The 56,768-nt window shown below is 67.4% G+C and carries 54 protein-coding genes and 1 tRNA gene (2 of these 55 cut by a window edge); 13 read left to right on the plus strand and 42 right to left on the minus strand.

The window, feature by feature from the left end:
- The 3 genes from AC1DDH_RS10300 to mca all read right to left on the minus strand — a co-directional run.
- Positions 1-1,927 carry the 5' portion of a thioredoxin domain-containing protein gene (locus AC1DDH_RS10300; RefSeq protein ID WP_476955377.1) on the minus strand. 341 nt of this gene lie to the left of the window's left edge, so the window shows 1,927 of its 2,268 coding nt (coding positions 1-1,927); the start codon lies at positions 1,925-1,927; its stop codon lies beyond the left edge, outside the window.
- Positions 1,905-2,291 (minus strand): hypothetical protein, encoded by a 387-nt coding sequence (locus tag AC1DDH_RS10305; RefSeq protein ID WP_223914167.1) that lies wholly within the window; start codon positions 2,289-2,291, stop codon positions 1,905-1,907. The genes AC1DDH_RS10300 and AC1DDH_RS10305 overlap by 23 nt, the downstream gene beginning before the upstream one ends.
- A gap of 105 nt (positions 2,292-2,396) precedes the next feature.
- Positions 2,397-3,302, minus strand: a complete 906-nt coding sequence (mca, locus tag AC1DDH_RS10310) for a mycothiol conjugate amidase Mca (protein ID WP_230008780.1) — start codon at positions 3,300-3,302, stop codon at positions 2,397-2,399.
- A gap of 116 nt (positions 3,303-3,418) precedes the next feature.
- Here mca and AC1DDH_RS10315 point away from each other — a divergent pair, with 116 nt between their 5' ends.
- Complete coding sequence (locus AC1DDH_RS10315) at positions 3,419-3,871, plus strand: DUF4307 domain-containing protein (RefSeq protein WP_476849093.1); 453 nt, start codon at positions 3,419-3,421, stop codon at positions 3,869-3,871.
- A 219-nt stretch (positions 3,872-4,090) separates the two neighbouring features.
- A complete protein-coding gene (gene greA / locus AC1DDH_RS10320) occupies positions 4,091-4,585 on the plus strand; it encodes a transcription elongation factor GreA (protein ID WP_028277369.1) in 495 nt (164 codons plus the stop codon).
- Between the two features lie 135 nt (positions 4,586-4,720).
- Here greA and AC1DDH_RS10325 read toward each other — a convergent pair whose 3' ends face one another.
- The 4 genes from AC1DDH_RS10325 to AC1DDH_RS10340 all read right to left on the minus strand — a co-directional run bounded on the left by AC1DDH_RS10325 (position 4,721) and on the right by AC1DDH_RS10340 (position 9,035).
- Complete coding sequence (locus tag AC1DDH_RS10325) at positions 4,721-5,347, minus strand: rhomboid family intramembrane serine protease (protein ID WP_476955378.1); 627 nt, start codon at positions 5,345-5,347, stop codon at positions 4,721-4,723.
- A gap of 5 nt (positions 5,348-5,352) precedes the next feature.
- Entirely contained in the window at positions 5,353-6,591 is a 1,239-nt protein-coding gene (ilvA, locus tag AC1DDH_RS10330) for a threonine ammonia-lyase (RefSeq protein ID WP_028277367.1), read from the minus strand.
- Between the two features lie 21 nt (positions 6,592-6,612).
- Complete coding sequence (locus AC1DDH_RS10335; RefSeq protein WP_476955379.1) at positions 6,613-7,926, minus strand: AI-2E family transporter; 1,314 nt, start codon at positions 7,924-7,926, stop codon at positions 6,613-6,615.
- A 131-nt stretch (positions 7,927-8,057) separates the two neighbouring features.
- The gene (locus AC1DDH_RS10340; protein WP_476856578.1) at positions 8,058-9,035 is read right to left on the minus strand and encodes an aldose 1-epimerase family protein; all 978 of its coding nucleotides are present in this window, start codon (positions 9,033-9,035) and stop codon (positions 8,058-8,060) included.
- A 90-nt stretch (positions 9,036-9,125) separates the two neighbouring features.
- Between AC1DDH_RS10340 and galK the strand changes: the two genes are divergently transcribed.
- Together galK and AC1DDH_RS10350 are read left to right on the plus strand one after the other, a co-directional pair.
- Complete coding sequence (galK, locus tag AC1DDH_RS10345) at positions 9,126-10,286, plus strand: galactokinase (protein ID WP_476955380.1); 1,161 nt, start codon at positions 9,126-9,128, stop codon at positions 10,284-10,286.
- A 20-nt stretch (positions 10,287-10,306) separates the two neighbouring features.
- Positions 10,307-11,545, plus strand: a complete 1,239-nt coding sequence (locus tag AC1DDH_RS10350) for an acetyl-CoA C-acetyltransferase (protein WP_476955381.1) — start codon at positions 10,307-10,309, stop codon at positions 11,543-11,545.
- A gap of 113 nt (positions 11,546-11,658) precedes the next feature.
- Here the strand turns inward: AC1DDH_RS10350 and AC1DDH_RS10355 are convergent, their stop codons facing one another.
- Both AC1DDH_RS10355 and AC1DDH_RS10360 read right to left on the minus strand, forming a co-directional pair.
- Complete coding sequence (locus tag AC1DDH_RS10355) at positions 11,659-12,561, minus strand: Bax inhibitor-1/YccA family protein (protein ID WP_476955382.1); 903 nt, start codon at positions 12,559-12,561, stop codon at positions 11,659-11,661.
- A 164-nt stretch (positions 12,562-12,725) separates the two neighbouring features.
- Entirely contained in the window at positions 12,726-13,676 is a 951-nt protein-coding gene (locus tag AC1DDH_RS10360; RefSeq protein ID WP_476955383.1) for a hypothetical protein, read from the minus strand.
- Positions 13,677-14,184: 508 nt separating this feature from the next.
- Here AC1DDH_RS10360 and AC1DDH_RS10365 point away from each other — a divergent pair.
- The 4 genes from AC1DDH_RS10365 to AC1DDH_RS10380 are packed head-to-tail and all read left to right on the plus strand — an operon-like array spanning position 14,185 to position 18,307.
- Positions 14,185-15,468 (plus strand): branched-chain amino acid ABC transporter permease, encoded by a 1,284-nt coding sequence (locus tag AC1DDH_RS10365; RefSeq protein WP_476856583.1) that lies wholly within the window; start codon positions 14,185-14,187, stop codon positions 15,466-15,468.
- Between the two features lie 9 nt (positions 15,469-15,477).
- Entirely contained in the window at positions 15,478-16,446 is a 969-nt protein-coding gene (locus tag AC1DDH_RS10370) for a branched-chain amino acid ABC transporter permease (protein WP_476955384.1), read from the plus strand.
- On the plus strand, positions 16,443-17,537 hold the full coding sequence (locus AC1DDH_RS10375; RefSeq protein WP_476955385.1) for an ABC transporter ATP-binding protein: 1,095 nt from the start codon (positions 16,443-16,445) through the stop codon (positions 17,535-17,537). The genes AC1DDH_RS10370 and AC1DDH_RS10375 overlap by 4 nt, the downstream gene beginning before the upstream one ends.
- Entirely contained in the window at positions 17,534-18,307 is a 774-nt protein-coding gene (locus AC1DDH_RS10380; RefSeq protein WP_230009341.1) for an ABC transporter ATP-binding protein, read from the plus strand. The genes AC1DDH_RS10375 and AC1DDH_RS10380 overlap by 4 nt, the downstream gene beginning before the upstream one ends.
- A 532-nt stretch (positions 18,308-18,839) precedes the next feature.
- Here the strand turns inward: AC1DDH_RS10380 and AC1DDH_RS10385 are convergent.
- From AC1DDH_RS10385 to AC1DDH_RS10500, 24 genes are all read right to left on the minus strand, one after another.
- Entirely contained in the window at positions 18,840-20,189 is a 1,350-nt protein-coding gene (locus AC1DDH_RS10385; RefSeq protein ID WP_476849104.1) for an ABC transporter substrate-binding protein, read from the minus strand.
- 318 nt (positions 20,190-20,507) lie between these two features.
- Positions 20,508-20,581: transfer RNA gene (locus AC1DDH_RS10390), tRNA-Leu, on the minus strand.
- 32 nt (positions 20,582-20,613) lie between these two features.
- The gene (locus AC1DDH_RS10395; protein WP_476947298.1) at positions 20,614-21,558 is read right to left on the minus strand and encodes an N-acetyltransferase; all 945 of its coding nucleotides are present in this window, start codon (positions 21,556-21,558) and stop codon (positions 20,614-20,616) included.
- Between the two features lie 125 nt (positions 21,559-21,683).
- The gene (locus AC1DDH_RS10400; protein ID WP_476955386.1) at positions 21,684-23,201 is read right to left on the minus strand and encodes an NAD(P)/FAD-dependent oxidoreductase; all 1,518 of its coding nucleotides are present in this window, start codon (positions 23,199-23,201) and stop codon (positions 21,684-21,686) included.
- 38 nt (positions 23,202-23,239) lie between these two features.
- On the minus strand, positions 23,240-24,652 hold the full coding sequence (locus tag AC1DDH_RS10405; protein WP_476887326.1) for a S8 family serine peptidase: 1,413 nt from the start codon (positions 24,650-24,652) through the stop codon (positions 23,240-23,242).
- Positions 24,653-24,718: 66 nt separating this feature from the next.
- On the minus strand, positions 24,719-25,678 hold the full coding sequence (locus tag AC1DDH_RS10410) for a Ppx/GppA phosphatase family protein (protein ID WP_476887327.1): 960 nt from the start codon (positions 25,676-25,678) through the stop codon (positions 24,719-24,721).
- The gene (locus AC1DDH_RS10415; protein WP_476955423.1) at positions 25,675-26,343 is read right to left on the minus strand and encodes a DUF501 domain-containing protein; all 669 of its coding nucleotides are present in this window, start codon (positions 26,341-26,343) and stop codon (positions 25,675-25,677) included. Before AC1DDH_RS10415 ends, AC1DDH_RS10410 begins: the two co-directional genes overlap by 4 nt.
- Positions 26,344-26,550: 207 nt before the next feature.
- Positions 26,551-27,330, minus strand: coding sequence for an FtsB family cell division protein (locus tag AC1DDH_RS10420; protein WP_476955387.1), 780 nt, complete (start codon positions 27,328-27,330; stop codon positions 26,551-26,553).
- An 86-nt stretch (positions 27,331-27,416) separates the two neighbouring features.
- Positions 27,417-28,697 carry a phosphopyruvate hydratase gene (eno, locus tag AC1DDH_RS10425; protein ID WP_018774732.1) on the minus strand — a complete coding sequence of 427 codons (1,281 nt, stop codon included), beginning with the start codon at positions 28,695-28,697 and terminating at the stop codon, positions 27,417-27,419.
- A gap of 190 nt (positions 28,698-28,887) precedes the next feature.
- Positions 28,888-29,517 (minus strand): MazG nucleotide pyrophosphohydrolase domain-containing protein, encoded by a 630-nt coding sequence (locus tag AC1DDH_RS10430; RefSeq protein ID WP_476955424.1) that lies wholly within the window; start codon positions 29,515-29,517, stop codon positions 28,888-28,890.
- A 121-nt stretch (positions 29,518-29,638) separates the two neighbouring features.
- Entirely contained in the window at positions 29,639-30,805 is a 1,167-nt protein-coding gene (locus AC1DDH_RS10435) for an adenosine deaminase (RefSeq protein WP_476955388.1), read from the minus strand.
- Positions 30,806-30,837: 32 nt separating this feature from the next.
- Positions 30,838-31,572: a DedA family protein gene (locus AC1DDH_RS10440; protein ID WP_476871236.1), complete on the minus strand. Its 735-nt coding sequence runs from the start codon at positions 31,570-31,572 to the stop codon at positions 30,838-30,840.
- A 156-nt stretch (positions 31,573-31,728) separates the two neighbouring features.
- The gene (locus tag AC1DDH_RS10445) at positions 31,729-32,364 is read right to left on the minus strand and encodes a DedA family protein (protein WP_476871235.1); all 636 of its coding nucleotides are present in this window, start codon (positions 32,362-32,364) and stop codon (positions 31,729-31,731) included.
- A 178-nt stretch (positions 32,365-32,542) separates the two neighbouring features.
- Complete coding sequence (locus AC1DDH_RS10450) at positions 32,543-33,874, minus strand: thymidine phosphorylase (protein ID WP_476856593.1); 1,332 nt, start codon at positions 33,872-33,874, stop codon at positions 32,543-32,545.
- Positions 33,871-34,275, minus strand: coding sequence for a cytidine deaminase (locus AC1DDH_RS10455; protein ID WP_230010838.1), 405 nt, complete (start codon positions 34,273-34,275; stop codon positions 33,871-33,873). Before AC1DDH_RS10455 ends, AC1DDH_RS10450 begins: the two co-directional genes overlap by 4 nt.
- A gap of 2 nt (positions 34,276-34,277) precedes the next feature.
- Complete coding sequence (locus AC1DDH_RS10460; RefSeq protein WP_223914190.1) at positions 34,278-35,594, minus strand: ABC transporter permease; 1,317 nt, start codon at positions 35,592-35,594, stop codon at positions 34,278-34,280.
- Positions 35,591-36,991 carry an ABC transporter permease gene (locus AC1DDH_RS10465; RefSeq protein ID WP_476849112.1) on the minus strand — a complete coding sequence of 467 codons (1,401 nt, stop codon included), beginning with the start codon at positions 36,989-36,991 and terminating at the stop codon, positions 35,591-35,593. The genes AC1DDH_RS10460 and AC1DDH_RS10465 overlap by 4 nt, the downstream gene beginning before the upstream one ends.
- Complete coding sequence (locus AC1DDH_RS10470) at positions 36,984-38,675, minus strand: ABC transporter ATP-binding protein (RefSeq protein WP_476955389.1); 1,692 nt, start codon at positions 38,673-38,675, stop codon at positions 36,984-36,986. Before AC1DDH_RS10470 ends, AC1DDH_RS10465 begins: the two co-directional genes overlap by 8 nt.
- Before the next feature lie 163 nt (positions 38,676-38,838).
- Entirely contained in the window at positions 38,839-39,945 is a 1,107-nt protein-coding gene (locus tag AC1DDH_RS10475; protein WP_476849114.1) for a BMP family lipoprotein, read from the minus strand.
- 309 nt (positions 39,946-40,254) lie between these two features.
- A complete protein-coding gene (locus AC1DDH_RS10480) occupies positions 40,255-41,286 on the minus strand; it encodes an NADP-dependent oxidoreductase (protein ID WP_476955390.1) in 1,032 nt (343 codons plus the stop codon).
- Entirely contained in the window at positions 41,283-41,714 is a 432-nt protein-coding gene (locus AC1DDH_RS10485) for an organic hydroperoxide resistance protein (RefSeq protein WP_223914194.1), read from the minus strand. The genes AC1DDH_RS10480 and AC1DDH_RS10485 overlap by 4 nt, the downstream gene beginning before the upstream one ends.
- 170 nt (positions 41,715-41,884) lie before the next feature.
- The gene (locus AC1DDH_RS10490; RefSeq protein WP_476955391.1) at positions 41,885-42,349 is read right to left on the minus strand and encodes a MarR family winged helix-turn-helix transcriptional regulator; all 465 of its coding nucleotides are present in this window, start codon (positions 42,347-42,349) and stop codon (positions 41,885-41,887) included.
- 275 nt (positions 42,350-42,624) lie between these two features.
- Entirely contained in the window at positions 42,625-43,824 is a 1,200-nt protein-coding gene (locus AC1DDH_RS10495) for an amidohydrolase (RefSeq protein WP_476955392.1), read from the minus strand.
- Positions 43,825-43,921: 97 nt separating this feature from the next.
- Positions 43,922-45,055: a mannose-1-phosphate guanylyltransferase gene (locus AC1DDH_RS10500; protein WP_026537818.1), complete on the minus strand. Its 1,134-nt coding sequence runs from the start codon at positions 45,053-45,055 to the stop codon at positions 43,922-43,924.
- A gap of 267 nt (positions 45,056-45,322) precedes the next feature.
- On the opposite strand from AC1DDH_RS10500, the gene sdhC reads away from it, so the two are divergent.
- The 5 genes from sdhC (at position 45,323) to AC1DDH_RS10525 (ending at position 49,860) form a co-directional block, all read left to right on the plus strand.
- Positions 45,323-45,703 carry a succinate dehydrogenase, cytochrome b556 subunit gene (gene sdhC / locus AC1DDH_RS10505; protein ID WP_079553238.1) on the plus strand — a complete coding sequence of 127 codons (381 nt, stop codon included), beginning with the start codon at positions 45,323-45,325 and terminating at the stop codon, positions 45,701-45,703.
- Between the two features lie 3 nt (positions 45,704-45,706).
- The gene (locus AC1DDH_RS10510) at positions 45,707-46,186 is read left to right on the plus strand and encodes a succinate dehydrogenase hydrophobic membrane anchor subunit (RefSeq protein WP_230008514.1); all 480 of its coding nucleotides are present in this window, start codon (positions 45,707-45,709) and stop codon (positions 46,184-46,186) included.
- A 191-nt stretch (positions 46,187-46,377) separates the two neighbouring features.
- Positions 46,378-48,177, plus strand: coding sequence for a succinate dehydrogenase flavoprotein subunit (sdhA, locus tag AC1DDH_RS10515; RefSeq protein ID WP_476955393.1), 1,800 nt, complete (start codon positions 46,378-46,380; stop codon positions 48,175-48,177).
- 1 nt (position 48,178) lies between these two features.
- On the plus strand, positions 48,179-48,961 hold the full coding sequence (locus AC1DDH_RS10520) for a succinate dehydrogenase iron-sulfur subunit (protein WP_026537821.1): 783 nt from the start codon (positions 48,179-48,181) through the stop codon (positions 48,959-48,961).
- A gap of 134 nt (positions 48,962-49,095) precedes the next feature.
- Positions 49,096-49,860, plus strand: a complete 765-nt coding sequence (locus AC1DDH_RS10525; RefSeq protein ID WP_079553244.1) for an alpha/beta hydrolase family protein — start codon at positions 49,096-49,098, stop codon at positions 49,858-49,860.
- Here the strand turns inward: AC1DDH_RS10525 and AC1DDH_RS10530 are convergent.
- The 9 genes from AC1DDH_RS10530 to AC1DDH_RS10570 all read right to left on the minus strand — a co-directional run.
- Positions 49,823-50,989 (minus strand): YihY/virulence factor BrkB family protein, encoded by a 1,167-nt coding sequence (locus AC1DDH_RS10530; RefSeq protein WP_476887355.1) that lies wholly within the window; start codon positions 50,987-50,989, stop codon positions 49,823-49,825. The two genes, AC1DDH_RS10525 and AC1DDH_RS10530, sit on opposite strands and share 38 nt — an antisense overlap.
- Entirely contained in the window at positions 50,934-51,545 is a 612-nt protein-coding gene (locus tag AC1DDH_RS10535) for a 2'-5' RNA ligase family protein (RefSeq protein ID WP_223914197.1), read from the minus strand. The genes AC1DDH_RS10530 and AC1DDH_RS10535 overlap by 56 nt, the downstream gene beginning before the upstream one ends.
- Positions 51,546-51,549: 4 nt before the next feature.
- Positions 51,550-52,665: a tryptophan--tRNA ligase gene (gene trpS, locus AC1DDH_RS10540; RefSeq protein WP_476955394.1), complete on the minus strand. Its 1,116-nt coding sequence runs from the start codon at positions 52,663-52,665 to the stop codon at positions 51,550-51,552.
- A gap of 17 nt (positions 52,666-52,682) precedes the next feature.
- On the minus strand, positions 52,683-53,516 hold the full coding sequence (locus AC1DDH_RS10545; protein ID WP_476859167.1) for an exodeoxyribonuclease III: 834 nt from the start codon (positions 53,514-53,516) through the stop codon (positions 52,683-52,685).
- A gap of 10 nt (positions 53,517-53,526) precedes the next feature.
- Positions 53,527-54,096: a hypothetical protein gene (locus AC1DDH_RS10550; protein WP_476849122.1), complete on the minus strand. Its 570-nt coding sequence runs from the start codon at positions 54,094-54,096 to the stop codon at positions 53,527-53,529.
- A 128-nt stretch (positions 54,097-54,224) separates the two neighbouring features.
- Entirely contained in the window at positions 54,225-54,581 is a 357-nt protein-coding gene (locus AC1DDH_RS10555) for a VOC family protein (protein ID WP_230009984.1), read from the minus strand.
- Between the two features lie 26 nt (positions 54,582-54,607).
- The gene (locus tag AC1DDH_RS10560; RefSeq protein ID WP_079553256.1) at positions 54,608-55,456 is read right to left on the minus strand and encodes an ABC transporter permease; all 849 of its coding nucleotides are present in this window, start codon (positions 55,454-55,456) and stop codon (positions 54,608-54,610) included.
- On the minus strand, positions 55,453-56,331 hold the full coding sequence (locus AC1DDH_RS10565; RefSeq protein WP_476955425.1) for an ABC transporter permease: 879 nt from the start codon (positions 56,329-56,331) through the stop codon (positions 55,453-55,455). Before AC1DDH_RS10565 ends, AC1DDH_RS10560 begins: the two co-directional genes overlap by 4 nt.
- Before the next feature lie 10 nt (positions 56,332-56,341).
- On the minus strand, positions 56,342-56,768 hold the 3' end of the coding sequence (locus tag AC1DDH_RS10570) for an ABC transporter ATP-binding protein (RefSeq protein ID WP_476955395.1). The gene runs 599 nt beyond the window's last position; 427 of the gene's 1,026 nt are visible here — the last part of the coding sequence; its start codon lies off the right edge, out of view — the gene reads right to left on this strand; its stop codon occupies positions 56,342-56,344.

A 56,768-nucleotide genomic window follows, 5' to 3' on the forward strand; every position in this document is an offset into this window, starting at 1 on the left:
CGAGGATGCTGGCCGCCAGGGTGCGGTGTTCGGACGAGCCGGAGAAGGCCGAGTGGGTCAGCAGGGCACCGGCCAGCGCGGCGGCGCCGCTGGGGGTGGCGCCGTCGAACGGTTCCAGGCCGTCACGGCCGCCCTGGGCGGCCGTGACCTGCGCGGACTCCCCCGCAGCGTCCCTCAGGCCGCCGTCGGCCGCGAACCGCCTGCAGGCGGCGTCCAGAATGGCCTCGGCCAGCCCATACCGGCGGGTGTGCCCGGTAACCGCATAGAGCGCGAACAGCCCCTCGGCGCAGAAGGCGTAGTCCTCCAGCAAACCGCCGATTCCGCGCGCCACTCCGTCATGGGAGACGCGCAGAAGCCTGCCGGGGCCATCCGCCGCGGGCTGCCAGTGCACGCGCTCAAGATAGTCCGCGATCCGCCCCGCCGCGGCCACAAGCTCCGGGCGTGCCAGGACGGCGCCGGCGTCGGCGAGGGCGGCGACTGCCAGTCCGTTCCAGCCCGCCACCACCTTGTCATCCCGGCCGGGCTGGGGCCGGTTCCTGCGCGACTGCGCCAGCAGCGGGCGCACCCGCTGCCACAGCGCGGCGTCCCCGCCGGACATCTCCCGGCCCGGATGCAGCGGCGAACCGTCGGCGCTCACGCTTCCGGGCATTCGGACGTTCATGAGGGCCGCCACGGCGGCGCCGTCGGCCGGGCCCAGGAGCGACTCAAGGCCGCCGGGAGTCCACAGGTAGCTGGCCCCCTCGGCGTGCACGCCGTCGACGACCGTGTCGGCGTCCAGCGACGACGCCAGGGCCACGACCCCGGTGTCCGGTCCCGTCGCAGGGCCCGCCGCAGGGGCTGGCGCCGGGCCCGTCGCAGGTGCCAGCCCGAGGCGGGCCAGGAGCCAGTCGGCGGTAAGCCCGGCAATCCCGGCGGCCTCGGCCGCCGGGTACTCCGGCGTGCCGCCCAGCCGGACCCAATGGACATAGACGCGCAGCAACTGGGCGTTGTCGTAGAGCATTTTCTCGAAGTGCGGAACGGACCAGTCTCCCGTCACCGAATAGCGCGCGAAGCCGCCGTCGAGCTGGTCGAACAACGCCGAGCGGGACATTGCTGCCAGGCACTGACCGGCCATGTCCCGGGCCGCCGTCGCGGTCTCCAGGCCCGCGGAGTCCTGGCCTGCGGTGTCCGGAGCGGCTGCCGGCGGCATGCTGTCCGAGGGCACTGCGGCGTGACGGATCAGGAATTCGAGCACGGCCGCGGGCGGGAACTTCGGTGCGCCGCCGAAGCCGCCGTGGGCCCGGTCCTCGGCGCCGGAGAGTGCGGTGACGGCTTCGCCAAGGAGCGCCGCGTCCAGGGGTTCGGGCGGCCCGTCGAGGCGCAGGGCGGCTGCCGGCTGGGAGGCGGCGATGCCGCGCGCCAGGGTGGCCGCGTTGGCCTCGACGGCGCCGCGGCGTTCCGTCCAGGCCTCGCTCACGGCTTCAACGACCTGCCGGAAGGACGGACGGCCCGGCATGGGCCGGGGTGGGAAATAGGTGCCGGCATGGAAGGCGCGGCCATCGGGCAGGAGGAAGACGGACATCGGCCAGCCGCCCTCGCCGCTGATCGCCTGCGTCGCTGTCATGTAGACAGCATCGACGTCGGGGCGCTCTTCCCGGTCCACCTTGATGGAGACAAAGTGGGCGTTCAGGTAGTCGGCGGTTTCATGGTCCTCAAAGGATTCATGGGCCATGACGTGGCACCAGTGGCAGGCCGCGTAGCCGATTGAGAGGAACACCGGCACGTCCCGGGCGGCAGCGGCGGCGAAGGCCGCGTCACCGAACGGCTGCCAGTGAACGGGGTTGCCGGCGTGCTGGCGCAGGTACGCAGAGGGTTCCGCCGCCAGGGCATTCGAGGCCCCGGACGGCGGGTTGGGGAATCCGCGGTCAGCGGGTTCCGGGTCCCGCATCGCCGTTGACTTCCGGCCGGTTAACCGCGCCGTCGGACCGGGAAACCCCGCCGTCGGCGGGGAAGGCCGTGCCGTCAGCGCGGAAGGCAGCGCCGTCGGCAGGGAATACGCCGCCCGGGGCCCCTGGTTCCTGGGATGCGTCCTCGGCGGCCGCACGCTCTTCCTCCACCTGGGCACGGTAGCGGACCCGGCGGATACGCCGCACCATGTCTACGATCAGCAGCGCGGTCAACACCACGATGAAGGCTGTCAGCAGGAAGCCCAGCAGACCCGGGGTGACCTGGTCCTCGGACAGGCCCGGGCGCAGCGACGGCGTAGGGGTCGGCGCCGGGGTTGTTGCGAGGGCGATGAGCAAGGAATGCACGGTGGGAAACCTTCTGTGGAACTGGGCGTCTTTTCTGCGGTGACTTTTCTACAGTGCTTTGTCTACAACATCTTTTCTACACTGGATAGAAGAGCCATTTCGTCTCTATCTTAGCCCGGCGAAGAGGTCCGTTTCCGGCAGATCTACGGGGATCCGGGATTCGATCAGGGAGTAGTCCTCCCACGGCCAGACCTTGCGCTGCATGGCCGAGGAGACCGCGAAGAAGAATCCTTCCGGGTCCACCTGGGTCCGGTGTGAGCGGAGTGCGTCGTCGCGGGCTTCGAAGAAATCGCCGCACTCGACCTGGGTTGTGGTGGCGTGTGTCGGCGGCGGCGGGGTATGCCCCTCGGCGTCCGCTTCCAGCCACGCAGCGAGCCGCTCGGCATACGGGGACTGCAGGCCGGCCTCCTCCAGCGCGGAGTGGAGGGCACGGAAACGGTCCGGGCTGAAGGCGCGGTCGTAGTAGAGCTTGCTGGGCACCCAGGGTTCCCCGGCGTCCGGATACCGGGCGGGATCGCCGGCCGCCGCGAAGGCCTCGACGGCCACCCGGTGCGCCATGATGTGGTCCGGGTGCGGGTAACCGCCGTTCTCGTCATAGCTGAGGATCACGTGGGGCTTGAAGTCCCGGACCAGCCGGACCAGCGGTGCGGCCGCCCGCTCCAGCGGCTGCAGGGCGAAGCACCCGGGCGGCAGGGCCGGCAGGGGGTCGCCCTCGGGCAGCCCGGAATCGACGAAGCCGAGCCAGCGCTGCCGGATGCCGAGGACGTTCGCGGCGGCGTCCATCTCCAGCCGGCGTGCCCCGGCCATGTCGCGTTTGGGGTGCGGTTGCCCCTCCATCGCGGGGTTCTGGATGTCGCCGCGGGAGCCGTCGGTGCACGTGGCCACCAGGACGTCCACGCCGGCGGCAGCATACATCGCCATCGTGGCGGCACCCTTGCTGGATTCGTCGTCGGGATGAGCATGGACCGCCAGCAGACGAAGCGGTGCTGACGGGCTGGGGGATGCTGTCATCGTGGGACGGCTCCTCTTTCTGCTGTGCTGCCCTGTTGGGTGCGTCTGTTGGTGTGCGGCTTGGTCTGTGCGGCCAGCCGGAAATATCCCGGTCCGATCCACACTAAACTGGACTGGTGACTTCCGAGGACCAGCCTGCCGCGCCGGCACCTAACAGCCTATCCAATCGTTACGGCGGCCAAAAGCGCGCGCTGTCCCGCAAGGTCAAACGCAACATCCTGATCGCCGCCCTCGCCGTGGGCATTGCCTTTCTGGCCTGGGTCTCGACGTCGGCGGCCATCGGCGGTGTCAGCTACAAGGATGTCGGCTACAGCACCCCCGACGCCACGGTCACGGAAATCGACTTCCAGGTCACGAAGGACCCGGCAGCGGAGGCGAAATGCGCTGTGAAGGCCATGGACTCGAAGTTCGCGATTGTTGGCTGGAAGGTTGTGGACATCGGGCCGAACGCGGCCGATGCCGGCACGGACGGCGGACGCACCACAGCCCACCGCACCCAGCTGCGCACGGAATCCCAGGCGGTCTCCGCCGTCGTGGACAGCTGCTGGATTCCCGACGCCGGACAATAACGGGACCACAGGCCGCGGCAAGTGCCGGGCCGCGCACGCAGTGATGCCGTCCGAGGCTGCTTGGGACACCGTGTGATCCACGCCGCAGTCCTCTTTGGTTTATCCACAGGATTGACTACAATGGATCAATACCTTTCCCCCGCTGAGCTGGTTACTGCGTCATAAAAGTGGCCACCGTGGCGGGGTCTTTGCTTGTATGACCACCCAAAGGAGAAGTCCGTGTCTACCACCAACAGCGCAACTGCGGCTTGGCTTACCCAGGAAGCTTTTGACCGCCTGAAGGCAGAGCTGGACAACCTTTCCGGCCCCGGCCGGGCAGAAATCGTCCAGAAGATCGAAGCGGCGCGCCAGGAGGGCGACCTCAAGGAGAACGGTGGCTACCACGCTGCCAAGGAGGAGCAGGGCAAGATCGAGGCCCGCATCCGCCAGCTCACGGCCCTCCTCCGGGACGCCCACGTCGGGGAGGCCCCGGCCGACGACGGCATCGTGGAGCCCGGCATGATCGTCGTGGCCAGGATTGCCGGCGACGAGGAGAGCTTCCTGCTCGGCTCCCGTGAAATTGCCGGCGACTCGGACTTGGATGTCTTCAGCGAGAAGTCCCCCCTCGGCGCGGCCATCGTCGGCCACAAGGAGGGCGACAAGCTCAGCTACACCGCCCCGAACGGCAAGGACATCACGGTGGAGATCATCTCCGCCAAGCCGTACGCCGGCTGACACCAGCGACATAACAGCGACGCCGGTCTCCCCTTCAAGGGGAGGCCGGCGTCGTTTTTTCCGCCCGTTGGCGGGGGCTGTTGGGGCCGGCCGGTTTGGCCGGAGTCCTGGGGAGGTGTCCTCTTCCCGGGGTACTCAGCGTCCCGCGGACAGCGCCCCGGGGCGCCTGGTGATCAGCAGCAGCGCGGCTGTGATGCCGCCGATAGCCCCGCCCAGGTGGGCCTGCCACGAGACGAAACTGGCCACGGTGGGCAGGATTCCGAACAGGATGCCGCCGTAGGCCATGAACAACACCACGGACAGGGCGATCTGCCACCAGTTCCGGTTGATGAAGCCGCGGACCAGGAGGAACGCGAAGAGCCCGAACACCAGCCCGGAGGCGCCCACAGTGACGCTGGCGCCGCCGATGAGCCACACCACGAGCCCGGATGCCAGCCAGCTGGCGGCCAGTGCGGTGATGAACACCCGGCGCCCGGAGAGGAACACGAGGAAGCCGAAGATGATCAACGGGAGCGCGTTGGACATCAGGTGGGCCAGGCTGGAGTGCAGCAAGGGAAAGGTCAGGATGTCCAGGATCCCGTCCAGGCTGCGCGGCCGCAGCCCGAAAGTGCGGTTCAGGGAGTGGAACAGTGCGGTGTTGAGGATCTCGATCAGGTAGAGCAGCACCACGAAGGAGCCGACCACCAGCAGTCCCCGGCGGGCCCGCACCGCGGTGCTCTCCCCTTCCCGCGGTTCCCCGCCCCCAAACGCGTCCGTCACCATGGCCCCTAGTGCACCACGATCGGCTGGAAACCCTCGGCGCGCAGCGCCGCCAGGACCTGGCTGCAGTGCTCGTGGCCCTTGGTTTCCAGGTTGACGGTGATGGAGACGTCGCCCATGCTGATGGAGCCGCCCACCCGGGTGTGGTCCAGGCCCGTGACGTTGGCGTCGTTCTCGGCGATGATGCGGGCAATCGTGGCCAGCGAGCCCGGACGGTCGTCCAGCATCATCCGCACGGTCATGTACCGGCCGGCGGCGGAGAGGCCGCGCTGGATGACCTTGAGCATCAGCATGGGGTCGATGTTGCCGCCGGAGAGGACCACCGCAACGGTTCCGGGGTTTTCGATCTTGCCTTCCATGAGCGCCGCGACGCCGACGGCCCCGGCAGGTTCCACCACCATCTTGGCGCGCTCCAGCAGGAAGATCAGCGCCCGGGCCAGGGCGTCTTCGCTGACGGTGACGACGTCGTCGACGAGCTCGCGGATGATGCTGAACGGCAGCTGGCCCGGCCGGCCCACGGCGATGCCGTCGGCCATGGTGGAAACCTTCTTGAGCGGGACGAGGGCGTCGGCGGCGAGGGAGGGTGGATAGGCGGCGGCGTTTTCAGCCTGGACGCCGATGATGCGGATCTCGCGGCCGAGTTCTTTGGCGCGTGCCTTCACCGCAACGGCAACGCCCGCGAGGAGTCCGCCGCCGCCGACACCCATCAGGATGGTGTCGACGTCGGGGACCTGTTCGAGGATCTCCAGCCCGACCGTCCCCTGGCCGGCGACGACGTCGACGTCATCGAAGGGGTGGACAAAGACGGCGCCGCTTTCATCGGCGTAGCGCTTGGCTTCCGCCAGCGCCTCGTCCACGTTGTGGCCATGCAGCACCACCTCGGCGCCGTGGCTGCGGGTGGCGGCGAGCTTGGGCAACGCGACGCCGAGCGGCATGTAGATCCGGGCCTTGATGCCCAGGCTCTTGGCTGCGACAGCCACGCCCTGGGCGTGGTTTCCGGCAGAGGCCGCCACGACGCCGCGCTTCTTTTCGGCGTCGGAGAGCTTGGCCATCCGCACGTAGGCGCCGCGGACCTTGAAGGAGCCGGCGCGCTGCAGGTTTTCGCACTTGAGGAAGACCTCGCCGCCGACCGTGCTGCCGAGGGCCCGCGATGATTCCACGGGCGTCCGCGTAATAATCCCGTCGAGCAGCTTCTGCGCCTCCAGGACATCGTCCAGCGTGACGGGCAGGCTCTCAAGGGTATTCACGAACTGTTCTCCTTCTTTGGATCAGGCGTCGGTGCCCCGTCCGGCATCACTGCCCGGAGCACCGCTGTTGGGTGCGGCGCCCTCGCCGCCGGGGTTTGCGCCCGGCAGGTGGACGTCTGTGAAGGTGGTGTCTGCGCCGGGTTCGGGGGCATGACTGCCCCCGGCTCCCGCGGTTGCCAACACTTCATCATGTTCCCACGTTCTGCCCGCAATGTAGCGAATCGACGAGTTTGCTACGGCAAGGATCGGAACGGAGAACAATGCGCCGGGGATCCCGGCGAGGTAGGAGCCGGCCGCGACGGACAGGATCACGGCGACGGGGTGGAGGGAGACGGCCTTGCCCATGACGAGGGGCTGCAGGATGTGGCTTTCGAGCTGCTGGACGCCGAGCACGATCGCCAGCATGATGAGGGCGTTGACGGGCCCGTTGGCGACCAGCGCCAGCAGCACGGCGATCGCGCCGGTGAACAGCGCGCCGACCACCGGGATGAACGAACCGAGGAAGACCAGCACGCCCAGCGGCAGCGCGAGCGGCACGCCGATGATGGCGGCGCCGACGCCGATTCCCACGGCGTCCACGAAGGCGACGAACATTTGGATGCGTGCGTAGCTGACCATGGATGTCCAGCCGCGGCGGCCCGCGCCGTCCGTGGCCCGGCGCGCCTTCCGGGGCATGAGCCTGACCAGGAAGGCCCAGATTCTGTCGCCTTCGAGCAGGAAGAAGATCAGGATGAACAGCGCCAGGACCAGGCCGGCGGCGAAGTGCCCGGCGGTGCTCCCGAACGTCAGAGCCCCGCTGAGGATGCTGCTGCTGTTGTTCTGCAGGGCAGCGGTGGCGTCCTCGATGTACTTGTCGATCTGGGCGGCCGTCAGGTGCAGCGGGCCTTCCGACAGCCAGGTCTGTACCTGCTGCACGCCCGCGAGCGCCTGGGACCACAGCTCGCCGAAGCCCTGCATGAGCTGGCGCCCGACCAGGGTCAGGGCACCGACGATGAGGCCGATGAAGCCGAGCACAGTGATGGCGACGGCGAGCCCCTTGGGCACGCGCCGGTTGGCCATCCAGCGCACTGCGGGGCTGAGGAGCCCCGAGAGGAGGGCGGCCACCATGACGGGGATGATGAGGAAGCTGACGTGGCTGAGCAGCCAGACCAGCAACCCGATCACGAGCAGGATCAGCCCGCCGCGCCAGGCCCAGGCGGCGGCGATCCGCACGCCGTAGGGAATATCCTGGTCGATCTCCCGGTCGGTCCATACCCGGGCCCCGGCACGTGCGCCGGTCCCAGCCGCGGAATAGGAGGGGCTTGTGGCAGGTGCGGCGTCCTCAGCTGGCGTCATAGCCCCATGATTCCGTAGGCGACGTTCAATAGGAAACCAGCAACCAGCAATCAGCACCGGGCGACGGCCCAGACACCGGTCGACGGCCGAGGCACCGGCCCGGGGGCCGTTCCTGGGGTCAGGCCGCCGGGTCAGCCTGCAGCGGCCGTCAGCGAGGCCGAGATGCCCCAGGTCATGGAGAACTGCTCCCCCGGCGCAAGCCAGCGCAGTCCCTCGCCGCTGTTGAACGCGTTGGCGGGACCGGTCATCGGCTCGATCGCGACCGCCTTCGACCGGCCCGGAAATTCCGTCGTCACGAAGACATGGACGTACCCGCAGCTCGCGTCCTGCCACAGGCTCACCGTCCGCCCGTCGGGTGAGCGCAGCGTGTGCCGGGCGACGCCGCCGTCGAACTCCAGGTCCGTGTAGGCCGAATCGAGGTCAAGTGTCCCTACCGGCCGGCCGCCGCGCAGATCGAAGTCGCCGCTGACCGGTTCACTGCTGCGCGGGATGAGGCGGTCGTCGGCGACCAGCCTGGTCCGGGCGTCGACGCTCACGGTGAGGTCCTCGCTGGGCACGTCGCCCAGCCGCAGGTACGGGTGCGCACCAAGCACGAACGGCGCGCGGTACTGGGAATCGTTGATCAGGGTTTGGCGCACCACCAGGCCCAGGTCCTCGGCCAGTTCATAGCGGACCCGGTGCCGCAGAAGAAACGGGTAGCCGTGCTGCGGAAAGACTGCCGCCTCCAGGGTTACGGAGAACTCGTCCTCGTCCACGAGATCGTAGGAGGAGTTCCGCAGCAGACCGTGGCTGGCGTTATTGCGGGAGACCTCGGTGATGTCCAGCTGCAGCTTCTTGCCGTTGAGGTGCCAGACCCCGTCCTCCACCCGGTTGGCCCACGGTGCCAGCGTGATTCCGGTGGCGCCGGGCGCAATGTCGGCATCCCCGTAGGTTTCCGTCAGGGCGGTGTCTCCGCGGCTGTAGAGCCGCAGGCCGGCGGCGAGTTCGGTGACGACTGCCAGGGCGTCGCCGCGCCGGAGCTCGTACTGCCGGCCGGACGCGTACCTGCGCATCGTGTCATTGGCGGCGGATACTGTGCCGGATGCCGGGGGTGTCGCTGAGAGATCCATGGTGACCACCGTACAGCCCGCACCACACAAACAACCCCGCGAACCCGTATACCTTGGACCCATGACTTCCAGCAGCGCAGGAGCCAGGCCATGAATCCACCCCTGGACAGCCGCGGGCTCGCCGCCCGGTTTGAGACGGTCTTCGGCGCCCGGCCCGACGGCGTGTGGCAGGCCCCGGGACGGGTCAACCTCATCGGCGAGCACACCGATTACAACGAGGGCTTCGTCCTGCCGTTCGCCATCGACCGGGCGGCCCGGGTTGCCGTCCGAGTCCGGCCGGATTCCACCGTGCGGATGCTCTCCACGTTCGGCAACCAGGGGCTGACCACCGCGGAGACCGGCTCGCTGGACCGCGCCAGCGCCAGGGGCTGGACAAAATACCCGCTCGGGGTCATCTGGGCCCTGCAGCAGCGGGGCCTCCAGGTTCCCGGCGTGGACCTGCTCCTGGATTCCGAGGTTCCGCGCGGGGCGGGCCTGTCGTCCTCCCATGCCATCGAATGCGCCGTGATTTCGGCGCTGAACGGGCTCATGGACGCCGGCCTCTCCGTGCAGGACATGGTCCTGGCCACCCAGCGGGCGGAGAACGACTTCGTCGGCGCGCCCACCGGCATCATGGACCAGTCCGCCTCGCTCCGGGCCACGGCCGGCCACGCCGTCTTCCTCGACTGCCGGGACCAGAGTGTCCGGCTGGTGCCGTTCGACGCCGACGCCGCGGGACTGGTGCTGCTGGTTATCGACACCCGGGTTTCCCATTCCCACGCCGACGGCGGGTATGCGGCCCGGCGGGAATCGTGCGAACTCGCCGCCGAGGTCCTTGGCGTGCGGGCGCTGCGCGACGTCGGGTTCGAGGATCTCGGGGAGGCCAGCGGGCTTCTGGACCAGGAGACCTTCCGCCGGCTACGGCATGTGGTCACCGAGAACCAGCGCGTGCTGCAGACGGTGGAGCTGCTGGACACCCGGGGCCCGGCCGCCATCGGCCCCCTGCTCGACGCGTCCCATGCCTCGATGCGCGATGACTTCGAGATCTCCTGCGCGGAGCTGGACCTTGCCGTGGACACGGCGCGGTCGGCCGGCGCGATCGGCGCCCGCATGACTGGCGGCGGCTTCGGCGGCTCCGCGATCGCCCTGACCCCGGCGGGATCGGCGCAGCAGGTTCGCTCCGCCGTCGAACGTGCCTTCGCCCGGGCCGGGTATGCCGCGCCGGAAATCTTCAGCGTCAGCCCCGCGGCCGGAGCCATGCGCCTGGCCTAGGCGGGGCGTAGTCTGGGCGCATGCCAGAAGCTGTCATCGTTTCTACCGCCCGGAGCCCGATCGGCCGCGCCTTCAAAGGGTCCCTGAAAGACGAACGTCCCGACGATCTCGCCGCGGCCATGATCACAGCGGCCCTCGCCGGGATTCCTGCGTTTGACGCCGCCGCCGGGCCAGGCCGCGGCCTGGACGACATCTATCTGGGGTGCGCCGAGCCAAGCGGTGAGGCCGGCTCCAACATGGCCCGGGTGGTCAGCATCCTGGCCGGGCTGGACAACGTTCCGGCCGCCACCATCAACCGTTTTTGTGCCTCCAGCCTGCAGACGCTCCGGATGGCCTTCCACGCCATCAAGGCCGGCGAAGGCCAGGCGTTCGTGGCCGCCGGGGTGGAGGCAGTGTCGCGCTACCGGGACTGGGCCGGCGCCGGCGAGACCGACGCCAGCACGCACAATCCGCGCTTCGAGGCGGCCCGGAAACGCACCGAGGCCCGCGCGGCCGCCAACACGCCGTGGACCGACCCGCGGCTGGGCGGCCGGATGCCGGACGTGTACATCGCCATGGGCCAGACGGCGGAGAACGTCGCCACAAGCTACGGCATCACCCGCGCCGAGCAGGACGACTGGGCGGTGCTCAGCCAGAACCGGGCCGAGGCAGCCATCGCCTCCGGGTTCTACGCCCGCGAAATCACGCCCTACACCCGTGCCGACGGCTCGGTGGTGGACCGCGACGATTCACCGCGTGCCGGGGTGACAGCAGAGGCGGTCGGTGCCCTGCAGCCCGTCTTCCGCAGTAGCGGCACTGTGACGGCCGGGAACGCGTGCCCGCTCAATGACGGGGCCGCCGCCGTCGTGGTCATGAGTGACTCGCGCGCCCGCGAACTGGGCCTCGAGCCGCTTGCCCGGATCGTCTCCACCGGTGTCAGCGCGCTGTCCCCGGAGTTGATGGGCATGGGGCCGGTGGAGGCGACCCGCCGGGCACTCGCGATCGCTGGGCTGGGCATCGGGGACATCGACCTGGTGGAGCTCAATGAGGCCTTCGCGGTCCAGGTGGTGGCCAGCGCCCGGGAGCTCGGCATCGATCCGGAGAAGCTCAATGTCCACGGCGGCGCCATCGCGCTCGGCCACCCCTTCGGGATGACCGGCGCACGCATGACCACCACGCTGCTCAACGGGCTCGGCGCCCGCGACGCCTCCCTCGGCCTGGCCACGCTGTGCGTCGGCGGCGGCCAGGGCATGGCGGTTGTGTTGGAGCGGCTCAGCTGAGGCGTTGCAGCTGAGCCGCACCAGCAGCCACCAGCTGCCGCATACGCGAGAGGAGCCCCGCCGTTGGGCGGGGCTCCTCGCGGGAAATCAGGGTCGTTCAGGAACGACGCCGGCTACTCGTCGCCGCGGAGGATGGCCAGGAGCCGGATGATCTCGACGTAGAGCCAGACCAGCGTGACCGTGAGGCCGAAGGCAGCGGTCCAGGAGAATCGCTGCGGGGCGCCGGCGCTGATGGCCGCCTCGATGGACGTGAAGTCCATGATCAGGGAGAAGGCGGCCAGGCCAATCGCCAGCACGCCGATGAAGACGCCGAGCGGGATGCCCATGATCTCCACGCTGGTGCTCAGTCCGAACGGCGCGGTCACGGCCCCGGTCATCATCATGAAGAGGTTGATGAGCGCGAACACCGCATAGCCGATCAGTGCGATCATGAAGAACCGCATGAGCTTGGGCGTCGCCCGGACCTTGCCGCTCTTGAATAGCACCAGCGTCACGGCGAAGACGGACAGCGTCCCGACGACGGCCTGGATGCCGACTCCCGGGAACAGGTTGTCGAGGATGCGGGTCAGGCCGCCGAGGAAGAATCCTTCGAGCAGGGCGTAGGCCAGGATCAGTCCGGGCGACGGCTGCTTCTTGAAGGTGTTGACCATTGCGAGGGCGAAGCCGCCGAGGGCTCCGAGGATCATCAGCATGGATCCAGTGCCCTGCGGGACGGCGAGCGCCACTGCGGCGCCGACTACCAGGATGCCGAGGCACCCGGCGGTCTTGACGATGACGTCGTCGTACGTCATCCGTCCAATGTCAGCCGGCCCGGCCGCCGGGCGGTTGTACAGGTCCTGGAGCTGTTCCTGGGTCATGCCCTGCTGGGCCGATTTCCACCCGCCCTGGCCCGGGGCCTGGCCGTAAGCGGTCTGGCCATACGGGTTCTGACCGTATGGGGCCTGCGGGGCAGGCGGTGCCTGGGTGGCTTCGCGGAAATTCTTTCCGCTGAAGATCGGGTTTCCGCCATGTGCCATTGCGGGTGTCCTCCAAAATAAGGGGGTGGGTGATGTTCCGGTGCGATGCGGACTAGTGCGTTGCGGACTAGACGAAACAGGGTTTTATATAGTCACGCTACCAATTCCCACGGCTGACAGGGAGGGATAGTTCCCCACGGGGACCGCCGCAACCGAACCGTGATCTAGGTCAGCGGGTTTTTCAGGCCGAGCATGCCCGCGGACGCCGGCCTCCCGGCGCGGCTCGCGAGAGTGCGGCTCGCGACAGTGCGGCTCGCGACGGTGCCGGCCGCCAGCAGGCCGGACTGTCCGTCACCGTGGAAATCGTCGAACCGCTGCGACGGGTCCCCCTTCGGCTCCGGGAGCGGGCCGGGAACCGGCGCCGGCGTTCCCGTACCGCTGTTGACAATGACGTCGTCGATATAGATGTCGGCCATTTGCTGATCGTGTTCGGAGCCAAGCTGGAGCGTGTCGAGCGTCGTGGCGGAAATACTGACAGTGCCGGCGTAGACCGAACGCCCGTCCCACCAGATTTGGACGTTGGTCCCGGGGCCGTTGGGGACCACGTGCATGATGAGCCGGTGCCAGGAGTCAGTCGGGACGTCCCGCCGCAAGGTGGTGTAGGCGAACCCTGCAGGTGACGAGGTACGGAGCACGAGCTCATGGGAGATGTTCTGCCGGAAAACATCCAGGACGCGGACTCCGCCGGCAAAGAACCGGAAGTAGGGAACATTGTTTCCCGCCATTCCTTCGGCGGCGATGTTGAACCAGCCGTCCGCATATGCCTCCGTGGTCCCGGGGGTCAGGCCCACCGTCAGCCTGGCGATGGAGCCCGGCGCCGCGGTGGTGTGCAGGAGGGCGGCACAGTTCCCGGAGCGCGAGAGCCCGGTGGACACCGAGGCGTTCCCCGTCCCGGCCACGGAAATGCCGAACCCGTCCAGGGTGCCTGCCTCGAAGCTGGACGCCGCCGCCTGGATCCCCGGATAGGGGTCCCTGAGTGCCTCCGTGGAGGGAACGCAGGCCTGCGCCCCGGCGGTTTCGGGGCCCAGGCTGAGCGCCGGGAGGCCCAGGATCGCCAGTACAAGCGAACCCGCGAGGCACAGCTTGACCACCCGGTTCATCAGTCGGCCCTCCACGATCGGCCCCTGCCTTCGGCGCCGGCCGGATTCCGGAACGAACGGACTCGGGTTCTGGCGCTCTTCGCACCATAACGCCGGCGGGCTTGGAAAAAGCTTGGGGGTGGCGGTGACGCGGGCCGGAGCGGACGTGCCCGGCCGCCCGCGCCAGCCCCGGGTGGCCCGGCGAATTGGGGACCGGGCAGGCCACTGTTTAGGCATACTCGGAATCAACAAAAGTTTTCTTTAGCTGGGCTACAGCAAGGTGTCGACGGCGCTACACGGTTGTTACCCGATCGCGACGTTCTCCCTGCTCGCGGCGGCATTCTTTGGGTCCCCCGGGCTGTAGCATAGGCCACACAGGGTGACGGACATCACAACACATGATCGTAATGCCAGACGCTCGTCCCCTGACCGTTCGCAACGGTTGCAAAGGCGCAACCCACAGCACCCCCATGTGGAGGTTTTCAATTTGAGAAGCACAACGAGCGGCCTGTCGCAGAGACGGCGCGGCAGACTATTGAGGGCTGTGGGGTCAGTATTTGCAGCCACGGCTGCGCTACTGCTCATCGTGGCCCCGGCGTCCAGCGCCACGACCCCCTCGCCGACACCATCCCCGTCGGCCACCCAGTTCACGAACAGCATCAGCGGCTTCCTGCGCGGCGACGACCGCGCACCGATCCCCGGGGTGACCATCACCGCCACGAGCGGCGATTTCACGGGAACCACGAAATCGGGGGCCAACGGCGCCTGGACCATCGGCGTCCCCACCCAGGGAACCTACGAGGTCAAACTCGATGAGTCCACGCTTCCGCAGGGCATCAAACTGGCCGAGGGCCAAGAGAACCCCCGCAACGTCACCTTCAGCCAGACCTCAAACCTCTCGGTGATCTTCACGTTTGGCAAGGGCATTGTCGTGGAGCAGCAGAACTTCATGCAAAACCTGCTCAACCGGCTGGTGGCAGGCCTGAGCTTCGGCCTGTTGCTCGCCCTCGCGTCCGTGGGCCTGTCCCTGATCTTCGGCACCACCGGCCTGACCAACTTCGCCCACGGTGAAATGGTCACCCTCGGCGCGGTGCTGGTGTTCGCCTTCAACCAGATGCACCTGCCGTTCTGGCTGGCCGTCATCCTGGCCGTCATCGGCGGCGGATTGTTCGGCTACGTCCAGGACGCGGGCCTGTGGAAACCCCTGCGGCGCCGCGGAACCGGACTTGTTCCGATGATGATCGTCAGCATCGGCCTCGCCCTGTCCGTGCGCTACATCATCCAGTTCTACTTCGGCGGCGCCACCCAGCAACTGCCGTTCGCCCAGAGCGTGGAAATCCTGATCGGCCCGATCTCCATCTCCCCCAACAACCTCTTGTCCCTCCTCGTCAGCGCCGTCGTGATCGCCGCCCTCGGCATCGTCCTGCTCAAGACCCGTCTCGGCAAGGCCACCCGTGCTGTGGCCGACAACCCGGCGCTGGCCGCGGCCTCCGGCATCGACGTCGACTCCGTCATCCGGATCGTCTGGGTGGTCGGCGGCATGCTCGCCGCCCTCGGCGGCATCCTCTGGGCCTACTACCGTCCCGGCGTCACCTTCGACATGGGCTCGCAGATCCTGCTGCTCATCTTCGCCAGCGTCACCCTCGGCGGCCTCGGCACAGTCTGGGGCGCCCTGGTCGGTTCCATCATCGTCGGCATCTTCGTTGAGCTGACCACCGTGTTCGGCCTCGCAGCCGACCTCAAATACGTGGGAGCGTTGTTCATCATGATTGTTGTCCTCTTGTTCCGCCCTCAGGGCATTCTGGGCCGCAAAGAGCGCGTGGGTTAGGAGACAGCCATGGACTTCGGATTCATATTTTCCAGCGCCGCCGGCGAACTTTTCAGCCCGACGACAGCTGCCTACGCCCTGGCCACCCTCGGCCTCGCCGTTCACTTCGGCTACACCGGCCTGCTCAACTTCGGCCAGGCAGGCTTCATGGCAGTGGGAGCCTACGGCTTCGCCATCTCCACACTGACGTTCCATGTGCCGTTCTTCGTCGGACTGCTCATCGCCGTCGTCGCCTCCGCCGTCTTCGCCCTGCTGCTGGGCATCCCGACGCTGCGGCTGCGGGCGGACTACCTGGCCATCGTGACCATCGCGGCGGCCGAAATCGTGCGCTACATCGTCACGACCAACCAGCTGACCGCCGTCACCGGCTCGGCCAACGGCCTGGCCGCCTTCGAGGGCGATTTCTACGCCATGAACCCCTTCCCGCCGGGGACGTACGTTGGCATGAACAACCGCGACTTCTTCATCCGGGTGGTCGCCTGGGCAGTTGTGGCCTTCTTCTGCACCCTGGTCTGGCTGCTGATGCGAAGCCCCTGGGGCCGGGTACTCAAGGGCATCCGCGAGGACGAGAACGCCGTCCGCTCGCTCGGCAAGAACGTGTACGCCTACAAGATGCAGTCCCTGATCATCGGCGGCGCGCTCGGTGCCCTGGCAGGCATGATCTTCACGATTCCCCGCGGCGCGGTGCAGCCTGCCAACTACGGCACGGAACTGACGTTCTTCCTCTACACCTGCCTGCTGCTCGGCGGGCTCGGCACTGTGCTCGGCCCCGTGGTCGGCGCGATGATCTTCTGGGTGGTGCTCTCGCTCACCCAGGGCATCCTCTACGGCCTGATCGAGTCCGGCACCATCACGTGGCTGAACACGGTCCAGGCCGGGCAGCTGCGTTACATCCTGGTCGGCGTGGCGCTCATGCTGCTGATGATCTTCAGGCCCCAGGGCGTTCTCGGCAATAAGAAGGAGCTGGCATTCGCATGAGCATTCCAAGCGAAGAGTCACGGGACGAACCCCGCGCGTCGGAAGAGATCGACTACATGACGGACAACCGTCCGATCGCCGCCGGCGAGATCGCGCCCGGTTGCAAGAAGCGTGATCCGATCGTGGTGGCAGAAAACGTCACCCGCACCTTCGGCGGCATCAACGCCGTCGACGTCCAGTACCTCGAGATCCCGCGGCACAAGATCACCGCACTGATCGGCCCTAACGGCGCCGGCAAGACCACCTTGTTCAACCTGCTGACGGGATTCGATACCCCGAACTCGGGTACATGGCAGTTCGAGGGCAACAACATCGCCGGCGTCTCCTCGTACAAGGTTGCCCGGATGGGGATGGTGCGCACGTTCCAGCTCACCAAGGTCATGGGCAAGCTCACCGTCATGGAGAACATGCGCCTCGGCGCCTCCAGCCAGTCCGGGGAACGGCTGTCCAAGGCTTTGTTCAAGGGCATCTGGGGCGGCCAGGAAAAGAAGATCACCCAGGAAGCCAATGTGCTGCTGGAGAAGTTCAAACTGGACGCCAAGAGGGACGACTACGCGGCGTCGCTGTCCGGCGGGCAGCGGAAGCTGCTGGAAATGGCCCGCTCCCTCATGGTGCGGCCCAAGCTGGTCATGCTCGACGAACCGATGGCCGGCGTCAACCCTGCGCTGACGCAGTCGCTGCTGGACCACATCAAGAACCTCAAGGCCGAGGGCATGACCGTCTTGTTCGTCGAGCACGACATGAACATGGTCCGCCACATCGCCGACTGGGTGGTGGTGATGGCAGAGGGCAAGATCGTGGCCGAAGGGCCCCCCGCCGAAGTCATGAAGAACCCCGCCGTGATCGACGCCTACCTCGGCGCCCACCACGACGTCGATCTCGGCGACGCCGAGGGCATCAAGGAACTGGCCGCGGAGCTGGTCGCTGACGAGGAATCGATTGTCGGCACTGAAAACGCCGGCATCATCTCCGCCGACGTCCTCGCTACCGAGGCGGAGGAGGCGGCGAACGGGACGACGCGCGGCCGCCGCAGCGCCGAAGGACCGAACCTCGGCGAAGAGCCGAACCGCACAGAGAAGGACACAGAATGAGCGCCACCAGCGCGGCACCGGCCGCCCAGCCCGCCTTCGATGGCGACTCGGTCGTAAAGGTCACCGATCTGGTGGCTGGTTACATCCCCGGCGTCAATATCCTCAACGGCTGCAGCATCGAGGCCCGCAAGGGTGAGCTGATCGGCATCATCGGCCCCAACGGCGCCGGCAAGTCCACGCTGCTGAAGGCCATGTTTGGCCTGGTCAAGGTCCACTCCGGCTCGGTGGTGGTCCGCGGGCAGGACATCACCGGGCTCAAGGCCAACAAGCTGGTCAGCAAGGGCGTCGGCTTCGTTCCGCAGAACAACAACGTGTTCGCCGCCCTGACCATCGAGGAAAACATGCAGATGGGCATGTTCCAGCGGCCCAAGGACTTCGCCAAACGGTTCGACTTTGTCTCCGAACTGTTCCCGGAGCTCGCCAAACGGCGCGCCCAGCGTGCCGGCTCGCTCTCCGGCGGCGAACGCCAGATGGTCGCCATGGGACGGGCCCTCATGATGGACCCGGCCGTTCTGCTGCTCGATGAGCCCTCCGCGGGCCTCTCCCCTGTCAAGCAGGATGAGACCTTCCTCCGGGTCCACGAGATCAACCGGGCCGGCGTCTCCGTCATCATGGTGGAACAAAACGCGCGCCGCTGCCTGCAGATCTGCGACCGCGCCTACGTGCTGGACCAGGGCAAGGACGCGTACACCGGTACTGGCCGGGAGCTCATGAAGGATCCCAAGGTCATCCAGCTCTACCTGGGGACGCTCGCAGACACTGTCGAATAGCGCTTCGGACAGTATCCCCACAGGGGCCGTCACCAGCCGGTGGCGGCCCTTCTGCGTGCCCGGTGCCTGCTACAACAGTCCGTGGCCCCACGGCATCTCCAGTCGCCTCCGGCCGCCCCCGCAGCCGCTTGCTCGTCGCCCGTCGCCCTTCGTTTGAGCCACGTTTTCGCGGCGGTTTCGGACCGGCGCACCTCGGATCCGCGCCGCCCTCGTCCGAACCCGCAGCGCGAATCCGGTTCCGCAGCCGCCGCACGGCCACGGCAGCCCTCCCCGCACCTCGTGGCTGCCAAGGCACCTCGGATGTCGACACCACGACGCCGGCCCCTCCTGGCGTCCTCATGTCCTGTTTCCGCACCGGCTCCGGACCGGCGCACCTCGGATCCGCGCCGCCCCTGTCCGAATCCGCAGCGCAAATCCGGTTCCGCAACCGCGTCCGGTTCCGCGGTCCTGACGCTCCGCCCCCGCTCCCCCGCACGCAAAAGACCCCCGTCCGGACTGGACGGGGGTCTTTTGTTAGTCGAGGGGAAGCGGCTTACAGCTTGCCGAATTCTTCCTTGACCGGCTTGTAGGTGTTGTCATCCTGGTACTCGTAGATGCCGATGTAGGCTTCCGTCGGGTCGCCGGCGTCGGAGAACGTTACGGGGCCGGACTGGCCGTCGTAGTCGATGTCCTTACCGTTGCGAAGCAGGGTGACGCAGCTCGGGAAGGTGTTGCACTTCTCCCCACCCTCAGAGACGTCCTTCAGGTGCGCCGCGATGTCGGTGCCCTTGGTGCTCTTGGCTTCCTCAGCCGCCAGTGCGATCAGGTTCACTGCGTCGTAGGACTCGCCGGAGTAGCTGTAGTCCTTCAGCGCCGGGTCAATCGCCAGGAGCTTCTTCTTGAAGTCCTCCTTGGCGAAGGTGCCCGGGATGGTGCCCTGGGCGCCCTTCAGGGTTCCTGCCTGGAAGTCCTTGCTGTAATCGGACATGTTGCCGTCCACCATGAAGATCTGGGTCGGCTTGACGCCCTTGCCCGTCATCAGCGGAACGATGCTCTTGGCCTGGTCGAAGGTGATCAGGGCAATGGCATCCGGCTTGGCGGCCAGAACCTTGTCCACCTGGCTGCTGAACTGGGAATCGCCTTCATTGAACAGCTCCTGGGCAACAACCTTGCCGCCGGCCGCCTCGAAAGCTGCCTGGACGTTCTTAGCAAGGCCGGTTCCGTAGGCGTCGTTCAGGACGATCATGCCGACCGTCTGGGCGCCACAGGTGGCCATGTAGTTGCCGAGGACCTTGCCCTGGAGCACGTCCGAGGGCGCGGTGCGCCAGTAGAGGCCCTTGTCATCCCACGCCGTGAAGTCCGGGGAGGTGTTGGCCGGGGAGAACTGGACGACGCCGGCACCGGTGATCTGGTTGATCACGGTCTTGGAGACACCCGAGGAGGCGGCGCCGACGATTGCGCTGACGCCCTGTCCGAGCAGTGCCGTGGTGGACTGGGTGGCGATGTCGGTCTTGGTGTCGCCGGAGTCACGGTGGATGACCTCTACCGGCTTGCCCAGGACGCCGCCGGCATCGTTGACCTCCTTGATGCCGAGGTTGACACCTGCAATTTCGGGCGGGCCGAGGAAGGCCAGCGAACCCGTCGTCGGCAGGAGCGAGCCGATCTTCAGGGGCGTGGGGGTGGTGGTGGCCGAGGCGGGCACAGTGCCCGTTTCGCCGGCGGCGCTGGTACCGCCACCGGTGGCGCTGGGTGCCGGGCACGCGATTCCCGCGGCCGCGGCTGAGCTGGATCCCGACGAACTCGGGGCGGGTGAACCGCCACAAGCCGTAGCCAAAAGGGCGACGCCGAGGCTAAGCACGGTGAGCTTAGCGACGCGGGGCGCAACCCGGGGGAGTGAAGTCATGTACAAGCTCCTCGATCTAAAGGTGCGAACGGCCTTTGACGCGAAAGATCAGGTGTTCCTGATTCCACTTCAAGCTAGTGCAATTTCGACGTGAAAATAAGTGACTACGGTCACATCCTTATAACACTCGTTGCATAGAGGAAATCTGGACGGTTTGCGGCGGCTGTTTTGTCGGGGGCGACGGCCCGGAACGGCTGCCCGGGTCAGGCGACCCCGAGGGCAAGCACGTGCGTGGGACAAGCCCGTGCGAGGGGCCTGGGAACGCCGGGGGTCAGGGCCACCCGGCTGTCGGGCGCCGCAGGGCGGCGCGCAGCTCAGTGCCCCAGGTGGGACTCGAACCCACAACACGCGGATTTTAAGTCCGCTGCCTCTGCCAATTGGGCTACTGGGGCGCCCGGTCAATGGTATCCCGTCGCCGGGCGGATCAGCCCGCGAATGGCCCCGCGTAGCGGAAGGTGCCGCTCACGCCGCCGGGCCAGACGGCGAGCGGCAGCAACTGGAAGTGCGCGGCCCAGCCTGCCTCCGGCGGCGCCACCCCGAGCGAGGTGGACGGAACAAAGCCGAAGCGGGAGTAGTACTCGGGGCTGCCCAGCAGGGCTATCCCCCGCTCCCCCGCGGTGTTGGCCCGCGCCACGGTCTCGTTCATGAGCGCGGTGCCGATGCCGTGGCGCTGCAGCCGCGGCACCACCCCGATCGGCCCGAGGCCGAGCAGCTCCAGACCGTCCACCCACCCGCGGGTGCTGATCACATGCCCCACGATTTCACCGTCGAGTTCGGCCACGATGCTGAACGCCGGCAGGTATTCCTGGCACTCGAACAACCGCGCCAGCAGCTTCACTTCCTCGGGTTCGCCGTCGACGTGCTCTCCGGTGGCGGGCGAGATGGCAAACGCGGCGGCGGTGAGGGCGAGGATGGCTGGACGGTCCGCCGGTTCCTCGCTGCGCAGCACGAGTTCCGGTGCCGGTTTGTGCACCCCGTTGGCCGCGACGAGCTCGTGCAGTACCTCCAGCGCCCGTTCGGTGTCCGCCACCGGCACCAGCAGATGGTCATGGTGGAAGCCGGCAAGGACGTTGCAGCTGATCTTCGCCTCGGTCAGGGCCGCGCTGACGGCTGCCGTGAGGCCGATCGCCTCAAGCGAAGAGTGCACCTGGAGCGTGATCCAGGCCGCGACGAAGTCGTAGGAGAGCCCCAGGCTGTCCGCTTCGTTCCGCGGCAGCACGACGGTCAGCCCTTCCGCCTCACGGACGGCGGCCGCAATGGCCCCGGCCAGGGGCTTGCCGTGCGGCCACAGGGCGTAGACGTATTCGCCCTCGCGCAGTTCGGGGTGCATGGTGGCCAGGAGGGCGTGCAGGTCCTTTTCAGCTGTCATGGAGCCAGTCTAGGCGGGGGTCCCGCGCTCCTGCCCGCTCCCGGCGTCCTGGGGCGGCTGCCCGCCACGAAAACGGCGGCCGCTCCCCCTGGGGGGAACAGCCGCCGTCGAAGGCTCGGATCAGGCTACTTGGAGTCGGCCGGAACAGCTTCCTTGGTGTCGTTCTTGGCAGTGTCGTTCTTGGCAGTGTCGTTCTTGGCAGTGCCACTCTTCGCGGCGTCGTTCTTGGCAGCATCCGCAGGCGTGCCGGCAACGGGAGCAGCGGCAGGCTTCGGGGCCGGCGTCGCTGCGGCCACGAAGGCGCCGCGCGGGTTGTCCAGATCCATCAGCTGCGTGGTGTCGCGGCCCAGGAAGAAGGCCCAGATCCAGCCGGAGATCACGCGGATCTTGCGCTCCACGGTGGGGATGGCCATGCCGTGGTAGCCACGGTGTGCCAGCCAGGCCAGCGGGCCCTTGAGGCCGATGCGGCCAAGCAGGTTGATGTTCGCCACGCCCTTCCATTCGCCGAAGCCAGCGACGGCGCCCAGGTTCTTGTGCTTGTAATCCTTGAGCGGCTTGTCCCAGCGGGAGGCCCACAGGTTCTTGGCGAGGCGCTTGGCCTGGCGCAGCGCGTGCTGCGCGTTCGGCACGCACGTGCCGTCCGGCAGGCCGCTGCCCGTGAGGTCGGGGACGGCAGCGACGTCGCCGGCGGCCCAGGCGTTCTCGATGATGCCCTCGTCGCCTGCGATGCGCAGATCGGCCAGGACGCGGACGCGGCCGCGCGGCTCGAGCGGGAAGTCGGTGGAGCGGACCATCGGGTTGGCCTGCACACCGGCAGTCCAGACCAGGGTGTCGGTCTCGAATTCCTGGGCCGGGCTCTTGTCCGGGAGGTTGATGAGCTTCAGGGAACCCTCGGCGTTGTCGAGGGAGGTGTTCAGCAGGACCTCGATGCCGCGGCTGCGGAGGTGCTCGACGACCCATTCGGCCTGCGATGCCGTGACCTCGGGCATGATGCGGCCCATCGCCTCGACCAGGACGAAGCGGACTTCCTCCTGCTTGATGCGCGGGTTGTTCTTGACCGCGGCGCGGGCCAGGTCTTCCATTTCGGTGATGCACTCGATGCCGGCGAAGCCGCCGCCGACGACGACGAACGTCAGGGCGCGGGCGCGCTCAACGGGGTCCGTCATGAGGGAACCGGTCTCGATCCGCTCGAGAACCTTGTTGCGCAGGGCGACGGCCTCTTCGATGGTCTTCAGGCCGATGCCCTTGTCCGCGAGGCCCTTGATCGGGAACGTGCGGGTGATGGCGCCGGCGGCAAGCACGACGTCGAAGTACGGAATCTCGAAGGTGTGTCCACCGTCGGAGGGTGCGACCACTGCCGTGCGGTTGGCGTGGTCGATCGAGGTGACGCGGCCCTGGATGAGTTCCGTCTGCTTCAGGTGCTGGCGGTGCGAGACGACTGCGTGGCGCGCCTCGATGTTGCCGCCGGCAACTTCCGGCAGGAAGGGCTGGTAGGTCATATAGGGCAGCGGATCCACGAGGGTGACGATGCCACCGGCATTCGCGATCTTTTTCTGAAGTTTGAGGGCTACATACAGGCCGACGTACCCGCCGCCGACGACGAGTACCCGGGGACGGTCCTGGAGCTGAAGGGAGGATGCCATATCTCAAGAATACAGTAGTTTGTGAAAACCTTCACTAACTATGACGGCTTGCTGGAGTCCACCGGATTGACGGCCTCGGGTTCGGCCTTGCCGGTCCCGCCCGGCCCGTCCGGGCCGTCCTTCGGCGGCGTGCGCATGGCGGCCCGCAGCTGGAACGCGGCGGCCACAACGATTCCCACGAGCAGGGCTCCGAAGCCCAGGACCACCGCGGCCGGCACGGCACTGTCCAGCTGGGACGGCTTCTCCGCGACGGGCACGGTCGCTTCGGGCAGGGTGGGGGCAGCGCTGGAGGGCGCGGGCTCCGCGGCAGAGGCAGTCGTGGCGAGGTTTCCGCGCCGGTGGACCCGGATCCAGTCCGAAATGGACCCCAGCGGATTGACTTTGGTTTCCGGGACATCGGCCTTGAGTGCGGCCTCGGCGTTCAGCACGCCGAAGCCGTAGAGCGGATCCTTCCCTGGCGCCCCGGCGTCCTTGGCCGTGGTGACGATCCGGTTGATGACCTGGCTGGCGGACATTTCGGGCCATTTGGAGCGAATCAGGGCCGCGACGCCGGACACGATGGGCGTGGCTCCGGAGGTGCCGGCCCAGTCGGCGTAGCCGCCGCCGGGCAGGCCGCCAACCAGGTCCTCGGCGGGAGCTGCGACGCCGATGCTGATGCCTTGGGAGGAGGAGTCGATGCTGGCCGCGCCCGTGCGGTCCAGGCCTGCAACCGTCAGGACGCCGGGGATGGTGGCCGGGGCGCCGACCTGGACGTTGCCGCCCACCCGGTTGCCCGCGGCGGCGACGATCACGACGTCCTTCTGTTCGGCGTAGAGGAATGCCGCGTCCCAGCTCTGCGGCCATTCCGGCGACGTGCTGCCGAGGGAGATGTTGATGACGCGGGCGCCGTTGTCCACGGCCCAGCGCACTGCCTCCGGGATCTGGTCCTGGTCGCTCTTGCCGCCCGGGTTGGCGGAACCGAGCCAGGTGGAGACGGACAGCAGCTGCGCTTCCGGGGCGACGCCGACAACCCCGTCAGGTCCAGCGGCCGGGCCGGCGGCAGGGCCAGTTGCGCTGGCGCTCGGTTTGGCGGTCGCTTCGGGCGCTTGGTGCCCCCGTCCGGCCAGCATGGTGGCCACGAGCGTGCCGTGTTCGGGTTTGGCGCCGATACTCTCCTGGCCGTTGGCCTTGCCGGCGCCGGAAATGTCCGCGCCGCCAGCGAGCACGCCGCCCAAATCCGGATGCCGGCCGTCCACGCCGCTGTCAATCACGGCGACCTTGACCCCGGCTCCCTTGGAAACGTCCCAGGCTTTGATGATGCCGGACTCGGCGAGCCAGTATTCCTTGTCCCGCCAGGAGTCGGCGTGGGCGGGTGCGGCCAGGGTCAGCGCCGCCGTGGACGCTCCGCCGGCGAGGGCCAAGGCCATCAACGCGGAGGCGGTCCGGCGGCGCCGGGCTGTTGCTCTGGTCATTCAGGTCCTATCGGCGGATGCACCAGCGGCACGGGCGCGCGCTGGGGCACGGCTGCTGGGGCGGGATCATCGGATGCTGAGGGCAATTCCGTCAAGAATATCGTGTTCGCTGCTCACGGCCGTGGTGATGCGCCCGCCGGTGACCTCGGCCAGGCGCTGCAGGACCCGCCGCCAGACCAGTCCACCGGCGCCGATCACGTCCACCCGCCCGGGGTGCATGTAAGGCAGCGCGGCCCGCTCCTCCCGGGTCATTTCGAGCAGCTCGGTGCAGGCTTTCCGGACCGCGTCCAGGTCCAGTTCGGTGCCGTGGATCGCGGCCGGTGAGTACTCCGGCAGGCGCAGCGCGTGCGCCGTGATGGTGGTGACGGAGCCGGCCACGCCGACGACGGCGGTGGCGCGTTCCAGCGGAACGGTTTGTGCCGCCTCGCTGATGGCGGCGTCGACGTCGGCCTCTGCCGCTGCGATCTGATCCGCTGTGGGCGGATCGCTGCGCAGGTGCCGTTCGGTCATCCGGACGCAGCCGACGTCGACCGAGCGGGCCGCGATGACGCCGTCGGCGTTGCCCAGCACGAACTCCGTGCTGCCGCCGCCGAGGTCCACCACCAGCACGGGGTCCTGCCCGCGGGAGGGCAGGACACTGCTGGCGCCGGCGAAGGACAGCGCGGCTTCCTCGTCGCCGGTGATCACCTCGGGTTCGACGCCGAGGATGTCGCGGATGCCGTCGACGAAAACCTGGCGGTTGCGGGCATCGCGGGTGGCGGAGGTGGCCACGAAGCGCACTTTTTCGGCGCCGTGCTCGCGGATGAGGGCAGCGTAGTCCCGGGTCGCGGCGAAGGTGCGCTCAAGCGCTTCCTGGGCCAGTTCACCTGTGGAGTCCACGCCCTGGCCCAGCCGGACCACGCGCATTTCCCGCACGATGTCGGTCAGCCGCGGCGTGGCCGGCCCTGTTGCGCCGCCTGCGCTCACATCTGCGATCAGCAGGCGGATGGAGTTGGTGCCGCAGTCTACGGCCGCGACCCGGGTCACTTGGACTCCCCCGTGCCGGTGGTACCGGCCGTCTCAGCAGCACCGGCGGCGGCGGCCGCGTCAGCGGCGCCGGCGCCGGCGGCGGCGGCGTCGACGCGGGACTTGCGGACCGGTGCGGGCCGGCCCACGATCTCCGGCAGGCCTTGGGGGCCATGGCGGCTGAGGTCCCGGGACGGGGCCTCCCCGCCGGTGTCCCAGGCGCCTTCGCAGTAACAGCGCTCCACGGTCCACCATTCGGCGATGGCCGCGATCGATTCATCGCCCAGCGGGTTCACGCCCGGGCCGGCCGCCAGCGAATGCCCCACGAGGACGTGCAGGCATTTGACGCGGGTCGGCATTCCGCCGGCGGAGACGCCGTCAATTTCGGGAACGGCCCCGATGCCGGAGCGCGCGCCGATCTCGGCACGGGAGGCCAGATATGCCTCGTGGGCGGACCGGTACCGGGCCGCGAGGCCGGCGTCGGCAGCGAGCCGGTCGTTCATTTCGTTCATCAGCCCGGCGGCCTCCAGCCGCGATACCGCCGACGTGATCACCGGGTGGGTGAGGTAAAACGTGGTGGGGAACGGCGTACCGTTGCTGAGCCGCGGCGAAGTGGCGGCAACGAGCGGGTTTCCGCAGACGCAGCGTGCCGGGATTTCGACGACGTCGCGCACGGGCCGGCCCAACTGGCGGCTGAGGACCTCGAGATCGTGCGGCGACGGCTGGCGGGAGCCCTCCGGGGCGTCTGCCCTGTGCCGTGGTGCCGGGGCCTTGGCCCCGTCGTTGTTCTCGGCTGCTCGGTTCTGGTCCACTCGGTTCTCGTCCACGGGAGTGGCACCTTCCTGCCCTGTTCCGGATTGTCCGCGGGACAATCCCGGCGGCGGGCGCCGCTTCTAGTCTGTTGCCGATCGCCTGATGGACTCCCAGAGGGCGTCCACCCAGGGCAGGTTGGCCGGGTCTTGTGCTGATGCTCCACCCGCCGCGCCACCGGACTGCGCGGCAGGAAGATCGCTGCCGAATACCCAGTAGCCCGTCTCTCCGGGCATAACCATGTTAATGCGGTCGCGGGCCTGCTGTTTCACATAGTTGGGATCCTGCCACCGCGACACCTGGCGTTTGAGGTCCTCCTGCTTCGTCTGCTTGGCCGCAATATCGGCCTGCAGCGCCGCGATTTCGGCGCGTTTGTCCAGGAAAATCTTGACCGTGGGGGCCAGCAGGATGGTGATGGCAATCATGACGACGCCCAGGGCCAGCAGCCGGCCCGAGAACGCCTTGGCGGGCACGGGGTCCAGGGATTCGTCCGGACCCCCTGCGGCGGTCCGGTTCTGAGTCTTGCCGCCGGACTTGCCGCCGGCCTTGGCGCCGGCCTTCCCGGCCGCCGGGCGGGTCTCGGGCTTTGCCGGTGCTCCTGCCGGGGCTGTTGCGGGACGGGCTTTGGCCGCAGATCCGGCGCCGGTGCTGCCCGGGGCCGGCTTGCCTGTGTGAGCTGACACCCGTGGCGGGGCAGGCGCAGCGCCGGCCGGCGCCGCCGCGCCGCTGCGGGCGCCGCCAAAGTCCGCCTGGATCACCTCGCCGCCGTCGGCTGCTGCCCCCAGACCCGTGGCCGCAGGCTTGGCAGCAGCAGCCTTGGCGGCAGGCGTAGCCCGGGGAACATTGGGGCGTCGGGTTGCCATGTCACTCCTTCAAAAACGGACCAAAAAAAGAACCGGTGGCCATGGTCTTTCAACCATAGCCACCGGTTACCGGTTTTCGCGGCTAACTAGCCCTTGAAACGCGGGAACGCGCTGCGGCCGGCGTACCGTGCGGCGTCGTCGAGTTCCTCTTCGATGCGCAGCAGCTGGTTGTACTTGGCCACGCGCTCGGAGCGTGCCGGGGCACCGGTCTTGATCTGTCCCGCGTTGGTGGCAACGGAGATGTCAGCAATGGTGGTGTCCTCGGTTTCGCCCGAGCGGTGTGAGGTGATGGTGGTGTAGCCGGCACGCTGGGCCAGGGAAACGGCGTCCAGGGTCTCGGTCAGGGAACCGATCTGGTTGACCTTGACGAGCAGCGAGTTCGCGGTCTTGGTGTCAATGCCGCGCTGCAGGATGGCCGGGTTCGTGACGAAGAGGTCATCGCCCACGAGCTGGACCTTGTCGCCGATGGTGTCGGTGAGGGTCTTCCAGCCTTCCCAGTCGTTCTCATCCAGCGGGTCCTCGATGGACACGAGCGGGTAGTCGGCCACGAGCTCGGCGTAGTAGGCGCTCATCTCGGTGGCGGAAAGTGCCTTGCCCTCGAACTGGTACGCGCCGTCCTTGAAGAACTCGGAGGAGGCGACGTCCAGGGCCAGGGCGATGTCCTTGCCCGGGGTGTAGCCGGCGTTCTTGATGGCTTCCTGGATCAGGTCCAGGGCGGCACGGTTGGACGGCAGGTTCGGCGCGAAGCCGCCCTCGTCACCCAGGCCGGTGGACAGGCCCTTGGCCTGCAGGACGGACTTGAGGTTGTGGTAGACCTCGACGCCCCAGCGCAGGCCTTCGGAGAAGGTCTCGGCGCCGATCGGGACGATCATGAATTCCTGGATGTCCACGTCGGAGTCGGCGTGCGAGCCGCCGTTGAGGATGTTCATCAGGGGCACGGGCAGGACGTGCGCGTTGGGCCCGCCCAGGTACTTGTACAGCGGCAGGTCAGCGGAGGCGGCGGCGGCGTTGGCCACGGCCAGGGACACTCCCAGGATGGCGTTGGCGCCGAGCTTGCCCTTGTTGGGGGTGCCGTCCAGGTCGATCATGGCCTGGTCGATGCTGCGCTGGTCGGTCGCGTCGAAGCCGGTCAGGGCCGGGGCGATCTGGTCGATGACCGCGTCGACGGCCTTCTGGACGCCCTTGCCGAGGTAGCGGCCCTTGTCGCCGTCGCGAAGTTCAACGGCCTCGTGCTCGCCGGTGGAAGCGCCGGAGGGAACTGCTGCGCGGCCGATCTGGCCGTCCGAGAGCAGGACTTCAACTTCTACGGTCGGGTTGCCACGGGAATCGAGGATTTCGCGGGCGTGGATGGCATCGATAAGCGCCATGGATATGCTCCTTTGGGTGAAGCGATCTGCAGGGAATCTGACTGCTTGGACTCTGGCTGAACATCAAGCGGAAAAGCCGACGTCGTCGTCGCTACTAGCGTAGTCGAGAGCGGGATAAGTTACGGAAACCTATCCAAACCCCGGACGTCATGATGGTGCCGCTACCGTGCCGACTCTAAGTCTGCCAGCACTATTGTGCCGAGGGCCTGGGGCCGGCGCTGTCCTGGAACCGGCGCAGGGCGCCGCGGAGGGCGCGTTCGGCGTCGAGCCCGCCGTCCCGGGCAGCGGCCACGATCCCGAACAGCAGGTCGCCGAGTTCCTCCTCGGCGGCCGGGAGGTCGACGGCGGTTTGGCCGGCGGTTTCGACGGCGGTTCCGGCGGCGGTTTGGCCGGCGGCCGCTGCCATGCCCGCGCGTTCGGCGCGGTCCAGGAGCTTTTGGGCCCGCGCGAGGGCCGGCAGCGCGGCGGGAACCCCGTCGAAGACGTGGCCGCGTTCGGGCCTCTCGGCCTTCTTGACGGCGTCCCATTTCAGGACGATCTCCTCCACCGTTGCCGGGAAGGAATCCTGCAGCGAGCCGTCGGGCCGGAACACGTGCGGGTTGCGCCGGATCATCTTGGCCCTCAGGCCCCGGGCGACATCGCCCAGGTCAAAGGCGCCGCGTTCCTCGGCGAGCCGGGCGTGGAGCACCACCTGCAACAGGACGTCCCCCAGTTCAGACTGCAGTTCCGCGTCGCCGGCGCCGGTCTCGATGGTCTCGGCCACTTCATAGGCCTCCTCCAGGAGGTACTCCACGAGGGACTCGTGGGTGAGGGCACCCATCCAGGGGCAATGCTCGCGCAGGGCCGCTATCAGCCCCAGCAGCTCCCCGACCTCGCAAGCTCGGCCGGGGACCCCTGCCGCTGTGGGCCCAGCGAGCCCCTGGACGGGTGATGTGTCCTCGTTAGCCAAGATCGGAGTAGGCCTCGTTGATGTATTCGACCAGGGCTTCCTTCTCCTCGAGCGGCAGGAAAGCGGCCTCGGCCGCGTTCAGCGTCAGCTCCAGCAGGTCATCGAGGTCGTAGTCGAACGTCTCAACCAGGAGTTCGAACTCGTCGGTCAGCGTCACGCCGCTCATGAGCCGGTTGTCGGTGTTGATGGTGACGTTGAAGCCGAGCTGGTAGAGCATGTCCAGCGGGTGGCTTTCGATGCCCTCACCGAAGCCGGCAATGGCGCCGGTCTGCAGGTTGGAGGAGGGGCAGATCTCCAGGGCGATGCCACGGTCCCGCACCCAGCTGGCGAGCTCGCCCAGGGTCACCATGCCGATGGTGTCGTTGACGGAGTCGTCGAAGCCTTCGGCGCCGGCGGCCTCTTCGTCCTCTTCGAATTCGATCGTGACGTCCTCGGCGATCCGGACGCCGTGGCCCAGGCGCAGGGCCCTGCCGTCGACGAGGGCCGACTGGATGCTTTCCAGGCCGGCGGCTTCGCCGGCGTGGACGGTGGCCGGGAAGTTGTGCTGGGCCAGGTAGGTGAAGGCGTCCTTGAAGCGGGACGGCAGGAAGCCGTCCTCGGCGCCGGCGATGTCGAAGCCGACGGCGCCGTTGTTGCGGTGGCGGACGGCCAGTTCGGCGATCTCCTGGCCGCGGTCGGCGTGGCGCATGGCGGTGATGAGCTGGCCCACCTGGATATCGCGGCCGGTCTCTGCCACGGTGTCCACTCCAGCTTCGAGGCCGGCCTGCACGGCTTCGACCACGTCGTCCAGGCTCAGGCCCTTCTGCAGGTGCTGTTCGGGCGCCCAGCGCACCTCGCCGTACACGACGCCGTCGTCGGCCAGGTCTTCGACGAATTCCTTCGCGACGCGGAACAGGCCCTCCTTGGTCTGCATCACGGCGATGGTGTGGTCGAAGGTCTCCAGGTAGCGGACCAGGGAGCCGGAGTCGGCGGATTCGCGGAACCACTCCCCCAGTGCAACGGGGTCCGTGGACGGCAGCGTGTGGCCGACGGCCTCAGCAAGTTCAATGATGGTGGCCGGCCGGAGTCCGCCGTCCAGGTGGTCGTGAAGGGAAACCTTGGGAAGGCCCTTCAGGTCGAAGTCGAGGTCAGGGGCAGCGTCAGGAATAGTCTCAGTCACGTTCCAACCATAGGGTCGCCGGGCGCCGGAAGCTACTTTCCGGACGCTCCGGACTCAGCGGACGGACCGGCCAGCATCGTGCCGTGCAGCTCGGAAGCACGCTCACCGGAGGCGGGTTCGGTGGCGTATTCGGTCTCGGACGGGACCGGACTGGTGTCGTGGCGGCCCAGGCGCTTGTGCCACCAGCGCAGGAGATGGTCGATGAGGACACCGAGCACAATGGCGAATACCACCGCGATGCCCGCGCTGAGCAACGGGTTGTGGTGCAGCCAAGGGAAGGAACTGGCCAGGACGCCGATGCCGATTGAGTAGGCGACCCACGTCAGGCAGGCGAAGCCGTCCAGGAAGAAGAACCGGCGGTGCGGAAACGCCGTCGTGCCTGCCACGTAGTTGACGGCGACACGGCCCCACGGAATGTACCGGGCGGTGAAGATCAGGACGGCGCCGCGCTTTTCAAGTTCGTAGTGGGCCCAGCCGAACACCTTTTGGACCTTCGGTTTGCGCATCCAGCGGAACCGCTCGAGGCCAATCTTGCGGCCCAGCATGTAGGCCATGTTGTCGCCGGCCATGGCTCCCACGAGGGCGGTGAGGCCCAGGATCCACAGGTTGGGCTGGCCGCTGTGCACGGAGTACGCCGCCAGGGCAACGATCAGGGTCTCGCTGGGGACCACCATCGCGAAGCCGTCCACGAAAAAGAAAACCAGCAGGAGGGGGTAGATCCACCACTGGCCAGCGGCATGGAGCACGGCCTCGTTAATGAACTCCATGCAGGTGGTGCTCCTTGATGACTGGGAACGGACAACTAAGCCGTATCGTACTCGCGATGACAGTGGGTAGAACCATGGACGAAACTTTGCACGACGTGCGGCCAACAAACGTGACCCAAATCGCTCCTAAGTGTCCCATGGGCGGGCCCAATCCGCCTAGGACTCGGCGGGCGGCACGGAATGCGTCGGTTCCTCCGGTGCGCGGCCGCGCACCCTGCTGATCACACGGTCCAGGACGACGCCCAGGACGATCGCGCAGACGATGGCAATAGCCGCGCCCAGCACGTGGTTTTCCTCAAACCACGGACCAACAGTCAGGCCGATCCCCACCGAGTAGCCGGCCCAGAGCAGCGCCGAGAGCACTGTCAGGCTGACGAATCTGCGCCACGGGTAGTGAGTGGCGCCGGCCGTCAGGTTAACGGCCACCCGCCCGATCGGGACGAAGCGGGCCACAAGGATCAGTGAGGCGGGCCGTTTCCGCAGTTCCCGGCCGGCCCAGCGGAAGGCCGCCTGCATGCGCGGGCCGCGCTGCCACGCCCAGCGCCGGGTTCCGGTCCCGCGGCCGATCAGGTAAGCCATGTTGTCGCCCACCAGGGCCCCTGCGGCAGCCGTTGCGACCAGGAGCAGAGGGTTGGGGACGCCCGCAGTGGCGGCGACTGCAGCCAGGCCCACCACCACCGATTCGCTCGGAATCGGGGGGAAGAACCCGTCGATCACGCAGCAGGCGAAAACCAGGACGAGGACCCAGGGTTGCCCTGCGGCGGCGAGGATGAAGTCATTGATTGCCTGCACAGCTTCCTAACGCGCGGCGGGGCCAGATCTATCCAAGCGCAGGCTCGGCCGGAGCCGGGCCTGCGCTTGACGGGTACTGCTGTGGAGTCAGTGTAACGCCGGCTCCGGCCGCCGCTGCCCTCTCCCGTACGGCTGTTATCCCCAGGGTTTGGGCACCGTAAGGGATAGGGCAACGGGCTTAGGCGATGCGGTCGATGATGAGCTTCTGGGCGGGCCGGGAGCCCTCGGGGGCGATCACGGCGGCGTGTTCGAGCGCTTCCTTGGCACGCTCGAACTTCTCCGGTGTGTCCGTGAGCAGGGTCATGAGCGGTTCGCCTGCCTTGACCGTGGCGCCGGGCTTGGCGTGCATCCGCACCCCGGCACCGGCCTGGACCTGGTCCTCCTTGCGGGCGCGCCCGGCACCGAGCCGCCAGGCAGCGACGCCGACGGCCATCGCGTCGAGCTCCACCAGGACACCGTCGGCCGGGGCGTAGATGACCTCGGATTCCTTGGCGACCGGGAGCTTGGCGCGCGGGTCTCCGCCCTGGGCCTCGATCATCCGGTTCCAGACGTCCATGGCCCGGCCGTCCCGGAGTGCTGCCCGGGGATCGGCGTCGCGGATGCCGGCGCACGCCAGCATTTCCTCCGCGAGCCGGACGGTGAGTTCGACGACGTCGTCCGGGCCTCCGCCGGCGAGGACCTCCACGGATTCCTCGACCTCGATCGCGTTGCCCGCGGTCAGGCCCAGCGGCGTGTTCATGTTGGTGAGCAGGGCCACCGTGTTGACGCCGGCGTCCTTGCCCAGGGCCACCATGGTTTCGGCCAGTTCGCGGGCGCGGGCCTCGTCCTTCATGAACGCGCCGCTGCCCACCTTGACGTCGAGCACCAGCGAGCCGGTGCCTTCGGCGATCTTCTTGCTCATGATCGAGGAGGCGATCAGCGGGATGGCCTCCACGGTCCCGGTGACATCGCGGAGCGCGTAGAGCTTCTTGTCCGCCGGGGCCAGCCCGGCGCCGGCCGCGCAAATGACCGCGCCGACGTCCTGGAGCTGGGCCATCATTTCCTCATTGCTCAGGGCCGCACGCCAGCCCGGGATGGCCTCGAGCTTGTCCAGGGTGCCGCCGGTGTGGCCGAGGCCGCGGCCCGAGAGCTGCGGCACTGCCACGCCAAACACCGCTACAAGCGGAGCCAGCGGCAGGGTGATCTTGTCCCCGACGCCGCCGGTGGAGTGCTTGTCCGACGTCGCCTTCACGCCGCCGTCGGGCCGCCGCAGGCTGGAGAAGTCCATCCGCTCGCCGGAGGCGATCATGGCCGCCGTCCAGCGGGAGATCTCGGCCCGGTCCATGCCGTTGAGCAGGATGGCCATGTTCAGGGCGGCCATCTGTTCGTCGGCGATGGCGCCGCGGGTGTACGCGTCGATTGTCCAGTCGATCTGGGCCGGGCTGAGCACACCCTTGTCCCGCTTGATGCGGATGATGTCGACGGCGTCGAACGCTTCACTGTTGTTGGGGTTCTGAGTCGTTTGTGTCACCGGGGTTCCTCCAGGTGTTGGGGGCCAAAGGCATCGGGAAGGACCTGGTCCATGGTCTTGATTCCCTGCGTGGTCATGAGCTCCATGTCCGGAGCCCGGAATTCGTAGAGCAGCTGGCGGCAGCGCCCGCACGGCATGAGGACATTCCCGCCGGCGTCGACGCAGTAGAAGGCGCGCAGCCGTCCCCCGCCGGTCATCTGCAGGTTGCCCACCAGGGCGCACTCGGCGCACAGGGTCAGCCCGTAGCTGGCGTTTTCGACATTGCAGCCGCTGACGATCCGCCCGTCTCCGGTGAGGGCCGCGGCCCCCACCGGAAACTTCGAATACGGCGCATAGGCGTTCTTCATGGCGGACACTGCCGCAGCTTCGAGTGCAGCCCAGTCGACGTCGATGCTGTCCATTCTCAGCCCTTGATGTACGGTATGCCGTCAGCGGCCGGCGGCCGGGAGCGGCCGACGAGCCCGGCCACGGCAAACACGGTCACCACGTACGGCAGCATGGCCATGAACTGGCTCGGCACCGGGGTGCCGATGATCGTCACGATGCTCTGCAGGTTGTCGGCGAAGCCGAACAGCAGCGCGGCGAAGAACGCCCCGATCGGGTTCCAGCGGCCCAGGATCATGGCGGCGAGGGCAATGAAGCCGCGCCCGCCGGAGATTTCCTTGGTGAAGCTGTCGATCGCCACGAGGGTGAAGAACGATCCGCCGATCCCGGCGACGGCGCCGCCGAGCGTGACGTTCCAGAAGCGGGTCGCGTTGACCTTGATGCCCAGGGTGTCGGCCGCCTGCGGGTGCTCGCCCACGGCGCGGACGCGCAGGCCCCACTTCGTCTTGAACAGTGCGACCCAGATCACGATGACTGCCACGTACATCAGGTAGCCCACCACGGACTGCTTGAAGAGGATGGGCCCGATCACGGGGATGCTGGACAGGACCGGGATATCGATGATGGGCAGCTCGGCGGGCGAGTTGTACTTCTCCGGATCGGACTGCATCACGGTGGTGAACAGGAAGCCGGTGAGACCGGAGACCAGGACGTTGAGCACGACGCCGACGATGATCTGGTTGACCACGTACTTGATGCTGAACACTGCCAGCACCACCGACACAAGGGCGCCCGCCACGGCCGCCGCAAGCAGGCCCAGGTAGGGGTTGTGCGTCAGGCTGGCGACGAGCGCGGCCGTGAAGGCACCGCCCAGGAGCTGGCCTTCGATGGCGATGTTAACGACGCCGGCGCGTTCGCACAGCACACCGGACAGGGAGCCGAAGACGATCGGCACGGCGAGGGTCACGGATCCGGCGATGAGGCCGGCCAGCGAAATACTGGGGGTCCGGGCGCCGCCCACCACCCAGATCAGGAAGGCGACCACGAACACGACGGTGAACACGGCCGGCACCCAGCGCGGGGGCCGCCGGTTCGCTCTCGCCTTCAGGACCAGGGCGTAGCCCGCGAGGCCCAGCAGGATCAGGGAGAGCACCATGCCGGACAGGAATGCGGGTACTTCGATCGCCGGGAGCTGGAAGAAGTCTCCGCTGGATGAAACGCCGAACTTGGCGTTCGCCTGCGGGCCCAGCAGTCCGAAGAAGATGAACGCTACGGTGGCCAGCACCGCAAGCGTGACCGGCAACTTCCAAGTCACGGGCTTGGCGGACACCGTCGGCCTGTGGTTCTTCTCCGGCTGGGGTTTTCCTTCAACGGGCGAGGTTGCTGTTGTGCTCATGCGGCACCTCCGGTGGTTGCGGCCTGCTTGGTTTTGCCGGCGGTCGCGGCCTTCTTCTTGCGCGGGTTGAGTCCGAAGATCGCCCGGACCAGCGGCGGCGCCGCGATGAACAGGACGATGAGTGACTGGACCACGAGCACGATGTCAATCGGAGTTCCGGTCTGGATCTGCATCTGGACAGCGCCTGCGCGGAAGGCCCCGAACAGCAGGCCGGCGGCGAAGGTGCCCCATGGCGAGGACCGACCCAGCAGCGCGACCGTAATCGCGTCAAAGCCGTAGGTTGCCGCGACACCGTCGGTCAGGACCTTTTCGGTGCCCGCCACCTGTGCCACGCCGGCCAGGCCGGCCAGGCCACCGGCAATGGTCATCACCAGGATGGTGGCCCGGGAGACGTTGATGCCGGCGGTCAGGGCTGCCTTGGGGTTGGCCCCGACGGCACGGAATTCGAAACCGAGCGTGGAGCGGTTCAGCAGCCACGAAACAAACACGGTGGCCGCGATGGCCAGCAGGAATCCCAGGTGCAGCCGGTACTGGCTGCCGAAGATCAGCGGGTACGCGGCGCTGGGGTCCACGATGGGCGATATCGGTGTGTCCGCCCCCGGACGCTGGAACAAGTCCGTGTCGAGCAGGTAGCGCAGGAAATAGAGTGCGATGTAGTTGAACATGATGGTCACGATGACCTCGTGGGCGCCGGTCCGGGCTTTGAGCACGCCGACGATGCCGCCCCAGACGGCGCCGCCGATGACGCCGGCCACCAGGACCAGCAGCAGGTGTATCCCCAGCGGCAGGTGCAGCGCGAAGCCGACCCATGAAGCGAGGATGCCGGCCATGATGATCTGGCCCTGCGCACCGATGTTGAACAGGCCCGCGCGGAAGGCCAGGGCGACGCCGAGGCCGGCGGTGATCAGCGGGGTGGCGATGGTCAGCGTCTCCATGAGGGGGGCGAACTGTCCGGCCACGCCGTTACCGCGGGGGTTGAAGACCGCGCCCTGGAAGAGCGCGACGTACGAATCGGTGGCGGCGGACCAGACGGCGATGAGGAAGTCACTGGGCCGGGCAAAGAGATAGCCCGCCGTGGTGCCGACCACCTTGTCCGTCATGGCGATGAGCAGGCCGCCGAGGATCAGTGCGAGCAGCACCGCCAGGATGGTCACGATGCCGTTGCCGGTGAAGATCTTGCGCAGCAGCGACTCCTCTTCCGGGGCACCCGGAAGAGCTCCGCTCTGGGTCGAGACCGGAACGGCCGATGGCTGGTGGGCGCCGCCCGCGGTGTCCAGCGAGGTGACGAAGTCTGCATCGTCCTCGAGCGGTTCAGGCTCCACGTCGGTGGCCTGCGATGCCGGAAGCCGGTCCGGGTCCGGTGCGGCCGCGGACCGCGGCTCGGTGTTCTCACTCATGGGGGTCTCCTACGGCGCCGGAGCCGGGCTCCTGCACGGACGGGGCGGCGGGGGCCGGGTTCATGGCCGGCTTCGTTGCGGGGTTTTCGGCCGGGGTGCCGGCCGGGGTTTCTGCTGCGTTCGCGGCCGGGTTTTCAGAAAGGGATCGGGCCGAGTGCCTGCCTGCTGCGTCGGTCTGGGCCTCGTCCGGGGAAACGCCGGCCATCATCAGGCCCAGGACGTCACGACCGGTGCCGGCCGGGACGATCCCGACCAGCCGGCCCTTGTACAGCACGGCGATCCGGTCGGCGAGTTCAATCACCTCGTCCAGTTCGGTGGAGACGATCATGACGGGCGTGCCGTGGTCCCGCTCCGCGACGATCCGCTTGTGCAGGAACTCGATGGAGCCCACGTCCACGCCGCGGGTGGGCTGGGAGGCGATGAAGAGCCGCAGCGGCCGGGAGAGCTCCCGGGCCATGACGACCTTCTGCTGGTTGCCGCCGGACAGGGTGCCTGCTGCCAGCGAGCCGGACGGGGTGCGGACGTCGAATTCCGCGATCCGGGTCTTGGCGTTCTCCAGGACCTTGGCCGGGCTCATGCTGATGCCCTTGGCGAACGGCGCCTGGTCGTAGCGGTCCAGGATCAGGTTCTCGGCGATGGAAAACGTGCCGATCAGCCCATCGAGGGAACGGTCCTCCGGAACGTACCCGACGCCGGCGTTGAGGACCTCCTTGACGCTGCGGCCCACGAGTTCTTCGCCGTCGAGGGTGATCGAGCCGTGGACCCGCTCGTGCAGGCCGAGGATGGCTTCGGTCAGCTCGGTTTGGCCGTTGCCCTGGACGCCGGCGACGGCGAGGATCTCGCCGCGGGCGATTCCGAAGCTGATCCCGTCCACCACGTGCTGGCCGTTGGGGGCGATGACCGTGAGGTCCTTGACCTCGAAGGTGGTCTCCTGCGGATTCGCGGGAGCCTTGTCCAGGGTCAGGCTCACGGCCCGGCCCACCATCATGGAAGCCAGCTCGGTGGTCGAGGCGCCGGGATCGGCCGAGCCCACTACCTTGCCGCGCCGGATGACGGTGATGGTGTCCGAAACGGCCTTCACCTCACGCAGCTTGTGGGAAATGAAGACAATCGAGGTGCCGTGGCTCTTGAGCTGGCGCATGATGTCCAGCAGTTCATCGGTGTCCTGCGGGGTCAGCACGGCCGTGGGCTCATCGAGGATGAGCACCTTGGCGTCGCGGACCAGTGCCTTGATGATCTCCACGCGCTGCTGCACGCCCACGGGGAGGTCTTCGATCAGCGCGTCGGGGTCGACGTCGAAACCGTACCGGTCCGAGATCTCCCGGATTTTCCGGCGGGTGTCATCCAGGTCCAGGAATCCGCCGGTCTTGGTGGTCTCCGCTCCAAGGGCAACGTTCTCCGCGACGGTGAAGACGGGGACCAGCATGAAGTGCTGGTGCACCATGCCGATGCCGGCCGCCATGGCGTCGCCGGGGCCGCGGAACGTGACCGGTTTGTCGTCGATTAGGATTTCGCCCTCTGTGGGCTCGTACAGTCCGTAGAGGACGTTCATCAGCGTGGACTTGCCAGCGCCGTTCTCACCGAGCAGACAGTGGATCTGCCCGGGTTCAACAACCACATCGATGTGATCGTTCGCTACCAGGGAGCCGAAGCGTTTGGTAATGCCCTTGAGTTCAAGTTTCAAAACTCTGACCAATCTCGAGGTGTCCGGACGGCTTGGTCCGGACGCGTAGGGGCGCTGCAGCACCAGCTTAGTGCCTGGGATCTGAGGCACTAAGGGCCGCAACGAAAAGCGCCACAGCCCGTGCGGTGGTGACCGGACGGGCCGTGGCGCTTAGCGGAGGAAGTTAGGCTTTCGGGCTGGCTGCGGATTCAACCTTCAGCTTGCCGTCGGCGATGTCCTTCTTGATCTGGTCCAGGTCGGACTTCAGTTCGGCCGGAACCTGGGAATCCATGTCGTGGAACGGGGCAAGCTGGACGCCGTCGTTCGCGAGGGTGCCAACGTACGGCTTGTTGGTGAACTGGCCGTCCTTGTCCTGCTTGACGACCGTCTCGACGGCCTCGCCCATCTGCTTCATGACGGAGGAGAGCATGATGTCCTTGTAATCCGGTGCCGTGAGGTAGCCGTCGGAGTCAACCCAGATGAGCTTGACGTCCTTGCCTGCTGCCTTGGCTTCCTGCAGGGCCGCGCCGGCACCCTTGCCGACCGGACCGGCGACGGGCATGACGATGTCTGCGCCCTGGTCCAGGAAGTTCTGGGTGAACTGCTTGCCCTTGTCCTGCTTTTCGAAGTCACCGGTGAAGGAGCCGTCCTGCTTGGCCTTGTCCCAGCCGAGAAGCTTGACGTCCTTGCCCTTCTTCTCGTTGTAGTACTTCACACCGTCGGCGAAACCGTCCATGAAGATGGTGACCGTGGGGATCTTGATGCCGCCGAACGTGGCGACCGTCCCGGTCTTGGTGGTGCCGGCTGCGAGGTAGCCGGCCAGGAATGCTGCCTGGGCGGTGTCGTAGATGATCGGCTTGACGTTGGCGACCGGGGTGTCATAGCCGAAGTCGATGATGGCGAAGTGCTTGTCCGGGTTCGCGGTGGCCTGGGACTTGGTGGCGTCGCCGAGCAGGAAGCCGACCGTGATGGTCAGGTTGCAGCCGGCGGAGACCATGGCGCGCAGGTTCGGTTCGAAGTCGTTGTTGGTCTTGGACTCGGCCTGGTTCATCTCGATGCCGAGATCCTTCTTGGCCTTCTGCAGTCCCTCGTAGGACGACTGGTTGAACGACTGGTCATCGAATCCACCCGAGTCGGACACGATGCAGCCCGTGTAGTTGCTGGCGGTGTTGGTGGCGGTGCTGGCCTCCGGGGCAGCTCCGCAGCCGGTCAGCAGGAGTGCAGCCGCGCCCGCGGTGGCAACGCCGGCCATTGATCCGCGCTTAAAGGTGGCACGCAGAGAGTTCTTCAATTTTCCTCCAGGAAGAAAGAGTAGGCGCTACGACGGAAGTTCAATGAGTGTCTGTCTGCGGTGTTCCGCTGATCTCTGTTGTCACTGATGGATTTCGCAGCACTGCGCCGAGGCGCACTTATGCAAGCTACTGTAGTGGCCTGCGCCACGTCCCGATAACACACGTCCCGGCGAATGCCCAGATTGTTGAGAACTTGTTACCTAGAGGTAGCCGGTGCCCGCCGCGACCACAGACGCCTCCGGCGCCGGTCCCCGCAGGAACCGGCGCCGGAGGCGTATGTGGCGGCACGGCGATTGCCGGGTGTCCGGCTACAGCCGCACGAGCATCTTGCCGGTATTGGCGCCGTCGAGCAGGTCCATGAAGGCCTGCGGGGCGTTCTCCAGCCCGTCCACCACCGTCTCGTCGTAACGGACCGTTCCGTCGGCCAGCCAGCCGGACATGGTCTCGACGAACTCGGCCATGTGCTGCCAGTAGCCGCCCACCAGGAAGCCCCTGAGCGTCAGCTGTTTGCCGATCGCCAGCATGAGGTTCCGCGGTGCCGGCGTCGGTTCGGTCGCGTTGTACTGGGCGATGGCCCCGCACATGGCCACCCGGCCACCGACCGTGAGGGCGGACAGCGCGGCTTCGAGGTGCTCGCCGCCGACGTTGTCGAAGTAGACGTCGATCCCGCGCTCACCCGCGGCCGCGGCGAGCTGTTCCGCCACGGGGCCGTCGTGGTAGTTGAACGCGGCATCGAAGCCGAGTTCGAGCAGGCGTGCCACCTTTTCCGGCGAGCCGGCGCTCCCGATCACCCGGGACGCGCCCATGGCCTTGGCGATCTGCCCGACGAGCGAGCCGACCGCGCCGGCGGCGCCCGAGACGAACACGGCGTCGCCCGGCTTGAATTCCGCGACCTTCAGCAGTCCCGCGTAGGCGGTCAGCCCTGTCATGCCAAGGGCGCCGAGGAATGCTGACGCCGGGGCCAGATCGGTGCGCGCCACCGTGGTGGCCGCGGCATCGACGACGGCGTATTCGCGCCAGCCGAGGCCGTGCACCACCGTGTCGCCCACAGCGCGCCCTTCGGCCCGGGACGCGATCACTTCGCCGACGGCGCCGCCGTCGAGGGCGGCATCCAAGGCAAACGGCGCGGAGTAGGACTTGACGTCGTTCATGCGTCCGCGCATGTACGGGTCCACCGAGATGAACAGGTTGCGGACCAGGACCTGGCCGTCCTGCAGTTCGGGCAGCGCCGACTCGGCGAGGCGGAAGTTCGCCGGGACGGGGCGGCCGTGGGGGCGGGACGCCAGCTGGATCTCGCGGGTGGTGGCGGGAAGGGTGAGAGTTTCGGTGTTGTTGCTCATGCGGCTACCTCCAGGATGGTGATGTCGACAGTGATGTTGCCGCGGGTGGCGTTGGAGTACGGGCAGATCTGGTGCGCCTTGGCCACGAGGGCCTCGGCCGTGTCCCGGTCCACGGCGGGAAGGGCGATCTCAAGTTCGGCGGCCAGACCGTAGCCGGCACCGTCCTCGAGGGCGCCGAAGTGGATCTTGGCGGCGACGGCGGAGTCCGTCAGGTCGGCGCGCTCCTTGCGTCCCACCAGGCGCAGGGCGGAGTGGAAGCACGCGGCGTAACCGGCGGCAAAGAGCTGTTCGGGGTTGGTGCCCGCGCCGTCACCGCCGAGTTCGACCGGGCTGGCAAGGGTGACGTTCAGCTTGCCGTCCTTGCTGATGGCGGTGCCGTCGCGGCCTTCGCCTGAGGCCAGGGCCTCTGCTGTGTAAAGGGTCTTCATGGTGTTTCCGTTCTGTCGGCGGGAAGAAGGGGTTCAGCGGGGAACTCGCCGGAAGCCTGCGGAGTCGCCGTAAATTTCCGGCGAGCTGGCACGCCTCCCGCGATTTCGACGTCGGCCGTGGGGGCCTGGGAGGGGTGGTGGAGGGGGAAGGGTGGTGGAGGGGGAAGGGCTTAGTGGGAGGCGTGGAGCGCGTTCGTCAGCCGGCCCAGGGTGTCGCGGAGCTGGTCCAGTTCCGCGGCGGTGAACCCGGCGGCGTCCGCCAGTCGCTGCGGGATTCCGCTGGCCTTGGCGCTCAGTGCGGCGCCGGCGCCGGTCAGGAAGATCTCCACGCGGCGCTCGTCCTCGGCGGAGCGGCGGCGCTGGACGAGTCCGAGCGCTTCGAGCCGCTTGAGCAGCGGCGAGAGCGTGCCGGAGTCCAGGCCCAGCTCCTCCCCCAGTTCACGCACGCTGCGCGGCTCCGCTTCCCAGAGCACCAGCATGGCGAGGTACTGCGGGTAGGTCAGGCCGAGCTCCTCGAGCATGGGCCGGTAGGCGGCCGTGGCGGCACGTGAGGCAGAGTACATCGCAAAACACACCTGCCGGTTCAGGCGGAGCGCTTCCGGGCCGCCCGTGAGGGCCTCTTCTGACGTGGTCATGACTCCACCGTACCGCACAATTTAGTTGCGTGCAATTCAGTTGTGCACAACTGAATTGCGGAGCGGGAACCGGCATCGACGTAGAAGGGGCCGCCGCGGCACGATTCCCCGCCGCTGCCGCCGATCTTCCCCACGTTTGACGGGTGCCGACGGCGTGTCGGCCCGCACCGCCGGCGTGTCCCGGCGTCGTGCCGGAATAGGTGGGGAAACTCCGTGCGGCGGTCTTGGCCGGGTGCAGCAGGGCGGGCCCGGTGTAGGGGCCCGGGCGGAACGGCTTACAGGTCGCGGATGGTGCGCAGGGCCGCCGCCGTGAGCACCTGGATGCCCAGGCCCAGCGCCCGCTCATCGACGATGTAGTCGCCGCGGTGAAGGTCGTATTCTTCCCCGCCTGGCGTCTTCGTGCCGAGGCGCATCATGGCGCCGGGGGTGTCGGCCAGGAACCAGGCAAAGTCTTCCCCGCCCATGGACTGCGGGGTCAGGACCACGGCGCCCTCGCCGATTTCGGCGCGGGCCGCGGCCTCGATCAGCGCGGTCTCGTGCTCGGAGTTGACCACCGGCGGCACGCCGCGGGTGTGTTCCAGGTGGACATCGACGCCGTACGGCTCGGCGACCTGCCGGATGATGTCGTCGAGCAGCTCGCCGGCGTCGTGCCAGGCGTCGCGGTCCAGGCAGCGCATGGTGCCGGCCATGTAGCCGCTGCCCGGGATGGCGTTCGGGGCCGAGCCCGCGGAAATCTGCCCCCAGACCACGGACACGCCGCTGCGGACATCGACGCGGCGCGAGAGCACTGCGGGAACGTTGACCGCGATCTGCGCCAAGGCGAAAACCAGCTCCTCGGTCAGGTGCGGGCGCGAGGTGTGGCCGCCGCGGCCGGAGAGTTCAATCTTGATGGTGTCCGAGGCGGAGGTGATCGCCCCGATCCGGGTGCCGATCCTGCCGATCTCGATCCGGGGGTCGCAGTGCAGCGCCAGGATGCGCGGCACGCCTTCCAGGACGCCCTGTTCGATGCACGAGGTGGCGCCGCCGGGCATGGTTTCCTCGGCCGGCTGGAAGATGATCCGGACGGTCCCGCTCAGCGGGGACGCCTCGTGCATGCGCTGCAGGACCAGCGCGATCCCAAGCATGGTGGCAGTGTGGACGTCGTGGCCGCAGGCATGGGTCACGCCGTGGTTCTTCGAGGCGAACTCAAGGCCAGTTTCCTCGATGATGGGCAGGGCATCGATATCCCCGCGCAGTGCGGTGGCGATGGGGCCCTGCCCGACGTCGACCGTCAGGCCCGTGCCCTCGAGGCGGCGCGGCTTGAGCCCGGCTTCCTCGAGCCGTTTCGCCAGCTTGTCGGTGGTGCGGAACTCCTTGAACGAAAGTTCCGGATGCGCATGGAGGTCGCGGCGGAAAGCGATCAGCTCCGGCAGGAGGGGCTCCAGCCACGGCCCCACGAGAGTCGTGGGCTCAGCTTCAGTCGAATAGTTGCGCACGGAATAACTCTATCGAGCGGCCAAAGAATAGCGGCATCGGGTACGGCGCGTTACGGATTGCTGAACATTGCACAGGCCGTGATCCGCTCCCCTCCGCCTACAGGACGTCGGTGTCGCCCTTGGCCTTGATGGCATCCACGGCCTGCTTGACCCGCTGCGAGTGTTCCTTGGTGGTGACCAGCAGGGCGTCCGGGGTGTCAACGATCACGACGTCCTTGATGCCGATCAGGGCGATCACCCGTTTGGTGTCGGAGACCACCACGCCGCTCGCGTTTTCGGTGAAGACGCGTGCGCCCTCGCCCAGGACCGTGACCTCGTCGACTTCCTTGGCGCTGTTGAGCCGGCCCACGGAGGCGAAGTCTCCGACGTCGTCCCAGAGGAACGTTCCGGGCACCACGGCGACGTCGCCGGCGGCGGCGGCGGGCTCGGCGACGGCGTAGTCAATAGCGATCTTGGGCAGCGTGGGCCACACCCGGGCCGTGACGGCGTCGCGCTCCGGAGTGTCCCAGGCCTTGGCGATCTCCTGGAGTCCGGCGAAGAGCTCGGGCTGGTTGGCTTCGAGGTGCTTGAGCATCAGCGAGACCGGGGCCACGAACATGCCCGCGTTCCAGACATATTCGCCGCTGTCGACGTACTCCTGGGCCACTTCCTCGCTGGGCTTCTCCACGAACTCCACCACGGACTGCGCACTGGGCGCGTCCGGGATGTGGAGGTTCGCGCCGGAACGGATGTAGCCGAATCCGGTGGAGGGATGGGTCGGCTTGATGCCGATGGTGACGATCTTCCCCGCGGCCGCGGTGTAGACGGCTTCACGGACGGCGTCCTGGAAGAGATCGTCCGGGCTGATGACCTGGTCCGCGGCGAACGAGCCCATGATGATGTCCGGGTCCCGCTCGTGCAGGATGGCCGCGGCGAGGCCGATCGCAGCACCGGAGTCCTTGGGTTCGCTCTCCAGGACCAAGTCGGCTTCCAGGACCTCAGGCAACTGGCGGCAGACGGCTGCCCTGTGGGCGGAGCCGGTCACCACCAGCACGTGCTTGCCGGCGACGGGCTGGAGGCGGTCATAGGTCGCGCGCAGCAGAGTACTGCCCGAACCGGTGAGGTCGTGAAGGAATTTCGGGGCCGCTGCCCGTGACAGGGGCCAGAGGCGGGTCCCCACCCCGCCCGCCGGAATAACCGCAATAAAACGGTCCAGCGGTGAATCCTGGCTTGTCACTTTGTCTGTAGTCATCACGGCTACTTTAGCCGACGGCGGCCAATTCGGTCCGAATTGGGCCGGGATCAGGCCCTGCCGGCGCCTGCGACCACGGCCAAATGTGGCGTTCGTCTCAAAACAAACGCAAAACCGCGCCGGGGCCTGTCAACAAGGAGTTCCCAAATTGAATAAGCTGTGAGCGAAGCCTAGATTTAGGCTTGAGCTTACGAGTGCTCTCGCAGCAGGCGTTCCCCCCGCGTGGATCCCATGCCAGCGCCGCTGTGTTGCAGGGAGGTTTATTCAGTGCCGACAAAACCAGCTGGCACCTTGTACCGCGGCCGTGAAGGCATGTGGTCCTGGGTTGGACACCGCATTACCGGTGTAGTGATTTTCTTCTTCTTGTTGGTCCACGTGCTGGACACCTCATTGGTGCGTGTGTCCCCCGAGGCCTACACCGCAGTGATTGGTGCCTACAAGAACCCCCTCATGGCCCTGGGTGAAACGGGCCTTGTCGCGGCGATCGTGTTCCACGCCTTCAACGGCCTGCGGATCATCGCCGTCGACTTCTGGAAGAAGGGTGCCAAGTACCAGCGTCAGATGCTCTGGACGGTCCTGGGCCTCTGGGTCGTCGTCATGGTCGGCTTCTCCATCCGCCACCTGTCCCTCGCCCTTGGAGGTCACTAAGCCATGACTGCAACCATTCAGAGTCCACGCAGTGGAAAACCCGGTAGCGGAAAGATCCAGCCCAAGTACCGCCGCACTGGCGGTTCCAAGGGCAACTTCGAGATGCTCGCCTGGCTCTTCATGCGCCTCTCCGGCGTCGTGCTGGTGGTGCTGATCTTCGGCCACCTGACGGTGAACCTGCTGGTCGGCGAGGGCATCCACGCGATCGACTTCGGCTTTGTGGCCGGCAAGTGGGCCGACCCGTTCTGGCAGTTCTGGGACCTGGCCATGCTGTGGCTCGCCATGCTGCACGGCACCAACGGCGTCCGGACGATCATCAATGACTACGCCGAGAAGGACGCAACGCGCCTTTGGCTGAAGATTGTGCTCTATGCGGCCACCACGGTCATCATCATCCTGGGCACCCTGGTCATCTTCACGTTCAATCCGTGCCCCGTGGCCAACGGCGTCCAGCTTCCCGGCGGTTTCTGCCCCGCGCCTTAGGGCGCAGCCGATACGACTCAGCCGTAGCGGCGGAACCGCCGCGGACAGCAGCCCGTCCGGGCATGAATCCGCGGTCCGTCACGGCAACTGATCTTGCCTGCCGAACGCAGGCGCAGATTGCACGAGACTTCACCGGGCAGGCGCGGCCTGCCGGTGGTTTATAGCGAATTTTGAGAGAAAGAGCGTCTGGTATGCAGGTCCATAAGTACGACGTCGTGATCGTCGGTGCCGGTGGCGCCGGGATGCGCGCGGCGATCGAATCAGGTCAGCGCGCCCGAACAGCAGTACTGACCAAGCTCTACCCCACGCGGTCCCACACCGGCGCGGCGCAGGGCGGCATGTGTGCAGCCCTGGCCAACGTCGAGGAAGACAACTGGGAGTGGCACACCTTCGACACCATCAAGGGCGGCGACTACCTGGTTGACCAGGACGCCGCCGAGGTCATGGCGAAGGAAGCGATCGACGCCGTCCTGGACCTGGAAAAGATGGGCCTGCCGTTCAACCGCACGCCCGAGGGCCGCATTGACCAGCGCCGCTTCGGTGGCCACACCCGCGATCACGGCAAGGCACCGGTCCGCCGCGCCTGCTACGCCGCCGACCGCACCGGCCACATGATCCTGCAGACCCTGTACCAGAACTGCGTCAAGCACAACGTCGAGTTCTACAACGAGTACTACGTCCTGGACCTGCTGACCGTCGAAGAGGACGCTGTCCGCGAGGACGGCACGCCGTACAAGCAGAAGCGCGTGGCCGGCGTCGTGTCCTACGACCTCGCCTCCGGCGAGCTGCACGTCTTCCAGGCCAAGTCCGTGGTGTTCGCCTCCGGCGGCGCCGGCAAGGTCTTCAAGACCACCTCCAACGCCCACACTCTGACCGGTGACGGCATGGGCATCGCGTTCCGCCGGGGCATCCCCCTGGAGGACATGGAATTCTTCCAGTTCCACCCGACCGGCCTGGCCGGCCTGGGCATCCTGCTCTCCGAGGCCGCCCGCGGCGAAGGCGCGATCCTGCGCAACTCCGAGGGTGAACGCTTCATGGAGCGCTACGCGCCCACCATCAAGGACCTCGCCCCGCGCGACATCGTGGCCCGCTCCATGGCCAACGAAGTCCGTGAGGGACGAGGCTGCGGCCCGAACAAGGACTACGTCCTCCTGGACCTGACGCACCTTGAGCCTGCACACATCGATGCCAAGCTGCCGGACATCACCGAGTTCGCCCGCACCTACCTGGGTGTGGAGCCGTACACGGAGCCGGTTCCGGTGTTCCCAACGGCCCACTACGCCATGGGCGGCATCCCCACGAACATCAGCGCCGAGGTCCTCCAGGACAACGACACGGTGGTCCCGGGCCTCTACGCCGCCGGCGAGGTCGCCTGCGTCTCCGTCCACGGCTCCAACCGTCTGGGCACCAACTCGCTGCTGGACATCAACGTGTTCGGCAAGCGCGCCGGTATCGCCGCCGCCGAGTATGCCAAAACCGCCGACTTCGTGGAGCTCCCCGTTGACCCGGAGGCCTACACGCTGAACCTGCTGGAGCACGTCCGCACCTCTGACGGCACCGAGAAGGTCGCTGCGATCCGCAAGGAACTGCAGGACACCATGGACGCCAACATGCAGGTGTTCCGCACCGCCGACACGCTGAACCAGGTCCTGAAAGACATTGCCTCCTTCGAGGAGCGGTACCAGCGCATCAGCGTCCAGGACAAGGGCAAGCGCTTCAACCTGGACCTGCTCGAGGCCGTGGAGCTGGGCTTCCTGCTCGAGCTCGCCAAGGTCATGACCGTGGCGGCCCTGCACCGCGAGGAATCCCGCGGCGGCCACTTCCGCGAGGACTTCCCCGAGCGCGACGACGAAAAATTCATGAAGCACTCCATGGCGTACAAGGATGACCACGCCCCGGCGGACGGTTCCGCCGAGGCGATTGCCGGCATCCGGCTTGCCACCAAACCGGTGGTCTTTACGCGCTACGAGCCGATGGTGAGGAAGTACTAAGATGAGCGCTGAACTCGCTGAGCCAGCATCCAAGATCGAACTGCCCGCCGGCGTCGGCGGGGGCGGGGAAATCCCGTCCTTCGACGTCACCCTGCGGGTGCGCCGCTACAACCCCGAGGTCTCCGAGGACGCCACGTGGGATGACTTCAAAGTCACCATGTACGGCACCGACCGTGTCCTGGACGCCCTGCACAAGATCAAGTGGGAGATGGACGGCAGCGTCTCCTTCCGCCGCTCCTGCGCCCACGGCGTCTGCGGCTCCGATGCCATGCGCATCAACGGCCGCAACCGCCTGGCCTGCAAGACCCTGCTGAAGGACCTGGACACGTCCAAGCCCATCACGGTCGAGCCCATCAAGGGCCTGCCGGTGGAGAAGGACCTGATCGTGGACATGGAGCCGTTCTTCCAGTCCTTCCGCGAAGTCATGCCCTTCCTGATCAACCGTGGCCACGAGCCCACCAAGGAACGCCTGCAGTCGGCCGAGGACCGTGAGCGGTTCGATGACACCACCAAGTGCATCCTGTGCGCCGCGTGCACCTCGTCCTGCCCGGTGTTCTGGACCGACGGGCAGTACTTCGGCCCGGCGGCGATCGTCAACGCGCACCGCTTCATTTTCGATTCCCGTGATGACGCCGGCGACATGCGCTTGGAGATCCTCAACGACAAGGAAGGCGTGTGGCGCTGCCGCACCACCTTCAACTGCACCGAAGCATGCCCCCGCGGCATCCAGGTCACGCAGGCAATCGCTGAGGTCAAGCAGGCCATCCTGTCCCGCAAGGTCTAAGGACCGGTTCCACCGGCCCGCATTACCGGCTTCACCTTCAGTAGTTACCGACGACGGCGCCTCTCACCTTTCGGGTGGGGGCGCCGCCGTCGTTTCCGCCCTCAATGATTCGCCCTCACACGAAAGGGGACACTTTGTCCCACTCAGAAAAAGTCTCGTTCCTGGGTTCCACCGGCGAGCGGCTCTCCGGCGTGCTGGACCTGCCGGAGGGCCCGGTCAAGGGCTGGGGTGTGTTCTCGCACGGCTTCACCCTGGGCAAGGACAGCCCCTCGGCGTCGCGGATGTGCAAGGCCCTGGCGGACAACGGCGTGGGCATGCTCCGGTTCGACAACGTGGGGCTCGGAGAGTCGGCGGGAATGTGGTCGGAGGGGTCCTTCAGCCACAAGGTGGCCGACACCGTCAAGGCCGCCGAATTCATGCGGGACTCAGACCGCCGGGTTTCCCTGCTGGTGGGCCACTCGTTTGGCGGCGCGGCCGTCCTGTCCGCCGCGCGGCAGATCCCGGAGCTGAGGGCCGTGGCCACCGTGGGTGCCCCCTTCTCCCCCAAGCACGTGGCACACGTCTTTGACGCGGCCCTGGACCGGATCCTGAGCGAGGGAAGCGCCGAGGTGGACCTCGGCGGCAAGCGGGTGGAGATCCGCCGGCACTTCGTCGAGGACCTCGAGAACGCGGACCTGACGGACTGCATCCGGCAGCTGCACAAGCCGCTCATGGTGCTGCACTCCCCCACCGACAATACGGTCGGGATCGAAAACGCCAGCACCATCTTCCAGACGGCACGCCACCCGCGCAGCTTCGTCTCGCTGGAGGGCAGCGACCATCTCCTGACCGGCAAAGGCCAGGCGGCCCGTGCGGCGAAGATTATTTCGGCGTGGGCCGACCAGTACCTCGACGCCTGAACGCGGCGGCCAGCGGCCTGCGGCGGACCCGCGGCTCTACCGGGGTTTTACCCGGCTGGACGCGCCGGGCACCCCAGCCGGTGGTCGCGGCGGCGGGCCCGGCCTTGAGGTCCTCTTCCCGGATCGCCACCCACGCGGCGCAGATCACGTAGACCTGGCTGACCAGGTTGAACCAGATCAGCAGGCCGATGATGATGGCGAAGGGCGCCAGAATGGGGTTCTTGCCCGCGCTGGCCAGCAGCTGGGTGCTGAAGATCTGCAGGATGGTGGTGCCCACCGCGGCGAGAGTGGTCCCTTCCAGCAGGGAGCGCCGGGCCGGCTTCAGCCCGGCGGCCACCCGGTACATGATCACGGCGGTGCCCCAGCCGAGCAGCAGCGGGACGAGGATCGTGACGGAGGTCGTCAGCGGCCCGGCAACTATCGGTTCGAGGCCCAGCTGCCCGGTAACCCATCCGGCGGCCGTGCCGAAGATCAGCGAGGCGGCGGAGCTGACTATCAGGGCCAGCCCCATCAGCAGCAGCGTGCCGACGTCCTTGAGTATCTGCAGGATCGGATTCATGACCAAAGGGCCGAGCTGCATCATGCTCCGCATACCGTCGCGGATGCCGCTGATCCAGCCCAGGGACGTGAACACCGTCACCACGGCGGCGATCCCGGCGGCCCAACCCAGGCTGGTGGGGTTCAGCAGCGCATAGGGGTCAACCAGCCCCTCGCTGCCGTCGACCTGCAACAGGCCCGGCGCGGCGGCGGCAACACTCCTGATGACCTGGTCCAGCAGGGCCGGGTGGTCGCTGAGCACGAGGCCGGCCAAGGACAAGCCAGTGGCCAACAGGCCCGTGATGGAGAAAAACATCCGGAAGCCGATGCCGGCACTCAACAGCGGGCCACGCTGACGCAGGTAGTGCGAGTATGCGCGCAGGGGCAGCAGCATGTTCAGCCGGGCCAAGAGCCAGTTCATCATCGCGATCAGGGACGCGACCATGCCGCCGCCGGAGCGCCGGGTCCGGCCCCATTCGACCCTCTTGCGGATGACTTCCAGTTTCAGCCCGGCCAGATCGGTGGGGAGCGGCGGCTTATCGGGCGCCTGCGGTGCCGTCCGGGCCTCTGTCGTGGTCAGGTTTGGTCCCAAAATCAAGCTCTTCCCGTAGCTGCCAGATGCCGTTGTCATCGTGCTCGTAAAGTCCCATGCTAGCCACAGGAAACGTGGCCCTGTAATCCTTCAGGACCGTTTCGGCCTCGTCGAGGCTTTCCGGGGCGACATCGTGGGCCACGGTGACGTGCGGGTGGTAACCGAACGGCAGTTCCCGCTCCAGGGGGCCGGACTGCAGCTGGCGGTGCAGGTTCACGCAGTCCCCGAAGCCGTCCTCTACGTTCAGGAAGACCACCGGGGACACCGGCCGGAAAGACCCGGTCCCTGCGATGGTCACAGTGAAGGGCTCCTGCCGCCGTGCCACGTCCCGGACATGGCGCTGGGTCGCGGCCCAGTCTTTCGTCATGGTGGTGGTGACCAGCGTGATGTGGGCCGGGACGACGGCGGCCATGGGATCCCCGAAGGATGCCCGCCAGCGCTGGAGCTCCTCAGCGATGTCCGCCGGGAACCTCAGGATCACACCGATGCTGATGCCTTCGCTGCGCTGTCCGTTCGACGTGGCGGCTTTCGCGGTGACTTTGCTGACGGAGGACATTGACCTAGCGGACTCCCTGGGCGCCGGCATAGGGCAGGAAACCCACCTTGGCGTAGACGTCGCGCAGGGTCACCGAGGCAATCTCCCGGGCCTTGTCCGCGCCGAGGCCCAGCAGCCGGTCCAGCTCCGCGGGATCGTCCAGCAGCTCCTTGGCCCGGTTCCGGATCGGGGTCAGGTGCTCCGTGACCACCTCGGCGAGGTCCGCCTTCAGGTGGCCGTACATCTTTCCCTCATAGGCGGTGACGAGGGCGTCGACGCTTTGCCCGGTGATCGAGGAGTAGATGGTCAGCAGGTTGGACACGCCCGGCTTCGCCTCCCGGTCGAACCGGATCTCGGTCTTCGTGTCGGTCACGGCGGACTTGATCCGCTTGGCCGTGACCTTGGGCTCGTCCAGCAGGTTGATCAGCCCTGCCGGCGACTCCGCAGACTTGGACATCTTGGCGGTGGGGTGCTGCAGATCGTAGATCTTCGCGGATTCCTTCTGGATGAAGGGCTGCGGCACTGTGAACGTGTCGCCGAAGCGGGAGTTGAACCGCTGGGCCAGGTCACGGCTGAGTTCCACGTGCTGGCGCTGGTCCTCGCCGACGGGGACACCGTGCGGCTGGTACAGCAGGATGTCGGCTGCCTGCAGGATGGGGTAGGTGAACAGCCCGACGCTGGCGTGGTCGGAACCCTGTTTGTGCGCCTTGTCCTTGAACTGGGTCATCCGGGACGCCTCGCCGAAGCCGGTGATGCAGTTCAGGACCCACGCCAGCTGGGCGTGCTCGGGCACCTGGGACTGGACGAAGAGCGTGCACTTGTCGACGTCGACGCCGCCGGCAATGTACTGCGCGGCGGTGACCCGGGTGCGGTGCGCCAGCTCGGCAGGATCCTGCGGAACGGTGATCGCGTGCAGGTCCGGGATGAAGAAGACGGCGTCGTACTCGTCCTGCATCCGGACCCAGTTCACGAGGGCGCCGAGGTAGTTGCCAAGGTGCAGGGAGTCGGCGGAGGGCTGCATGCCGGAGAGGATGCGGTGCCGGGCCGCGGTGGCCGCAGAGGCGTCCTTCGCGGTGGCAGTCTGAGCGTCGGGGGCGACGCCGGCCTGGGCCACAGTGGTCGCAGTTGAAGTGGTGGTCATTCGTGGAAGCCTTAAGACTAGAGCCGGTAGTCCACTACCAGCGGGGCGTGGTCGGAGAAGCGTGTGTCCCAGGACGCTGCCCGGTCAACAACGGCTGACACTGCGGCAGCAGCGAGAGCGGGCGTGGCCATGTGGTAATCGATGCGCCAGCCGGTGTCGTTGTCGAAGGCCTGGCCCCGTTGCGACCACCAAGTGTAGGGGCCGTCGACGTTACCCGCCAGGCCCCTGTGAACATCCTTCCAGCCGATTTCCTCGCCGAAGAAGCGGTCAAAATAGGCCCGCTCTTCCGGCAGGAAACCGGCACGTTTGACGTTGCCCTTCCAGTTCCTGATGTCCAGCTCCGTGTGGCCGACGTTGAGGTCGCCCACCACCAGCGCGTGGTCACTGTGCTTGGCGAGTTCGGGCAGCCGCTGGACCATGACGTCGAGGAAACGGAATTTGTCGTCCTGCTTGGGAGTGCCGGCCTCGCCCGAGTGCACGTAGGCGCTCACGACGCTCAGCTGTGAGGCCTGCCCGTCCGCGTCCCGCACGATGTAGTCCGCCTCGACCCAGCGTCCGGCCGTGGCGAAGAAGTCATCGCCGATCCCCACCCGGGTGGCCAGGGGCTCTTCCCGGGAGGCAATGGCAACGCCGGCCCGGCCCTTGGCCTCGGCCTCGGCGTGGAGAATGTACCAGCCCTCGCCGAGCAGTTCCTCGACGATCGCGTCCGGCGCGCGGACCTCCTGGAGGCACAGGATGTCCACCTCGCGCGGCTCAAGCCACTCCGCCATGCCCTTCTTGTAGGCGGCACGGAGGCCGTTGACGTTGACTGACGCGATGCGAAGGTGGTCCTTCTTCAATGCCGAGCTCACCCGATCCACTCTAGTCGATGATGGTTCCGCTGACGGGAGCGTCATCGCCGCCCGGGGATTTGATCATGTCCCGCGCGTTGGTGGCGGTGATCTCGATGGTCTCCAGGGCGCGGCTGATCGTGTCGCGGTCCGCAGCCTCCCCCTTCGCCCGCTCCTGCTCGACCACCCGGACCTGGACCTGGACGATCTTGAAGGAGTGGTCCAGCTTCATGTCGCGGACGCTGTCCGCTGCGCGGCTTTCGCTCACCACGCGGGTTCCGCCGTGGTCCGCGCTGCCCGCAGCCGGCGGCCGGCCCGCTGCGGCGTTGAACGCGTTCTGGGCCTCAGTCAGCCTGGCCCCGGCCTTCTTGGCGGCCTTCTGGATGCTGAACACGACGAAGGAGGCCAGCGCCAGCCAGAAGCCGGCGATGATCGCCACGATCCAGCCCACGACGTCGTTCTGGTTGGCCGCGAAGATCACGGCCACCACGAACGCGATGATGAAGACCAGCAGCCCCGGCCCGCTGATGCGGAACATGGAGAACCGGCCGCGGGCCGTGGTGTCGTTGGACGTGGACGAGGAGCTACCCAGAGATTGCATGAGCCCATTATCGCAAACGGGGCCGGCCGCCCGTTCCGCTTCCACCCCGGGCGAACGCCGCCCCCGCGCCGGGCCTGGGTCAGAACCAGCGTTTAGGTCAGGACCGGCGTTTAGGTCAGGACCAGCATCTAGGTCAGGACCAGGCAGAACGGGTGGCCACTGGGGTCCGTGTAGACCCGGAAGGTTTCCGTACCGGCGTCGAGGCTGGTGGCGCCGAGCCGGAGCACCTCGGCTTCGGCGGCGTCGAGGTCCCCGACGAGCACGTCCACGTGCATCTGCTGCGGGTGCTCGGCGTCGGGCCACTGCGGGCGGACCAGCCGTTCCACCCGCTGGAAGGCGACGGCGGGACGGTCGGCGGCGTCGCCGATCGAAATCCATTCCTCGTCCTCCTGCACCCGGATCATCCCCAGCAGCTCCTGGTAAAAGCCGGCGAGCTTGTCCGGGTCCTCGCAGTCGATGACGAGGGCCTGCCATTTTCCGATCATGGGGTCTCCTTTTTTTGGAAGGACGGCTACTTGAGGAACAGTTTGCGCAGCCGGCTCGTGGTGAGCAGGACGCCGAGGGCAATCATGACGAGGTAGTAGCCGATGTGCACGGCGGTGGCCGGGGTGAACACCCCCACGCTGATCTGGCGCAGCAGTTCCACGCCGTGCCACAGCGGCATGGCCTGGATCAGCCACTGGATGGACTGCGGGTAGACGCTGAGCGGGTAGAACGTGGCACTGAAGAGGAACATGGGCAGCATGACGAAGTTGATCCAGTCCATTTGCTGGAACGTCTTCATGTAGCTCGTGATCCCCATGCCGAAGCTCGCGAAGCCGAAGGCGATCAGCACCGAGGCCGGGATCATCAGGATGGCCCACGGCGTGGTGATGAGGCCCATCAGGCCCATGACGGCCGTGAAGCCGGTCGCGTACATGGCCCCGCGCAGCAGGGCGAGGAAGATTTCGCCCATGGCGACATCCAGCGGCCCCAGCGAGGTGTAGAGCATGCCCTGGTACAGCTTGGCGAAGTTCATCTTGAAGAAGACGTTCCACGTGGAGTCGTAGACGGCGCCGTTCATGGCGGACACGGCCAGCAGCGCGGGCGCGATGTACGCGGCGTAGCTGATTTCCTGCCCGCCCGGGCCCTGGACCGACCCGACAATGGCGCCCAGGCCCACGCCCATGGAGATCAGGTACAGCACGGGTTCGAAGAACCCGGAGACCATGACCATCCAGTTGCTGCTCTTGGTGGCCATGAGCCCGCGGGCGACGACGGCGCGGACGTTGCGGGAGTAGATGGGTCCGAAGCGGCGGCGGCGCGCGGCTTCGGTGACGCTGTGGTCCCCTGTGTTGAAACTTCCGGTCAGGACGCTCATGAGGCCATCCTTTTGGCGAACTGGCGTTTGGTCAGGATCCAGCCGGCAGCCGCCAGGCCCAGCAGGAAGAGGACGTGGACGACGGTGAGCCACGGCTCTTCCACGTACCCGTAGCTGACCACGCGGCCAAGCTCGGTTCCGTGCCAGATCGGTGAGATCCAGCCGATCCAGCGGACTGCGAGCGGGAGCGTGTCCAGCGGGAAGAACGTGCCGGAGAACAGGAACAACGGCATGACGATGAACCGCATGACCATGGCGAACTGGCCCTTGTCGTGCTGGATGGTGGCCGCGTAGGCCATGAGCGGCAGGCCGAAGGACAGACCGGCGAGGGTGGCGATGAGGATCGACACCCAGCCCCAGGCGCCGGGCGAGGCGCCGAAGAGCGCGACGACGGCGAAGTAGATGGCCGACTGCAGCAGGAAGCGCACCGTCACGGCGATGATCTGGCCGCCGGCGATCTGCTCGGGAGTCAGCGGTGAGGCGTGCGGGCCGTAGTAGACGCGCCGCCACTTGAAGCCGTCCATCACGGGGAAGGTGAACTCGTTGGCAGCCGTCATGACGGCGGCCGAGATCAGCAGGGCCGGCGCGATGAACGTCAGGTAGCTGACCCCGCCGAAGACGCCGGCGCCGTTGGCCTCGACCAGGGTGGCCAGGCCAACGCCCATCGCGAACAGGTAGGCCACCGGCTGTCCCACCCCGTACATCACGATGGTCCAGCCGTAGCCCTTCATGACCCGCAGGACCTGTTCGGCGTAGTAGAACGCGCCCCAGCGGCGGGCACGGGCGGCCGAGACTTCCGGCGAGTGCGCGCGCAGGGCCGTCCCCGCCGCCGCGGCGCCCGCCGTCGTTCCCGCTGCCTGAATTGGCTTAGTCAGCTGCTCTTTCTTAGTCAACGAGGCTCCTGCCGGTCAGGCGCAGGAAGACGTCTTCGAGTGAGGAGCGGCGGACCAGTGAGGTGACCGGACGCAGGCCGCGGGCGGTGACCTGCTCCAGGGCGGCCTCGCCGTCGTGGGCGTAGATGAGCACCCGGTCCGGCAGGGTTTCCACGCGTTCGCCGATGCCGCCGAGCTCCGCGCCGACGCTCGCGTTGCGCTCCGAGCCGAAGCGCAGTTCCAGGACCTCGCGGGTGGAGTATTCGCGGATCAGGCTGGCCGGCGATCCCTCGGCCATGATCCTGCCCTTGTCCACCACAATCAGCCGGTCGCACAGCTGCTCGGCCTCGTCCATGTAGTGCGTGGTGAGGATCAGGGTAACGCCCTGTTCCTTGAGCCGGAACAGCCGGTCCCAGAGGATGTGCCGGGCCTGCGGGTCA

Source organism: Arthrobacter sp. 10T425 (assembly GCF_056393985.1).

What these genes read in the sequence shown, in the direction of transcription:
- AC1DDH_RS10335 (WP_476955379.1), bottom strand. Translation starts at nt 7,926, where the DNA reads ATGACGCCAGCTGAGGACGCCGCACCTGCCACAAGCCCCTCCTATTCC.
- AC1DDH_RS10465 (WP_476849112.1), bottom strand. Translation starts at nt 36,991, where the DNA reads ATGAGTGAGAACACCGAGCCGCGGTCCGCGGCCGCACCGGACCCGGAC.
- AC1DDH_RS10420 (WP_476955387.1), bottom strand. Translation starts at nt 27,330, where the DNA reads ATGGCAACCCGACGCCCCAATGTTCCCCGGGCTACGCCTGCCGCCAAG.
- mca (WP_230008780.1), bottom strand. Translation starts at nt 3,302, where the DNA reads ATGACAGCATCCCCCAGCCCGTCAGCACCGCTTCGTCTGCTGGCGGTC.
- AC1DDH_RS10510 (WP_230008514.1), top strand. Translation starts at nt 45,707, where the DNA reads ATGACTGCAACCATTCAGAGTCCACGCAGTGGAAAACCCGGTAGCGGA.
- AC1DDH_RS10380 (WP_230009341.1), top strand. Translation starts at nt 17,534, where the DNA reads ATGAGCGCCACCAGCGCGGCACCGGCCGCCCAGCCCGCCTTCGATGGC.
- AC1DDH_RS10490 (WP_476955391.1), bottom strand. Translation starts at nt 42,349, where the DNA reads ATGACCACGTCAGAAGAGGCCCTCACGGGCGGCCCGGAAGCGCTCCGC.
- AC1DDH_RS10485 (WP_223914194.1), bottom strand. Translation starts at nt 41,714, where the DNA reads ATGAAGACCCTTTACACAGCAGAGGCCCTGGCCTCAGGCGAAGGCCGC.
- AC1DDH_RS10480 (WP_476955390.1), bottom strand. Translation starts at nt 41,286, where the DNA reads ATGAGCAACAACACCGAAACTCTCACCCTTCCCGCCACCACCCGCGAG.
- AC1DDH_RS10560 (WP_079553256.1), bottom strand. Translation starts at nt 55,456, where the DNA reads ATGAGCGTCCTGACCGGAAGTTTCAACACAGGGGACCACAGCGTCACC.
- AC1DDH_RS10355 (WP_476955382.1), bottom strand. Translation starts at nt 12,561, where the DNA reads ATGGCACATGGCGGAAACCCGATCTTCAGCGGAAAGAATTTCCGCGAA.
- AC1DDH_RS10395 (WP_476947298.1), bottom strand. Translation starts at nt 21,558, where the DNA reads ATGACAGCTGAAAAGGACCTGCACGCCCTCCTGGCCACCATGCACCCC.
- AC1DDH_RS10430 (WP_476955424.1), bottom strand. Translation starts at nt 29,517, where the DNA reads ATGGGTGCCCTCACCCACGAGTCCCTCGTGGAGTACCTCCTGGAGGAG.
- trpS (WP_476955394.1), bottom strand. Translation starts at nt 52,665, where the DNA reads ATGACCACCACTTCAACTGCGACCACTGTGGCCCAGGCCGGCGTCGCC.
- AC1DDH_RS10500 (WP_026537818.1), bottom strand. Translation starts at nt 45,055, where the DNA reads ATGACTACAGACAAAGTGACAAGCCAGGATTCACCGCTGGACCGTTTT.
- AC1DDH_RS10535 (WP_223914197.1), bottom strand. Translation starts at nt 51,545, where the DNA reads ATGTCCTCCGTCAGCAAAGTCACCGCGAAAGCCGCCACGTCGAACGGA.
- AC1DDH_RS10370 (WP_476955384.1), top strand. Translation starts at nt 15,478, where the DNA reads ATGGACTTCGGATTCATATTTTCCAGCGCCGCCGGCGAACTTTTCAGC.
- AC1DDH_RS10400 (WP_476955386.1), bottom strand. Translation starts at nt 23,201, where the DNA reads ATGGCATCCTCCCTTCAGCTCCAGGACCGTCCCCGGGTACTCGTCGTC.
- galK (WP_476955380.1), top strand. Translation starts at nt 9,126, where the DNA reads ATGAATCCACCCCTGGACAGCCGCGGGCTCGCCGCCCGGTTTGAGACG.
- AC1DDH_RS10350 (WP_476955381.1), top strand. Translation starts at nt 10,307, where the DNA reads ATGCCAGAAGCTGTCATCGTTTCTACCGCCCGGAGCCCGATCGGCCGC.
- AC1DDH_RS10405 (WP_476887326.1), bottom strand. Translation starts at nt 24,652, where the DNA reads ATGACCAGAGCAACAGCCCGGCGCCGCCGGACCGCCTCCGCGTTGATG.
- AC1DDH_RS10550 (WP_476849122.1), bottom strand. Translation starts at nt 54,096, where the DNA reads ATGCAATCTCTGGGTAGCTCCTCGTCCACGTCCAACGACACCACGGCC.
- AC1DDH_RS10375 (WP_476955385.1), top strand. Translation starts at nt 16,443, where the DNA reads ATGAGCATTCCAAGCGAAGAGTCACGGGACGAACCCCGCGCGTCGGAA.
- AC1DDH_RS10325 (WP_476955378.1), bottom strand. Translation starts at nt 5,347, where the DNA reads ATGGTGACGGACGCGTTTGGGGGCGGGGAACCGCGGGAAGGGGAGAGC.
- AC1DDH_RS10460 (WP_223914190.1), bottom strand. Translation starts at nt 35,594, where the DNA reads ATGAGCACAACAGCAACCTCGCCCGTTGAAGGAAAACCCCAGCCGGAG.
- AC1DDH_RS10385 (WP_476849104.1), bottom strand. Translation starts at nt 20,189, where the DNA reads ATGACTTCACTCCCCCGGGTTGCGCCCCGCGTCGCTAAGCTCACCGTG.
- AC1DDH_RS10440 (WP_476871236.1), bottom strand. Translation starts at nt 31,572, where the DNA reads ATGGAGTTCATTAACGAGGCCGTGCTCCATGCCGCTGGCCAGTGGTGG.
- AC1DDH_RS10455 (WP_230010838.1), bottom strand. Translation starts at nt 34,275, where the DNA reads ATGGACAGCATCGACGTCGACTGGGCTGCACTCGAAGCTGCGGCAGTG.
- AC1DDH_RS10555 (WP_230009984.1), bottom strand. Translation starts at nt 54,581, where the DNA reads ATGATCGGAAAATGGCAGGCCCTCGTCATCGACTGCGAGGACCCGGAC.
- eno (WP_018774732.1), bottom strand. Translation starts at nt 28,697, where the DNA reads ATGGCGCTTATCGATGCCATCCACGCCCGCGAAATCCTCGATTCCCGT.
- AC1DDH_RS10520 (WP_026537821.1), top strand. Translation starts at nt 48,179, where the DNA reads ATGAGCGCTGAACTCGCTGAGCCAGCATCCAAGATCGAACTGCCCGCC.
- AC1DDH_RS10340 (WP_476856578.1), bottom strand. Translation starts at nt 9,035, where the DNA reads ATGGATCTCTCAGCGACACCCCCGGCATCCGGCACAGTATCCGCCGCC.
- sdhA (WP_476955393.1), top strand. Translation starts at nt 46,378, where the DNA reads ATGCAGGTCCATAAGTACGACGTCGTGATCGTCGGTGCCGGTGGCGCC.